The organism is Lysobacter sp. N42, assembly GCF_004344885.1.
Window position 1 is genome coordinate 1 of sequence record NZ_SKFB01000009.1, and the last position, 56037, is coordinate 56037.

Annotated in this window: 53 protein-coding genes and 2 tRNA genes (1 of these 55 only partly in view); 26 read left to right on the forward strand and 29 right to left on the reverse strand. The window is 71.4% G+C overall.

Going from position 1 to position 56037, the window contains the following annotated elements; all coding sequences use genetic code 11:
- Positions 1 to 171: 171 nt before the first annotated feature.
- Positions 172 to 729: a DUF488 family protein gene (locus EYQ95_RS14390; protein WP_132327917.1), complete on the reverse strand. Its 558-nt coding sequence runs from the start codon at positions 727 to 729 to the stop codon at positions 172 to 174.
- 38 nt (positions 730 to 767) lie between these two features.
- Positions 768 to 4379 carry a methylmalonyl-CoA mutase family protein gene (locus EYQ95_RS14395; RefSeq protein ID WP_132327918.1) on the reverse strand — a complete coding sequence of 1204 codons (3612 nt, stop codon included), beginning with the start codon at positions 4377 to 4379 and terminating at the stop codon, positions 768 to 770.
- Between the two features lie 95 nt (positions 4380 to 4474).
- On the opposite strand from EYQ95_RS14395, the gene EYQ95_RS14400 reads away from it, so the two are divergent.
- The 9 genes from EYQ95_RS14400 (at position 4475) to EYQ95_RS14440 (ending at position 14011) form a co-directional block, all read left to right on the forward strand.
- Positions 4475 to 5743 (forward strand): 2OG-Fe(II) oxygenase, encoded by a 1269-nt coding sequence (locus EYQ95_RS14400; protein WP_132327919.1) that lies wholly within the window; start codon positions 4475 to 4477, stop codon positions 5741 to 5743.
- A gap of 373 nt (positions 5744 to 6116) precedes the next feature.
- On the forward strand, positions 6117 to 7220 hold the full coding sequence (locus tag EYQ95_RS14405; protein ID WP_132327920.1) for a Glu/Leu/Phe/Val dehydrogenase dimerization domain-containing protein: 1104 nt from the start codon (positions 6117 to 6119) through the stop codon (positions 7218 to 7220).
- 197 nt (positions 7221 to 7417) lie between these two features.
- The gene (locus EYQ95_RS14410) at positions 7418 to 8575 is read left to right on the forward strand and encodes an isovaleryl-CoA dehydrogenase (protein ID WP_132328016.1); all 1158 of its coding nucleotides are present in this window, start codon (positions 7418 to 7420) and stop codon (positions 8573 to 8575) included.
- Between the two features lie 266 nt (positions 8576 to 8841).
- Entirely contained in the window at positions 8842 to 10017 is a 1176-nt protein-coding gene (locus tag EYQ95_RS14415; RefSeq protein WP_132327921.1) for an acetyl-CoA C-acyltransferase, read from the forward strand.
- A 118-nt stretch (positions 10018 to 10135) separates the two neighbouring features.
- Entirely contained in the window at positions 10136 to 10456 is a 321-nt protein-coding gene (locus EYQ95_RS14420) for a hypothetical protein (RefSeq protein ID WP_132327922.1), read from the forward strand.
- 165 nt (positions 10457 to 10621) lie between these two features.
- Positions 10622 to 11002, forward strand: a complete 381-nt coding sequence (locus EYQ95_RS14425) for a hypothetical protein (protein ID WP_132327923.1) — start codon at positions 10622 to 10624, stop codon at positions 11000 to 11002.
- A 356-nt stretch (positions 11003 to 11358) separates the two neighbouring features.
- The gene (locus EYQ95_RS14430; protein ID WP_132327924.1) at positions 11359 to 12969 is read left to right on the forward strand and encodes a carboxyl transferase domain-containing protein; all 1611 of its coding nucleotides are present in this window, start codon (positions 11359 to 11361) and stop codon (positions 12967 to 12969) included.
- Positions 12970 to 13118: 149 nt separating this feature from the next.
- On the forward strand, positions 13119 to 13658 hold the full coding sequence (locus EYQ95_RS14435) for a polymer-forming cytoskeletal protein (protein WP_132327925.1): 540 nt from the start codon (positions 13119 to 13121) through the stop codon (positions 13656 to 13658).
- Entirely contained in the window at positions 13655 to 14011 is a 357-nt protein-coding gene (locus tag EYQ95_RS14440; protein WP_132327926.1) for a hypothetical protein, read from the forward strand. Before EYQ95_RS14435 ends, EYQ95_RS14440 begins: the two co-directional genes overlap by 4 nt.
- A 3-nt stretch (positions 14012 to 14014) precedes the next feature.
- Here the strand turns inward: EYQ95_RS14440 and crcB are convergent, their stop codons facing one another.
- The 6 genes from crcB to rsmD all read right to left on the reverse strand — a co-directional run bounded on the left by crcB (position 14015) and on the right by rsmD (position 18288).
- Complete coding sequence (gene crcB, locus EYQ95_RS14445) at positions 14015 to 14383, reverse strand: fluoride efflux transporter CrcB (RefSeq protein WP_132327927.1); 369 nt, start codon at positions 14381 to 14383, stop codon at positions 14015 to 14017.
- Positions 14384 to 14391: 8 nt separating this feature from the next.
- A complete protein-coding gene (ggt, locus tag EYQ95_RS14450) occupies positions 14392 to 16137 on the reverse strand; it encodes a gamma-glutamyltransferase (protein WP_132327928.1) in 1746 nt (581 codons plus the stop codon).
- Positions 16130 to 16402 (reverse strand): YfhL family 4Fe-4S dicluster ferredoxin, encoded by a 273-nt coding sequence (locus EYQ95_RS14455; protein WP_132327929.1) that lies wholly within the window; start codon positions 16400 to 16402, stop codon positions 16130 to 16132. Before EYQ95_RS14455 ends, ggt begins: the two co-directional genes overlap by 8 nt.
- 213 nt (positions 16403 to 16615) lie before the next feature.
- Positions 16616 to 17107, reverse strand: coding sequence for a hypothetical protein (locus tag EYQ95_RS14460; RefSeq protein ID WP_132327930.1), 492 nt, complete (start codon positions 17105 to 17107; stop codon positions 16616 to 16618).
- Between the two features lie 22 nt (positions 17108 to 17129).
- Complete coding sequence (gene coaD / locus EYQ95_RS14465; RefSeq protein ID WP_132327931.1) at positions 17130 to 17627, reverse strand: pantetheine-phosphate adenylyltransferase; 498 nt, start codon at positions 17625 to 17627, stop codon at positions 17130 to 17132.
- A gap of 7 nt (positions 17628 to 17634) precedes the next feature.
- Complete coding sequence (gene rsmD / locus EYQ95_RS14470; RefSeq protein ID WP_132327932.1) at positions 17635 to 18288, reverse strand: 16S rRNA (guanine(966)-N(2))-methyltransferase RsmD; 654 nt, start codon at positions 18286 to 18288, stop codon at positions 17635 to 17637.
- A gap of 24 nt (positions 18289 to 18312) precedes the next feature.
- On the opposite strand from rsmD, the gene ftsY reads away from it, so the two are divergent.
- Genes ftsY through EYQ95_RS14490 form a run of 4 tightly spaced genes read left to right on the forward strand, consistent with a single transcriptional unit; the run spans position 18313 to position 22261 of the window.
- Positions 18313 to 19635, forward strand: coding sequence for a signal recognition particle-docking protein FtsY (gene ftsY / locus EYQ95_RS14475; RefSeq protein ID WP_132327933.1), 1323 nt, complete (start codon positions 18313 to 18315; stop codon positions 19633 to 19635).
- Positions 19632 to 20912 (forward strand): hypothetical protein, encoded by a 1281-nt coding sequence (locus tag EYQ95_RS14480; RefSeq protein WP_132327934.1) that lies wholly within the window; start codon positions 19632 to 19634, stop codon positions 20910 to 20912. The genes ftsY and EYQ95_RS14480 overlap by 4 nt, the downstream gene beginning before the upstream one ends.
- A complete protein-coding gene (gene mutY / locus EYQ95_RS14485; RefSeq protein ID WP_132327935.1) occupies positions 20899 to 21978 on the forward strand; it encodes an A/G-specific adenine glycosylase in 1080 nt (359 codons plus the stop codon). The genes EYQ95_RS14480 and mutY overlap by 14 nt, the downstream gene beginning before the upstream one ends.
- A gap of 1 nt (position 21979) precedes the next feature.
- Complete coding sequence (locus EYQ95_RS14490) at positions 21980 to 22261, forward strand: oxidative damage protection protein (protein ID WP_132327936.1); 282 nt, start codon at positions 21980 to 21982, stop codon at positions 22259 to 22261.
- A 45-nt stretch (positions 22262 to 22306) separates the two neighbouring features.
- Here EYQ95_RS14490 and EYQ95_RS14495 read toward each other — a convergent pair.
- Positions 22307 to 22382: transfer RNA gene (locus EYQ95_RS14495), tRNA-Phe, on the reverse strand.
- Between the two features lie 159 nt (positions 22383 to 22541).
- On the opposite strand from EYQ95_RS14495, the gene EYQ95_RS14500 reads away from it, so the two are divergent.
- The gene (locus EYQ95_RS14500) at positions 22542 to 22964 is read left to right on the forward strand and encodes a DUF6491 family protein (RefSeq protein ID WP_165924743.1); all 423 of its coding nucleotides are present in this window, start codon (positions 22542 to 22544) and stop codon (positions 22962 to 22964) included.
- Positions 22965 to 23033: 69 nt separating this feature from the next.
- Here EYQ95_RS14500 and EYQ95_RS14505 read toward each other — a convergent pair whose 3' ends face one another.
- Complete coding sequence (locus EYQ95_RS14505) at positions 23034 to 25535, reverse strand: S8 family serine peptidase (RefSeq protein WP_132328017.1); 2502 nt, start codon at positions 25533 to 25535, stop codon at positions 23034 to 23036.
- A 241-nt stretch (positions 25536 to 25776) separates the two neighbouring features.
- Between EYQ95_RS14505 and EYQ95_RS14510 the strand changes: the two genes are divergently transcribed.
- The 11 genes from EYQ95_RS14510 (at position 25777) to dxs (ending at position 41306) form a co-directional block, all read left to right on the forward strand.
- Positions 25777 to 26607, forward strand: a complete 831-nt coding sequence (locus EYQ95_RS14510; protein ID WP_132327938.1) for a DUF6689 family protein — start codon at positions 25777 to 25779, stop codon at positions 26605 to 26607.
- Positions 26608 to 26669: 62 nt separating this feature from the next.
- Positions 26670 to 27581 (forward strand): FHA domain-containing protein, encoded by a 912-nt coding sequence (locus EYQ95_RS14515; protein ID WP_243699938.1) that lies wholly within the window; start codon positions 26670 to 26672, stop codon positions 27579 to 27581.
- Positions 27578 to 30853, forward strand: coding sequence for a serine/threonine-protein kinase (locus EYQ95_RS14520; RefSeq protein WP_132327939.1), 3276 nt, complete (start codon positions 27578 to 27580; stop codon positions 30851 to 30853). The genes EYQ95_RS14515 and EYQ95_RS14520 overlap by 4 nt, the downstream gene beginning before the upstream one ends.
- Positions 30850 to 31569, forward strand: a complete 720-nt coding sequence (locus EYQ95_RS14525) for a sensor histidine kinase (protein ID WP_243699939.1) — start codon at positions 30850 to 30852, stop codon at positions 31567 to 31569. Before EYQ95_RS14520 ends, EYQ95_RS14525 begins: the two co-directional genes overlap by 4 nt.
- Before the next feature lie 52 nt (positions 31570 to 31621).
- Entirely contained in the window at positions 31622 to 32266 is a 645-nt protein-coding gene (locus EYQ95_RS14530) for a response regulator transcription factor (RefSeq protein ID WP_132327940.1), read from the forward strand.
- Positions 32267 to 32446: 180 nt separating this feature from the next.
- Positions 32447 to 34921 (forward strand): S8 family serine peptidase, encoded by a 2475-nt coding sequence (locus tag EYQ95_RS14535; RefSeq protein ID WP_132327941.1) that lies wholly within the window; start codon positions 32447 to 32449, stop codon positions 34919 to 34921.
- A 115-nt stretch (positions 34922 to 35036) separates the two neighbouring features.
- A complete protein-coding gene (locus EYQ95_RS14540) occupies positions 35037 to 35513 on the forward strand; it encodes an LEA type 2 family protein (protein WP_132327942.1) in 477 nt (158 codons plus the stop codon).
- 10 nt (positions 35514 to 35523) lie between these two features.
- A complete protein-coding gene (locus tag EYQ95_RS14545; RefSeq protein WP_132327943.1) occupies positions 35524 to 37320 on the forward strand; it encodes an acyl-CoA dehydrogenase C-terminal domain-containing protein in 1797 nt (598 codons plus the stop codon).
- Between the two features lie 71 nt (positions 37321 to 37391).
- Positions 37392 to 38054, forward strand: a complete 663-nt coding sequence (locus tag EYQ95_RS14550) for an HNH endonuclease (protein WP_132327944.1) — start codon at positions 37392 to 37394, stop codon at positions 38052 to 38054.
- A gap of 131 nt (positions 38055 to 38185) precedes the next feature.
- Positions 38186 to 39340: a hypothetical protein gene (locus EYQ95_RS14555; RefSeq protein ID WP_132327945.1), complete on the forward strand. Its 1155-nt coding sequence runs from the start codon at positions 38186 to 38188 to the stop codon at positions 39338 to 39340.
- Between the two features lie 67 nt (positions 39341 to 39407).
- On the forward strand, positions 39408 to 41306 hold the full coding sequence (gene dxs, locus EYQ95_RS14560; protein WP_132327946.1) for a 1-deoxy-D-xylulose-5-phosphate synthase: 1899 nt from the start codon (positions 39408 to 39410) through the stop codon (positions 41304 to 41306).
- A 48-nt stretch (positions 41307 to 41354) separates the two neighbouring features.
- Here the strand turns inward: dxs and EYQ95_RS14565 are convergent, their stop codons facing one another.
- The 17 genes from EYQ95_RS14565 to moaCB form a co-directional block, all read right to left on the reverse strand.
- Positions 41355 to 41657 (reverse strand): hypothetical protein, encoded by a 303-nt coding sequence (locus tag EYQ95_RS14565; RefSeq protein ID WP_132327947.1) that lies wholly within the window; start codon positions 41655 to 41657, stop codon positions 41355 to 41357.
- A 74-nt stretch (positions 41658 to 41731) separates the two neighbouring features.
- On the reverse strand, positions 41732 to 42760 hold the full coding sequence (locus tag EYQ95_RS14570; RefSeq protein WP_132327948.1) for a TraB/GumN family protein: 1029 nt from the start codon (positions 42758 to 42760) through the stop codon (positions 41732 to 41734).
- A gap of 189 nt (positions 42761 to 42949) precedes the next feature.
- Positions 42950 to 43026: transfer RNA gene (locus EYQ95_RS14575), tRNA-Pro, on the reverse strand.
- A gap of 170 nt (positions 43027 to 43196) precedes the next feature.
- The gene (locus EYQ95_RS14580) at positions 43197 to 43553 is read right to left on the reverse strand and encodes a MerR family transcriptional regulator (protein WP_132327949.1); all 357 of its coding nucleotides are present in this window, start codon (positions 43551 to 43553) and stop codon (positions 43197 to 43199) included.
- Entirely contained in the window at positions 43546 to 43851 is a 306-nt protein-coding gene (locus EYQ95_RS14585) for an integration host factor subunit alpha (RefSeq protein ID WP_132327950.1), read from the reverse strand. Before EYQ95_RS14585 ends, EYQ95_RS14580 begins: the two co-directional genes overlap by 8 nt.
- Before the next feature lie 18 nt (positions 43852 to 43869).
- Positions 43870 to 46248, reverse strand: coding sequence for a phenylalanine--tRNA ligase subunit beta (gene pheT, locus EYQ95_RS14590; RefSeq protein ID WP_132327951.1), 2379 nt, complete (start codon positions 46246 to 46248; stop codon positions 43870 to 43872).
- 142 nt (positions 46249 to 46390) lie between these two features.
- A complete protein-coding gene (gene pheS, locus EYQ95_RS14595; protein ID WP_132327952.1) occupies positions 46391 to 47386 on the reverse strand; it encodes a phenylalanine--tRNA ligase subunit alpha in 996 nt (331 codons plus the stop codon).
- Positions 47387 to 47645: 259 nt separating this feature from the next.
- The gene (rplT, locus tag EYQ95_RS14600) at positions 47646 to 48005 is read right to left on the reverse strand and encodes a 50S ribosomal protein L20 (RefSeq protein ID WP_132327953.1); all 360 of its coding nucleotides are present in this window, start codon (positions 48003 to 48005) and stop codon (positions 47646 to 47648) included.
- A gap of 13 nt (positions 48006 to 48018) precedes the next feature.
- The gene (gene rpmI / locus EYQ95_RS14605) at positions 48019 to 48216 is read right to left on the reverse strand and encodes a 50S ribosomal protein L35 (protein ID WP_027083463.1); all 198 of its coding nucleotides are present in this window, start codon (positions 48214 to 48216) and stop codon (positions 48019 to 48021) included.
- Between the two features lie 359 nt (positions 48217 to 48575).
- Positions 48576 to 49157: a translation initiation factor IF-3 gene (gene infC / locus EYQ95_RS14610; protein WP_370451259.1), complete on the reverse strand. Its 582-nt coding sequence runs from the start codon at positions 49155 to 49157 to the stop codon at positions 48576 to 48578.
- Positions 49158 to 49164: 7 nt separating this feature from the next.
- Complete coding sequence (gene thrS, locus EYQ95_RS14615; RefSeq protein WP_132327955.1) at positions 49165 to 51063, reverse strand: threonine--tRNA ligase; 1899 nt, start codon at positions 51061 to 51063, stop codon at positions 49165 to 49167.
- A gap of 195 nt (positions 51064 to 51258) precedes the next feature.
- The gene (locus EYQ95_RS14620) at positions 51259 to 51576 is read right to left on the reverse strand and encodes a hypothetical protein (RefSeq protein WP_132327956.1); all 318 of its coding nucleotides are present in this window, start codon (positions 51574 to 51576) and stop codon (positions 51259 to 51261) included.
- Positions 51573 to 52118: a molybdenum cofactor guanylyltransferase gene (locus EYQ95_RS14625; RefSeq protein ID WP_132327957.1), complete on the reverse strand. Its 546-nt coding sequence runs from the start codon at positions 52116 to 52118 to the stop codon at positions 51573 to 51575. Before EYQ95_RS14625 ends, EYQ95_RS14620 begins: the two co-directional genes overlap by 4 nt.
- Positions 52108 to 52563 carry a molybdenum cofactor biosynthesis protein MoaE gene (locus EYQ95_RS14630; protein WP_132327958.1) on the reverse strand — a complete coding sequence of 152 codons (456 nt, stop codon included), beginning with the start codon at positions 52561 to 52563 and terminating at the stop codon, positions 52108 to 52110. Before EYQ95_RS14630 ends, EYQ95_RS14625 begins: the two co-directional genes overlap by 11 nt.
- A 1-nt stretch (position 52564) precedes the next feature.
- Positions 52565 to 52822, reverse strand: a complete 258-nt coding sequence (locus EYQ95_RS14635) for a MoaD/ThiS family protein (RefSeq protein WP_132327959.1) — start codon at positions 52820 to 52822, stop codon at positions 52565 to 52567.
- Positions 52822 to 54069 carry a gephyrin-like molybdotransferase Glp gene (gene glp / locus EYQ95_RS14640; RefSeq protein ID WP_132327960.1) on the reverse strand — a complete coding sequence of 416 codons (1248 nt, stop codon included), beginning with the start codon at positions 54067 to 54069 and terminating at the stop codon, positions 52822 to 52824. Before glp ends, EYQ95_RS14635 begins: the two co-directional genes overlap by 1 nt.
- Complete coding sequence (gene moaCB / locus EYQ95_RS14645) at positions 54066 to 55049, reverse strand: bifunctional molybdenum cofactor biosynthesis protein MoaC/MoaB (protein WP_243699940.1); 984 nt, start codon at positions 55047 to 55049, stop codon at positions 54066 to 54068. Before moaCB ends, glp begins: the two co-directional genes overlap by 4 nt.
- A gap of 294 nt (positions 55050 to 55343) precedes the next feature.
- On the opposite strand from moaCB, the gene EYQ95_RS14650 reads away from it, so the two are divergent.
- Positions 55344 to 55634 carry a hypothetical protein gene (locus EYQ95_RS14650; RefSeq protein WP_132327961.1) on the forward strand — a complete coding sequence of 97 codons (291 nt, stop codon included), beginning with the start codon at positions 55344 to 55346 and terminating at the stop codon, positions 55632 to 55634.
- 3 nt (positions 55635 to 55637) lie between these two features.
- Here the strand turns inward: EYQ95_RS14650 and EYQ95_RS14655 are convergent, their stop codons facing one another.
- Positions 55638 to 55862, reverse strand: coding sequence for a DUF6587 family protein (locus EYQ95_RS14655; protein WP_132327962.1), 225 nt, complete (start codon positions 55860 to 55862; stop codon positions 55638 to 55640).
- 2 nt (positions 55863 to 55864) lie between these two features.
- Positions 55865 to 56037, reverse strand: the 3' end of a protein-coding gene (locus EYQ95_RS14660) for a ferrous iron transporter B (RefSeq protein WP_132327963.1). It continues 1675 nt past the right edge of the window; the window shows 173 of its 1848 coding nt (coding positions 1676-1848); its start codon lies beyond the right edge, outside the window — the gene reads right to left on this strand; its stop codon occupies positions 55865 to 55867.

Genomic DNA, 56037 nt, shown 5'->3' on the forward strand with positions numbered 1-56037 from the left:
ATCCGGCTCGAAAGCGACGCCAGGCCGGCGCCACGATGCCGCAATCCGGGCGGCAGAGCGGGTTGTTCAGACCTTCCCTAACGTCCACGAACAGATCGACCCTGCACGAATCGAGCCGGTCAAAGAAACTCTCACGTGAGTGACCGTAAGCACCAATTGTCAACACGTTCTTCATCGGCCGCGCCCCCCGTAGCTGCCCCTCGACCTAGTCAACTCGGGGTTGGTTCCGAATATGTCGTTTTGCCCCCCGGTAAGGCGTTTAATCGCGGCGTCCTGGGTCAGCTCACTACCGGTCTCGCTTATGTGAATTATTTCGATACCCAACTCGGCAAGTTCCGCACCAATGAGTTTGCAGCGATGACACGTTTCAGGCCGCAACTCACTGCACATTAAAAAGCATGAGAGCCCTTTCTGGTGCGCAGTTTTCAGCCTTGCCAAACCCAACTGAAACGCGGGCGTTTCAGCGAGTTTTATATAGTCGACCTTCCCATCATCGTCGAAACTTTCGGATCCACCAGGCTTGCCCCCCAAGGTGTCGCCCATGAACACATACCTGATGCCCGCACCCGCACACAAAAGTTCCAAGTTTTCGCGGCTAAAGTCTGGGTTGAACTTAGAAAACGGGCTACTACGAACGTCGATCAGAAACTGACAGGAATACTTCTCCAACAACGCCAACGTCGCCTGCCAAGTCCGATTGCCATACCCAATACTGTAAAGAGCTGTCATCGTCCCCTCGCGTCAGAGCTCCGTCGTTAGACGACGACTTACATATTCCGCCTGTACTCCCCACCCACCTCATACAACGCATGGCTGATCTGCCCCAGCGAATGCGTCTTCACCGCCTCCATCAGCGCCTCGAAGACGTTACGACGCTCGCGCGCGGTCTTCTGTAGGAATTTCAGACCCTCGGCGGCGCGGGCGTTGCGGTTGGCCTGGTAGCCGGCCACGTTGGTGATCTGCTGGCCCTTCTCTTCCTCGGTCGAGCGGATCAGCTCGATCTCGGTGGCCACATCGCTATGGCCATCCTTGCCGAGGAAGGTGTTGACGCCCACCAGCGGCAGCGAGCCGTCGTGCTTCTTGTGCTCGTAGTAGAGCGACTCTTCCTGGATCTTGCCGCGCTGGTACATGGTGTCCATGGCGCCCAGCACGCCGCCACGCTCGGAGATGGCTTCGAACTCCTTGTAGACGGCCTCTTCGACGATGTCTGTGAGCTTGTCGACGATGAAGCTGCCCTGCCAGGGGTTCTCGTTGAAGTTCAGCCCCAGCTCCTTGTTGATGATCATCTGGATCGCCACGGCGCGGCGCACGCTCTCTTCCGTCGGCGTGGTGATGGCTTCGTCGTACGCGTTGGTGTGCAGGCTGTTGCAGTTGTCGAACAGCGCATACAGCGCCTGCAGCGTGGTGCGGATGTCGTTGAACTGGATCTCCTGCGCGTGCAGGGACCGGCCGCTGGTCTGGATGTGGTACTTCATCATCTGGCTGCGTGCGCTGGCGCCGTAGCGCTCGCGCATGGCGCGGGCCCAGATGCGGCGGGCGACGCGGCCGATGACGGTGTACTCCGGGTCCATGCCGTTGGAGAAGAAGAACGACAGGTTGGGCGCGAAGTCGTCGATGTTCATCCCGCGCGCGAGGTAGTACTCGACGATGGTGAAGCCGTTGCTCAGGGTGAAGGCGAGCTGGCTGATCGGGTTCGCGCCGGCTTCGGCGATGTGGTAGCCGGAAATCGACACCGAGTAGAAGTTGCGGACCTTCTTGTCCACGAAGTACTGCTGGATGTCGCCCATCATGCGCAAGGCGAACTCGGTGCTGAAGATGCAGGTGTTCTGGGCTTGGTCTTCTTTCAGGATGTCGGCCTGCACGGTGCCGCGCACGGTCTGCAGCGTGTGCGCCTTGATGCGTTCGTAGACCTCCGGCTCGACCACCTCGTCGCCCGTCACGCCCAGAAGGCCCAGGCCCAGGCCGTCGTTGCCCTCGGGCAGCGGGCCCTCGTACGTCGGGCGCTGGCGGCCCTCGTACATGCGGTCGATCCTGGTGCGCGCGGCGATCCAGCGGGACTCGTCCTCGCGCAGGTACTTCTCCACCTGCTGGTCGATCGCGGTGTTCATGAACATCGCGAGGATCATCGGCGCGGGGCCGTTGATCGTCATCGACACGGACGTGGTGGGCGCGCACAGGTCGAAGCCGGAGTACAGCTTCTTCATGTCGTCCAGCGTGGGAATGTTGACGCCCGAGTTGCCGATCTTCCCGTAGATGTCCGGACGCGGGGCCGGGTCTTCGCCGTACAGCGTGACGCTGTCGAAGGCGGTGGACAGGCGCGCCGCAGGTTGCCCGAGGGAAAGGTAATGGAAGCGGCGATTGGTGCGCTCGGGCGTGCCCTCGCCCGCGAACATGCGGATCGGGTCCTCGCCGGTGCGGCGGTAGGGGTAGACGCCGCCGGTGTAGGGGTACGCGCCCGGCAGGTTCTCCTTCTGCAGGAAGGTGAGCAGGTCGCCCCAGCCCTTGTAGGTAGGCGCGGCGATCTTCGGGATCTTCTGGTGGGAAATCGACTCGCGGTAGTTCTCGACGCGGATGGTCTTGTCGCGCACCTTGTACTCGTTGACCTCGTCGGTGATCGACTTCAGGCGCGCCGGCCACTCGCGCAGCAGCTTGAGCGCCTCGGAGCTGAGCGACTGCACGGCATCGTTGTAGCGCTGGCGCAGGACCAGCAGCGTGCGGTCGCAGCCGCGCTCGAGGTAGCTGAACTCGCTCTCGTCGTCGACGTCGGCCACCGGCGCCAGGCCATTGCCGCCCAGCAGGGCATCGGCGGCGTAGAGGTCCAGCGCCTGCGGCAGCGCGGGGTCTTCCAGCGCCTGCAGCGCCTGCCAGTACGACTGCGCGCGGTCGGCGATCTCGGCCTGCGTCTCGATCTGGCGGTTGATGGCGCGGCCCTGCTCGGCGATCTCGGCCAGGTAGCGCACGCGGTTGCCGGGGATCAGCACGGTGGCGCGCGGTTCGCGCAGGCTAGTGTCGATGTCGGGGTTGAAGAAACCGGGGTCGGAGTGCAATTTCGCACCCGCTCCGTCGCCGGCCGTGGAATCATCGGGCGAAATAGCACTCTGACCCCTGCCCAGCTTCTCGCGCAGCAGGCGGCAGAGGTTGGCAAACATCCAGTTCATGCCGGGGTCGTTGAACTGGCTGGCGATGGTCGGGTAGACGGGAACGTCCTCGTCCTTCATCTGGAACGCCGCGCGGTTGCGCTTCCACTGCTTACGCACGTCGCGCAGGGCGTCCTCGGCGCCGCGCTTGTCGAACTTGTTGAGCACGACCAGCTCGGCGTAGTCGAGCATGTCGATCTTCTCGAGCTGGCTGGGCGCGCCGAACTCGCTGGTCATGACGTACATGGGGAAGTCGACGAGGTCGACGATCTCCGAGTCGGACTGGCCGATGCCGGCGGTCTCGACGATGACCAGGTCGAAGCCCATGCCCTTGAGGAAGCCCACGCAGTCCTTCAGCACCGCGTTGGTGGCGGCGTGCTGGCGGCGAGTGGCCATGGAGCGCATGTATACGCGCGGGCTGCGCAGCGAGTTCATGCGGATGCGGTCGCCCAGCAGCGCGCCGCCGGTGCGGCGGCGGGTGGGGTCGACCGAGATCACGGCGATGCGCATTTCCGGGAAATGCGCCAGGAAGCGGTTGAGCAGCTCGTCGGTGACGGAGGACTTGCCCGCGCCGCCGGTGCCGGTGATGCCCACTACGGGCGTGGCGGGGCGCGATTCGGACGAGCGGGGATTGGCCCAGGTCTTGCGCATCAGGGCGAGCTCGGCCTCGCTGAAGGCGCCCTCCTCGATCGCGCTGAGCATGCGGCCGATGCCGATCTCGTCGTCGATGGACGGCATCTGCTGTGCCGAATCCCCGGTGCCCGTGCACGCATCGCGCGCCGCGCTGGCACGGCGGATCACGTCCTCGATCATCGCCACCAGCCCCATGTGCATGCCGTCGTTGGGGTGGTAGATGCGCTCCACGCCGTAGGCCTGCAGCTCGCGGATCTCCTCAGGCGTGATCGTGCCGCCGCCGCCGCCGAACACGCGGATGTGGCCGGCGCCGCGCTCCTTCAGCATGTCGACCATGTACTTGAAGTACTCCACGTGGCCGCCCTGGTAGGAGGACAGCGCGATGGCGTCGGCGTCTTCCTGCAGCGCGGCGCGGACCACGTCCTCCACCGAGCGGTTGTGGCCGAGGTGGATGACCTCGGCGCCCTGCGCCTGGATCAGGCGGCGCATGATGTTGATGGCCGCGTCGTGGCCGTCGAACAGGCTCGCGGCGGTGACGAAACGCAGGGGCGTCGCCGCCTCGGCGGCGCTGGCGGTGGATTCGGGCAGGCGGTCGGCAGGCGAGCTCATGTCGGTCGCGCACATCTATTTCTAAGGATGGGCCGATTGTAACGCGGGCTCCGTACCGCGCCCGGGCGCGGCGTAGGGTCGGTTACGCTGTCGCGATGACCAATCCCCACGACCTGGACGCCCTGCGCGCGGCCGCCGATGCCGGCGCGCCCGATGCCCTCTTCCGCTACGCCACCGCGCTGGTGGCCGCGATGCGGATGGAAGAGGCCTTCGAGGTGCATTCGAAGGCGGCGGCGGGCGGGCACGCGGGCTCGATGATCGAAGTCGGGCGCATGCATCTCTACGGGGTGGGCACCGATGGCGACGTGCACGCGGCGGTGCAGGCCTTCGAACGTGCGGAGGCCGCAGGGCAGCCGGTTGCCGGGTATTTCCTCGCGCTGATCGGCCTGGGCGGCACCGCCCTGCCGCGCGACGGGAAGGTGGGCGCGCGGCTGCTGGCCGCGGTGCAGGCCGGGCACCCGCCCGCACTGCGCGCGGCGGCGATCCACTTCGGCCGCAAGCCCAACCTGCAGGACCAGGCGCTGGCCGTGCAGCTGCTCGACCACGCCGCCGGCCGCGGCGACGCGGTGGCGGCGCAACTGCTGGCCGAGAGGCTGCGCCGAGGCGAGGGCGTGATCGCGAACCCCGAGGCCGCGCAGCAGCTCAAGGCGCGGCTGCGCGAGGGTGGCTATCCGGACCTCCCGGAGATCATTGCCGTGCCAGCCGCGCCCCGTCGCCCCGCCCCGCCTTCCACGCTCACGCTGGACGAGGTGCTGGAGCCGCCGCCGCTGGAGATGCTGGCGGAGAAGCCGCGGATCGCGCAGGTGGACGGGCTGCTGTCGGTCGACGAATGCCGCCTGCTGGTGGCAAGCGCGCAGCTGATGCTGCGGCCCTCGCGGGTGCACGACGCCGCGGCCGCCGACGTGGCACGCATGGACCTGCGCACCAGCAGCGATGCCTCGTTCGACCCGCTTCTGGAGGACTTCGCGCTGCGCCTGGTGCAGCTGCGCATGGCCGCGGCGGCGGGCGTGGAGCTGGTGCACGCCGAGCAGCTGATCGTGCTGCGCTACGAGCCCGGCCAGGAATACCGCCCGCATCGCGACGACCTGCCCGCCGAGGCCATCGCCCGCGACCGCCCCGCCGCGGGCAACCGCATGCGCACGATCTGCGCCTACCTCAACACGCCGCCGGAAGGCGGCGCCACCGACTTCCCCGCCGCGGGCGTGCAGGTGGAGCCCAGGGCCGGGCGCGCCGTGGTGTTCGACAGCCTGGATGCCGAGGGCCGGCCGGAGGCAGGCTCGCTGCATGCAGGGCTGCCGGTGGTGCGTGGCGAGAAATGGCTGGCCACGCTTTGGCTGCGCGAGCGGCCCTATCGCGCGTACTGACGGCGCAGCCCGGACAGGGCCGAAGGCCGCGCCCGGACGTGTGGGCTGCAGGCGGACGATCCGGCCTGTGCTGCCTTTGCCTGGGACACGCAGGCCTCTCGCTTCACGGCCGCGCGGACACGCCGAACGCGCGCGCCGCCGCCGACGCTTCGATGGCGCCATACGCCTGCGAACGTCGCGCAAGGCGGTTCCGTGCGGTTCCGGGACTCGCCGCGTGGAGCCCCGGATAACGCGAATGGACTAAAATCCCGCTTCTGTGTCGGGCGGGTTCGCGCCGGGCACGTCGCGCCACCCCTGTCGTATCAACGACTTAACCAACCCAGTCGGCCGGAGGCGCGTCAACGCCTCGTCGGTGCCGGCGCGGAGCCCGCTGATGATCTTCGAAACCCTCGACACCACCGGCCACGAGCAGGTCGTCTTCTGCCACAACAAGGACGCGGGCCTCAAGGCCATCATCGCGATCCACAACACCGTGCTCGGCCCGGCCCTGGGCGGCACGCGCATGTGGCCGTACGCCAGCGAGCAGGAGGCGCTCAACGACGTGCTGCGCCTGTCGCGCGGCATGACGTACAAGAACGCGGTCGCGGGCCTGGACATCGGCGGTGGCAAGGCCGTGATCATCGGCGACCCGGCCAAGGACAAGTCCGAGGCGCTGTTCCGCGCCTTCGGCAAGTTCGTCGACTCCCTGGGCGGCCGCTACATCACGGCCGAGGACGTGGGCATCGACGTCAACGACATGGAATACGTCTACCGCGAAACCGAATACGTCACCGGCGTGCACCAGGTCCATGGCGGCTCGGGCGATCCGTCGCCCTTCACCGCCTACGGCACGCTGCAGGGCCTGATGGCCACGCTCAACCGCAAGTACGGCAACGAGGAAGTAGGCAACTACTCCTACGCCGTGCAGGGCCTGGGCCACGTGGGCATGGAGTTCGTGAAGCTGCTGCGCGAGCGCGGCGCGAAGGTGTTCGTCACCGACATCAACAAGTCGCTGGTGGAGCGCGCGGTGGACGACTTCGGTGCCGAGGCGGTGTCGCCGGACGCGATCTACGACGTCGACGCCGACGTCTATTCGCCCTGCGCGCTGGGCGGCACCGTCAACGAGAACACCCTGCCCCGCCTGAAGGCCAAGGTGATCTGCGGCGCGGCCAACAACCAGCTCGCCAACAACGCGATCGGCGACGAGGTGGAGAAGCGCGGCATCGTCTACGCGCCGGACTACGCGGTGAACGCGGGCGGCGTGATGAACGTGGCGCTGGAGATCACCGGCTACAACCGCGAGCGCGCCATGCGCATGATGCGCACGATCTACCACAACCTCACGCGAATCTACGAGATCGCCGACCGCGACGGCATCCCGACCTACAAGGCCGCCGACCGCATGGCCGAGGAGCGCATCGCGATGCTGGGCAAGCTCAAGCTGCCGCTGGGCCGCTCGAAGCCGCGCTTCGAGGGTCGCATTCGCGGCGGGCATTGATCGGTCTGCGACCGATCAATCCCAGCTTTTTCGCTTAAGCGAAAAAGCTGGGCCCCCGGCTTTGCCATCCACAACCCCGCCCCTGTCGGGGCGCCCCCCTTGACTCAAGGGGGGCTGCGGGCACCGCACCTGCGTCGCGTCCGGCACTGCCGTCCGGCCGTACAGCGACGAAGCCACACGAGGCGAGGCAATTGACGATGCGACCGTTCCCCCTGGGTGAGGAAATCGATGCCCTGCGCGACGCCGTGCGTCGCTTCGCCGAGGCGGAGATCGCCCCGCGCGCCGCGCAGATCGACCACGACAACGCCTTCCCGCAGGACCTGTGGCCCAAGCTGGGCGAGATGGGCCTGTTGGGCCTGACGGTGCCGGGCGAGTACGGCGGCAGCGACATGGGCTACCTGGCGCACCTGGTGGCGATGGAGGAGATCTCGCGCGCGTCCGGTTCGGTGGGCCTGTCCTACGGCGCGCACTCGAACCTCTGCGTAAGCAACCTCTACGCCAACGGCAACGAGGCGCAGCGGCAGAAGTACCTGCCGAAGCTCTGCACGGGCGAATGGAAAGGCGCGCTGGCGATGAGCGAGCCGGGCGCGGGTTCCGACGTCGTGGGCTCGATGAGCTGCCGCGCCGAGCTGCGCGACGGCGTGTGGGTGGCCAACGGCAACAAGATGTGGATCACCAACGGCCCCGAGGCCGACGTGCTCATCGTCTACATGCGCACCGCCGGCAAGGACGCGGGCAGCAGGTGCATGACCGCCTTCCTGGTCGAGAAGGGCATGAAGGGTTTTTCCACCGCGCAGAAGCTCGACAAGCTGGGCATGCGCGGCTCCAACACCTGCGAGCTGGTGTTCGACAACTGCGAGATCCCGCAGGAGAACGTGCTCGGCGAGGTGCACAACGGCGTCAAGGTGCTGATGAGCGGGCTCAATACCGAGCGCCTCGTGCTCACCGGCGGGCCGCTGGGCCTGATGCAGGCCGCGATGGACATCACCCTGCCCTACGTTCGCGAGCGCAGGCAGTTCGACACGCCCATCGGCTGCTTCGAGCTGATGCAGGGCAAGGTCGCCGACATGTACACCGCGCTGCAGGCCAGCCGCGCCTTCGCCTACCAGGTCGCGCGCGACTACGACGCCGGCCACCGCTCGCGCATCGACGCGGCGTCGTGCCTTCTCAACGCCTCCGAGGCCGCGGTGCAGGTGACGCTCGAGGCGATCCAGGCGCTGGGCGGCAACGGCTACATCAACGAGTACCCGACCGGTCGCCTGCTGCGCGACGCCAAGCTCTACGCGATCGGCGCCGGCACGAACGAGATCCGCCGCATGCTGATTGGCCGCGAGCTGTTCGCCGGCAACAGCTGAGCGAAGCCGCGGGGCGGTACGCGCGCCCGCCGCCAACCAAGGTGCGGTAGTCAGGGCAGGACCCGAGGCCGCACCCGGGACGGATGCCGGCGCGACCGTGGACTCGGGCGCGCTTCGCCCGCCCGGGCCTGCGCGGCCGGGCTTCCGGTCACGGACCGGGTTTCGGCGAGGACGCGGCATCCTGCCCGCGTTTGCGGCACCGCAACACGCGGTCGCATAATCGGCCGATTCCGGCCCCGCGCCGGCTCCCCACACCGGAGTCCGCCATGAGCGACGTCGTCATCGTCGGTGCCAAGCGCACCGCCATCGGTTCCTTCCTCGGCCAGTTCACCGGCGTGCCGACGCCGCAGCTCGGCGCCACCGCTATCCGCGGCGCGGTCGAGCACGCGGGCCTCGCAGCCGACGCCGTGCAGGAAGTGATCATGGGCTGCGTGCTGCCCGCCGGCCTCGGCCAGGCGCCGGCGCGTCAGGCAGCCATCGCCGCGGGCGTGCCCACGTCCGCCGCCTGCATCACCATCAACAAGGTCTGCGGCTCGGGCATGAAGGCCATCATGCTGGCCACCGACATGATCCGCGCCGGCAGCGCCGAGGTCGTGGTGGCCGGTGGCATGGAGTCGATGACCAACGCGCCGCACCTGCTCAACAACTCGCGCACCGGCATCCGCTACGGCTCGGCCGAGTTCCTCGACCACATGGCGCACGACGGCCTCACCAACCCCTACGACGGCAAGGCCATGGGCGTGTTCGGCGACGCCACCTGCTCCACCTACGAATACACCCGCGAGACGCTCGACGCCTTCGCCGCCGAGAGCGTGCGCCGCGCGCAGGAGGCCGTGCAGTCCGGCGCGTTCAAGGCCGAGATCGTCCCCGTGACCGTCAAGGGCCGCAAGGGCGAGGTCGTGGTCGACACCGACGAGGAGCCGGGCCGGATCGACGCCTCCAAGATCCCGTCGCTGCGCGCGGCCTTCGGCAAGGACGGCCTGCTGACCGCGGCCACGTCATCCAAGATCTCCGACGGCGCCGCCGCCACCGTGCTGATGTCGGCCGAAGCCGCGCAGCGCGCGGGCGCCAGACCGATCGCGCGCGTGGTGGCGCATGCCGGGCATGCGCACGAGCCGGAGTGGTTCACCACCGCGCCCGTCGAGGCCACGCGTCGCGTGCTGGAAAAGGCGGGCTGGACGGTGGACGACGTCGACCTGTTCGAGATCAACGAGGCCTTCGCCTGCGTGGCCATGGCGCCGATGAAGGACCTCGGCATCCCGCACGAGAAGCTCAACGTCAACGGCGGCGCCGTGGCGCTGGGCCACCCGATCGGGGCCAGCGGCGCGCGCCTGGTCGTCACGCTCCTGCATGCACTGCAGGCCCGCGGCGGAAAGCGCGGCGTGGCCTCGCTGTGCATCGGCGGCGGCGAGGCCACGGCCATCGCCATCGAGATGCTCTGAAGTTAAGAAGTTGTAAGGTGCCGTTGGTCATGTCATCTATTGACATGGCATCGGCGCTTGTCATCATTGTCAACGACGCGCGAAGGCGCGTTTTCAACTAACGACGAGGAATAGAACAATGACGATCAACAAGGCTCTGCTCGCCCTGGCTCTGGGCCTGGCCCTGACCGCCTGCTCGAAGCAGGAGCAGGCCGACACGGCCGCGGCCGACGCCGCTGCTCCGGCCGCCGAGGCCACCACCGACGCCGCCGCTGCTCCGGCCGCCGACGCCGCCGCCACGGCTGACGCCGCTGCCGCCGACGCCGCTGCCGCCACCTCGGCCGACGCCACGGCTCCGGCCGCCGACGCCGCTGCTCCGGCTGCCGACGCTGCTGCTCCGGCCGACGCCGCCGCTCCGGCTGCCGACGCTCCGGCGACCGAGCAGGCTCCGGCTCAGTAATTTACTGACAGCCGTTGCTGTAGTATCTGGAGAAGCCGTCGGTGTAAGCCGGCGGCTTTTTCCATGGTCAGTGAACGATAGGCCGGCACCCGCCGAGCGATGCGCGCACTGGCGTTGCCTGACTGTAGTGTTGTACTCCCTCAGACAACTCCTCCGGAGACTGCCATGAACACCAAGCTTTACGTCCTCCTCGCCGCCGCCGTGCTCGCCCTGTCGGCGTGCAAGAACGAAACCGCCACCGCCCAGGGCGAGGCCGCCGAGGCCGAGAACGCCGCCGCTGCCGCAGGTGATGCCGCTGCCGACGCCGCTGCTGCCGCCGGCAACGCCGCCGCCGAAGGCGTCGACGCCGCCGCCGCGGCCACGGGCGAGGCTGCCGCCGAGGCCGGCCAGGCCGTCGACCAGGCCGCCGACGCCGCTGCCGCCGCCGCGAACGAGGCTGCCGCGACCGCCGCGAACGCCACGGCCGACGCCGCCCAGGACGCTGCGAACGCCGCGAACGAAGTGGCGAACAAGGCCGACCAGGCTGCCGACGAAGCGAAGAACTGATCGCCTCGCGCTGCAGACGTTTCAAGGAAGGGCCCGCGCAAGCGGGCCCTTCTGTTTCTGCGGCGGCCCGGCGACGTCGTCGCTAGCACGCGCGCTGCGCTGCGCACGGGCGTCGCGGCCGCGCCTGCGCTCGCGTACGGCGGAGGCGCGGAGCCGGATGGCCGCCGCGAAGGTCGGGGGGCGCGACACGCATTCCCCTCGCACCGCGGCCCGCGTGACGCGCCGCGACGGCGCGGCTGGCAGCGCCCGTCGCATTGCGTATTCCGCCCACGCATCCGCGTACGACGGCACCCGCCCCGCTGGCCGCTCCCCGCCTGTTGTGGTTTGATCGCGCGTCCCGCCCAGAACCGCCGCGCATGACCATCCTCCAGAGCCAGCTCGATCCGCGATCCGCATCGTTCATCGAGAACAGCGAGCACCATCGCGCCCTGGTGGACGAGCTGCGCCAGCGCCTGGCACGCGCAGCCGCGGGCGGAGGCGACAAGGCGCGTGCGAAGCACACGGCGCGCGGCAAGCTGCTCGCTCGCGATCGCGTCACCGCCCTGCTCGACGACGGCTCGCCCTTCCTCGAGATCGCGCCGCTGGCCGCAGAGGGCATGTACGACGATGCCGCGCCCGCGGCTGGCATGGTGTGCGGCATCGGCCGCGTGATGGGGCAGGAAGTGGTGATCGTCGCCAACGACGCGACGGTCAAGGGCGGCACCTACTTCCCGATGACGGTGAAGAAGCACCTGCGGGCCCAGGAAGTGGCGCTGGAGAACAACCTGCCCTGCGTCTACCTGGTCGACTCCGGCGGCGCGTTCCTCCCGCTGCAGGACGAGGTCTTCCCGGACAAGGAGCACTTCGGCCGCATCTTCTACAACCAGGCGCGCATGTCGGCGCTCAACATCCCGCAGGTGGCGGTGGTGATGGGCAGCTGCACCGCGGGCGGCGCCTACGTGCCGGCGATGTGCGACGAGAGCATCATCGTCAAGGAGCAGGGCACCATCTTCCTCGGCGGCCCGCCGCTGGTGAAGGCCGCGACGGGCGAAGTCGTCGACGCCGAGGCGCTGGGCGGCGCCGACGTGCACACCAGCGTGTCGGGCGTGGCCGACCACTTCGCGGAGAACGATGCGCACGCGCTTTCGATCGCGCGCGGCATCGTCGGCCACCTCAACCGCCGCAAGGTGCTGCCCGTCGCCACGCGCCCGGCGCGGGAGCCGCTGTATGCGGCCGACGAGCTCTACGGCATCGTGCCGAAGGATGCGCGCCGCCCGTTCGACATCCGCGAGGTGATCGCGCGCATCGTCGACGGCAGCGAGCTGCAGGAATTCAAGGCGCGCTACGGCAAGACGCTGGTCACCGGCTTCGCCCACCTGCACGGCTATCCGGTCGGCATCGTCGCCAACAACGGCATCCTGTTCTCCGAGAGCGCGCTCAAGGGCGCGCACTTCATCGAGCTGTGCAACCAGCGCGGGATCCCGCTGGTGTTCCTGCAGAACATCACCGGCTTCATGGTCGGCCGCAAGTACGAGAACGCCGGCATCGCCAAGGACGGCGCGAAGATGGTGACGGCCGTGGCCTGCTCGCACGTGCCCAAGTTCACCGTGGTCATCGGCGGCAGCTTCGGCGCCGGCAACTACGCGATGTGCGGCCGCGCGTACGGCGCGCGGTTCCTGTGGATGTGGCCGAACGCGCGCATCTCGGTCATGGGCGGCGAACAGGCCGCGAGCGTGCTGGCGACGGTGCGTCGCGACGCGATCGAAGGCGCCGGCGGCACCTGGGCGGCCGAGGAGGAGGAAGCCTTCAAGGCACCGATCCGCGAGCAGTACGAGACGCAGGGCAACCCCTACTACGCCACGGCGCGGCTGTGGGACGACGGCATCATCGATCCGGCCGATACCCGCCGCGTGCTGGGGCTGGGCCTGTCGGCCAGCCTGAATGCGCCGATCGACGATCGCACGCGCTTCGGCGTGTTCCGCATGTGATGCGCGTGCCGGCACTGCCGGTCGTGTCACGGTTTCCACGTGTAGACAGCGTGATAAGGTCGGGTTTCCCCCGGCCCGCGACGACGCGGGCGCATCTCGCCGACGTCGCGGCGATGCCGCGGTGTCGCCCCCCTACCAGGAGCCCCGCCATGGCCATCTTCAACCCGGCCTCCAGCGCCAAGCGCGACACCCCCACCCCGCCCGAGACCGCGCTGGGCCGCCAGCCCGGCAGCGACGAGATCAGCTTCCCGCCCCACGGCGCCGCCCCCGCGGCCACGCCGGCTCCCTCGCCCGTTGCGGCCGCGCGTGAAGCCAAGGAGTCGGTGATCGCCTCGGACATCGCCATCGAAGGCCGCATCCAGGGCGCCGGCCACGTGCGCATCGCGGGCCGCTTCACCGGCGACATCGCGGTCGAAGGCGACCTCACCATCGAGGTCGGCGCACGGGTCAACGGCGGCGTGCGCGCGCAGCGCGTGGTCGTGGCGGGCGAGCTGGAGGGCAACATCGAGGCCGCCCAGCGCGTGGAGGTGGTCGCGAGCGGCTCGATGGTGGGCGACGTCAAGGCCGGCACCGTGACCGTGGCGCCCGGTGCGCGCATGCGCGGCATGGTCGAGTTCGGCTGGGACGGCGACGCCGCCAGGAAGTCCGGCAAGGCCAACGGCACGCCGGAGGCCGGCGGCACGGCATGAGCACCGCCCGTCCGGGCACCCCGGGCGCGACACGGACCTGTCCGCACTGCAAGGCGACCATCCTCGAGAGCGCGAGCGTCTGCCCGGCCTGCCGGCACCACCTGCGCTTCGAGGCGTCGGCCGGTACCGAGTCCGGGCGCGCGACCGCGCTGCTCGTGGAGGGCCGGCTGCAGGCGGGCGCGGCCGGCGAGGCGCTCGAGTACACGATGACGGTGGTGATCCGGAACGAGCGCGGCGAGGAGGTGGCACGCCACGTGGTGGGCGTGGGTGCCATCGAGGGCAGCCAGGCGCGCAGCTTCAGCGTGGCGGTGGAAACCCACGCGATGCCGGCCGGCAAGGGCCGGCGACGCTGAGCCTCAGGCGCGCACCAGCAGCATCCCGGCGGCCGCGGCGCCCAGCCCCAGGACCACGCTGCCGGCGACATAGGCCGCGGCGATGGCGACGTTCCCGCTGCGCAGCAGCGTCACCGCCTCGAGCCCGAAAGCCGAGAAGGTGGTGAAGCCGCCGAGCACGCCGGTGGCCAGCAGCAGCCGCAGGTCGGCATGCCAATGCGGATTGCGGGCCCAGAGCCCGGCCACGAGCCCGATGGCGAGGCAGCCGGCAGCGTTCACCACGAACGTCGCCCAGGGAAAGCGGCCGGCCGGCGCGGGCCAAGCCATCGCGATCCCGTAGCGCGCCGCCGAGCCCAGGAAACCGCCGATCCCCACCCACAGCCAGCCTGGCATGGCCGCGCTCACCTCGCGCGGGGCGCGGCCGGAAGGACCTTCGCGCTGCCCACGGGATTGCGCGGGTCGCTGCCGCCTTCGAGCACGTTGCCTTCGCGGTTCCACATGACCGTCTGCAGGTTGCCCCAGACGTAGCTGGAACTGCGGCCGTCCGCGGCCGGAGGCGGCGTGGCGACGGTGTGGCCCATCGCGCGCAGGGCCGCGATCGTCGGCTCGGCCAGCGCGCCGGCCTCGGTCTGCACCACGTCGGGCAGCCACTGGTGGTGGTAGCGCGGCAGGGCCGCGACCTGCTGCGGCGCAAGGCCGTCGGCATAGCCGAGGATGCCCAGCAGCACCATGGTGATAATGCGACTGCCGCCGGGCGTCCCGAGCACCGCGACCCGGCTGTCCGATACCAGGAAGGTCGGCGTCATCGAACTGAGCATGCGCTTGCCGGGCCTGGGCGCATTTGCCTCGTAGCCCATGACGCCGAACGCGTTCGGTGTTCCCGGCCGCAGGGCGAAGTCGTCCATCTCGTTGTTGAGCAGCACGCCGGTGCCGCGCGGAATGAAGCCCGAGCCGTAGGTCAGGTTGACCGTCTGCGTCGCGGCGACGCGGTTTCCCTCGGCGTCGATGATCGAGAAGTGCGTGGTCTCCTCGTCCTCCAGCGGCGTGGGCGCGCCCGAAAGCAGTGCGCTGGGCGTGGCCCGGTCGGGATGGATGGTGGAGCGTTGGCCCGCGGCGTAGGCGGCACTGGCGAGCAGCCTGGAGGGCACGCGCACGAAGTCGGGATCGCCCAGGTAGAAGGTGCGGTCGCGGTAGGCGCGGCGCATCGCCTCCACCGTCAGGTGCACGCGCTGCGGCTCGGGCAACTTCGCCAGGTCCCAGGGCTCGAGCATCTGCAGCATCTGCGCGAGCGCGATGCCGCCGGAGGACGGGGGCGGCGCGGTCACGACGTTCCAGCCGTCGTACTCGAAGCGCAGGGGCTCGCGCTCCCTGACGCGATAGCCGGCCAGGTCCTGCGCCGTCCAGCGCACGCCTTCGGCCTCGACCCCCGCAAGCAGCCTGGCGGCGACTTCGCCGCGATAGAAGCCGTCGAAGCCATTGCGCGCCAGCGCCTCGAGCGTGCGCGCGAGGTCGGGCTGCATGAGCAGCTCCCCCACTTCCGGCGCATCGCCATCGGCGAGGAAGACCTCGCGCGTACCGGGGTAGCGCTCCATCACCTTCGCGCGGCTGCGGTAACCGTCCGCCAGGCGGGCATAAACGGGAAAGCCTTCGCGCGCGATGCGGATGGCGGGCGCGAGCGACTTCGACAGCGGCAGCCGGCCGTACCTGCCCGCGATATGCACGAGCGCGGCGGGCAGGCCCGGGATGCCGGCCGACCAGGGGCCGTTGGTGGCGCGGTCGCGATCGAGCTCGCCCTTCTCGTCCAGGTAGGACTGCGGAGTGACCGAGGACGGCGCGACTTCACGCGCATCGACGAATACGTCGCGGCCGCGGCGCGCGTCGTGCAGCAGGAAGAAGCCGCCGCCGCCCAGCCCGGAACTGACGGGCTCGACCACCGACAGCACCGCCGACACCGCGACCGCGGCGTCGAAGGCGTTGCCGCCCTCGCGGACGACCTGCAGGCCGGCATCGGTGGCGAGCTGGTGCGCACTGGCGATGGCAGTGCCCGGCGGCTTCGCGGCGGGGCGCTCCTTCTGCGCGCCCGCGGCGGGGAATGCCAGGACGAATGCGAAGAAGACGGCGCCCAGCGCCCGGATGGCCTCACGCACCGACCGGCTCCGGCAGCGTCCCGCCGGCCAGGCGGATGGCCTTGGCGAGCAGGGTTTCCTGGCTCTCCGCGTGCGCCGGGTCCGGGTCGATGCACTCGACGGGACAGACGACCACGCACTGCGGCTCGTCGAAGTGCCCGACGCATTCCGTGCAGCGTGCCGGGTCGATGACGTAGATCACCTCGCCCTGCGAGATCGCCTGGTTCGGGCAGGCCGGCTCGCAGACGTCGCAGTTGACGCAGAGTTCGTTGATCTTGAGCGACATGTGGGGACCGGGCTCGGGCCGGGCCTGCATTGTCGCACCCGCGGCCCTGCCGGGCGCTGACGCAGGCGACACGGGCCGGAGGCGGCGGCGGAACGATGGGCAAAAAAAGGACGGCCGGCTTTCGCCGGCTGTCGCCTCACCCAGCGCCCTGCCCCCGCCTTCGCGGAGGCGCGCACCGGGAAGGCGCCCGCGGGGTCCGCGGGCGCCGATGCCTTACTTGGCCTCGACGAACTTGTAGGTCGCGCCGGTCGGCTTGACCGCCGCTTCGACGCGCGCCGAATCGGCGGCGTCGCCGATGAAGAGCACGCGCACGCCCTTCATGGAGTCCGGCGCGGCCTTGGCCAGCGCGGCAACGGCCAGGTCGGCGCTCTTGGCCGAATCCGGCGAGCCGAAGGCCAGCAGCGTGCCTTCCACGCCGCCGCGCATCATGGCCGTCTGCGCCTCGCCGAGCTGGCGCTCGTAGGCGCCGGCGAAATCCGGCGAGTCCGCGGCCGGCAGGGTGTAGGCGTAGACGCTCAGCGCGCCGTCGGCATTGCGCTTGACCACGTCGGTCAGGTACGTGTTCCAGGCGCCCTCGTCCTTGGTCGTCGGCACCGGCACGGCGGGCGCTTCGGCCTTGGCCGGGGCGGCTTCCTCCTTCTTGCAGGCGACGGCGAACGGCAGGGTCAGCGCGGCGGTCAGCAGCAGGCGATGGGTGGTCTTCATGGATATTCCTCGTGGTGGGACGTCAGGTACGCCGCCGGTAGGCCTGCAGCGCGGAGGCTACCGCTGGCGGCACGAAACCGGAGACATCGCCGCCGAGGCGGGCGATCTCGCGGACCAGCGATGAAGAAATGAAGCCGTATTGCTCGGCCGGGGTGAGAAACAGCGTCTCCACTTCCGGGATCAGGCGGCGGTTCATGCTCGCCAGCTGGAACTCGTACTCGAAGTCGGACACGGCGCGCAGGCCGCGCAGCAGCACGCCCGCGCCGACGTCGCGCACGAAATGCGCGAGCAGGCAGTCGAAGCCGTGCACTTCCACGTGCGGATGATGGGCCACCGCATCGCGCGCCAGCTGCACGCGCTGGTCCAGCGGCATGGCGGGGCCCTTGCCCGGGCTTTCGGCCACGCCGATCACCAGGCGATCGAACAGCTTCGCGGCGCGGTCGACGAGGTCGATGTGGCCGTTGGTGATCGGGTCGAAGGTGCCCGGATAGACGGCGGTGCGGTGGCGGGCCGCGCTCATGGATGCATCACTCGGTGCGGCTCCCCGCCGCCGGAACGCCCCGGAGTGTAGCAGCGGCCGTGGCGGCTGCAGGCGCGCGGTGCAGCGCGTAGCGCACCTCCCGGGTGCGGCCCTCCCGGTGCAGGGGCCAATCCGGCGGCACGCCCGGGTCGAGATCGGCCGGCGCCTCCACGTACACCAGGGCATCCGGGGCGAGCCGCGGGGCCAGCAGCGGCCAGACCTGCGGCCACAGCCCCGCGGCGAAGGGCGGGTCGACGAAGGCGATGTCGAAGGCTTCGCGCGACTTGCGCAGCGCATCCAGAGTGTCGCCCTGCACCACCGTGGCGCCGTCCGAGCCCGGCAGCCGCGCGAGCGTGGCGCGCAGGGCGGCGGCGAGGGCCGCGTCGCGCTCCACCAGCACGGCGGCCGCGGCACCGCGGGAAAGCGCCTCCAGGCCCAGCGCACCGCTGCCGGCGAACAGATCGAGCACGCGCGCGCCCGGCAGCCAGGGCATCAGCCAGTTGAAGAGCGTCTCGCGCACGCGGTCGGAGGTCGGGCGAAGGCCCGGCGAGGCCGGCACGTCCAGGCGCGTGCCGCGCCACCGGCCGGCGATCAGGCGTATTTTTCCGGGCGCTGTGTTCATCGGGGAGGCGGGAGGCCCGGTGCTAGCATGGCGCGCCATTTTCCCCGAAACCGCCCGCCCCCGATGCTGAGTTTCCTGCGACGCAAGAAGCCGACCGAACCCGAACGCCGGCTTTCGGACGAGGAGATCGCGGCGGCGTTCGGGCAGGCGCCGGCCGCCGCGCCGGAGCCGGCCGCGGAGTCGGCACCGCCCGCGACCGGTGCGGCGCCCGGGGCCGTCGTCGTGGAGCCGTCCACCTCCGTCGATGCCGCGCCTTCGCCCGTGGATGCCGCGGCCGACGCGACGGTCGACGCCGCATCCGCACGGACGGCCGCGCCCGAAACCGTCGTCGCGCCTGTCGTGCCTGCGCCCTCTGCGGTGATCGAAGAGGCCCTGTCCCCGGCCACGCCGGCTGCGCCCGTGCCGGAAGCTGCGCCGTCCGGCAACGACGACATGCCGGCCGATGCCGCCGCGCCCGCCCCCGCCGGCCGGCGCGGCTGGCTCGAGCGCCTGCGTGGCAACACTTTCACCCGCTCGATCACCGGGCTGTTCTCGCGCAATCCCAAGCTCGACGACGACCTGCTGGACGAGGTCGAGACCGCGCTGCTCACGGCCGACGTCGGTGTCACCGCCACCACCGAGCTGGTCGAGCGCCTGCGCAAGCGCATGAAGGCGCGCGAGTTCGCCGACGCGAACGCGCTGCTCGCCGCGCTGCGTGCCGACCTGCTCGCGATGCTCGAGCCGGTGGCCAGGCCGCTGGTGATCGATCGCGGCGCGAAGCCCTTCGTGCTGCTCACCGTCGGCGTCAACGGCGTGGGCAAGACCACCACCATCGGCAAGCTCGCGCGGCGCTTCAAGGACGAGGGCCGCCCGCTGATGCTCGCCGCGGGCGATACCTTCCGCGCGGCAGCGGTCGCGCAGTTGCAGGCCTGGGGCGACCGCAACGGCGTGCCGGTGATCGCCCAGGGCCAGAATGCCGACGCCGCGTCGGTTGCGTTCGACGCGCTCCAGGCGGCGAAGGCGCGCGGCACCGAAGTGCTGATCGCCGACACCGCGGGCCGTCTGCATACGCAGCAGGGCCTGATGGCCGAGCTCGGCAAGATCAAGCGCGTGCTGCAGAAGATCGACCCGTCCGCGCCGCACGAAGTCCTGCTCGTGATCGACGGCACCACCGGCCAGAACGCGCTGTCGCAGCTGCGCCAGTTCAACGCGGCGGTGGGCGTCACCGGGCTCGTGGTCACCAAGCTCGACGGCACGGCCAAAGGTGGCGTGGTGTTCGCGCTCGCGCGCGAGTTCGGCATCCCGATCCGCTTCGCCGGCATCGGCGAGCGCCCCGAGGACCTGCGCGTGTTCGACGCGGCCGCATTCGTCGACGCGCTGCTGCCGGAGGCACTCGGGCGCGGATGAGCAACGCGGCCGTCCGCGGCGACGACGCGGCTCCCGCCGGGCGTCCGCCGTCGCGTCGCCGTCGCGTCGCGATGGTGCTGGTGCTGCTGGCGATCGCCGGCCTCGGCGTGCTCGTGCACTGGGCGAGCAGGCCGCGGCAGGTGGCCGACATCGTGCTCGCACAGACCGGCCGCGCCCTCGGCCTGACGATCACCGCACGCGGCGTCGCCGAGTACCGCCTCCGTGGCATGCCGCAGATCGTCCTGCGCGACGTCGAGGCGCGCCTGCCCGGCGACCGCATACCCTTGCTGCGCGCCGAGCGCATCCTGCTCTCGCTGCCGTGGACGACGCTCCGCTCGCGTGGGCGCGAGCTGGTCGTGCACCACGTCGAACTGGATGGCCCGCGGCTGGACATCGGCGCATTGCAGCGCTGGCAGGCAACGCGCCCGGAGACCGCCGAAACGCGCGTGCCGCGCCTGACCGACGGCGTGTCGATCCGCCGCGGCCGCGTGGACGGCGCCGGCTGGCACGTGGAGGCGATCGACGTCGACCTGCCCTCGCTCGCACCCGGGCAGCCGGCGCGTGCGCACCTGCGGGGCCGCCTCGTCGCGCGTTCGCTGCACATGCCCTTCGACCTGCGCGCAACGCTCGCCCGCCCCGAGGAGAACGCGGGCCTGGGCCTCGCGGGCACGGCGACGATCCTGCGGCCCGAATGGCGCCTCGCACTCGATCTCGTCCTGCGCGGCCGCCCGCGGCTGGGCGAGGAGCCGGGGCTCGATGCGCTGGCGGTCGGCGCCGATGCGCTCTATTCCGCAGGCGACAGCCGCCTGCCCTTCGGGCTGGGCATCGCCGGGCGCCTGCGCTGGCGGGACGGGCTGGTGCTTCGCCCCGCGGGGCTGGTGCTGCGGCAGGGCCGGGAAATCCCCGACCTGCAGGCCGGCGGGATGCTGACCTGGCGCGACACGCTCGCCTTCTCGCTGACGGGCTCGATGCGCCGCTGGCCGGCCGGCTGGCCGGCACTGCCCGCGCCGCTCGCCCGGCCTGCCGGCCCGCTCCCCCTCGACCTGGACTATGCGGGCCCGCCCGACCTCTCCGGCACCGCGCGACTCGCGCTGAAGTCCGGCGCGACGCGGCTGCAGGCCGATTTCCGGCTGCCGCGGATCCTCCAGTGGCTGGAGTCCGACGCACGGGGCACGCCGCTTCCGCCGCTGGACGGGCGGCTGACGACTCCGCGCCTGGAGGTTCCCGGCATGGTGCTGCACGGCGTCGAGATCGAGGTCGACGATGGCGGCTCCTGATCGCCCTGCCGCGGCGCCAGTGGCCACGCGCCTGCTCGACTGGTTCGACCGCTGCGGTCGCCACGACCTCCCCTGGCAGCACCCGCGCACGCCGTACCGCGTGTGGCTGTCGGAGGTGATGCTGCAGCAGACGCAGGTGCGCACGGTCGTTCCCTACTTCCAGCGCTTCGTGGAAGCGCTTCCCGACCTGCGCGCGCTCGCCGCGGCCGATGCGGACACGGTGCTCGCGCTGTGGTCGGGCCTGGGCTACTACAGCCGCGCCCGGAACCTGCACGCGGCGGCCAGGCTGTGCGTGCAGCGGCACGACGGCGAACTGCCGCGCGATGTCCGGGCGCTGTCCGCGCTGCCCGGGATCGGCGCGAGCACCGCCGCGGCGATCGCCGCGCAGGCCTGGAACGACCGCCACGCCATCCTCGACGGCAACGTCAAGCGCGTGCTCGCGCGCTACCACGGCATCGACGGCTGGCCGGGCCTACCGCGCGTGGAGCGCGAACTCTGGGCCCACGCCCGGCGGCACGTCGCCGATGCCGCACTGCCCGACGATCGCCTCGCCGACTACACGCAGGCGCAGATGGACCTGGGCGCGACCGTCTGCACGCGCAGCCGCCCGGCCTGCGCCATCTGCCCCTTGCAGGCCGACTGCGCGGCGCGCATCCACGGACGGACCGACGAACTGCCCACGCCGCGCCCGTCGCGCGAGCTGCCACGCCGCCAGGCCCATGCGCTGCTGGCGCTCGATGCATCGACCCGGGTGCTGCTGCAGCGCCGCCCGCCCACCGGCGTCTGGGCCTCGCTGTGGTCGTTGCCGCAGTTCGACGACGCGGCCGTTCGCGATGCGTGGCTGGCCGCGCACCTGGATACGGAGACGGCACCGGAGGCGATGGCGCCCGTCGAGCACACGTTCTCGCACTACCACCTGATGCTGCACCCGCAACGCCTGCGCGCGCGCATGGCCGACCGCGCCGCCGACGATCCCGACCTCGCCTGGGTCGACGCGGACTCCGCGCGCAACCTCGGCATCCCGGCGCCCGTCCGCCGACTCATCGAACGCATCCTCGAGGAATGACATGACCCGTCGCGTCCACTGCCACTACACCGGTCGCGAGGCCGATGGCCTCGACTTCGTGCCCTGGCCGGGCGAACTCGGGCGCCGCGTCTTTGCCGGTATCGGCAAGGAAGCCTGGGCCGCCTGGCTCGCGCACCAGACCATGCTCATCAACGAGAACCGGCTGTCGCCCATGAATCCGCAACATCGCGCGTTCCTGGAAGAACAGATGGAAAAGTTCCTGTTCGGCGGCGGCGCGGAGAAACCGGCCGGCTACGTACCCGATTCCACCCCGGACGCCTGAAAACGAAAAGCCCCGCAGGCGAACCTGCGGGGCTTTCGGGATCCGTGGTGGCCGGGGAGGGAATCGAACCCCCGACACGGGGATTTTCAATCCCCTGCTCTACCAACTGAGCTACCCGGCCACGGCCACGACCGGGGTCGTGGGACGCGGAATGTTACGGATCGGTCGACGTGTTGGCAACCCGCACGCGCGGTGAACACGGGCTGGCCGGCATCGCCCCGGGCACGACGCCATGATGTCCCGGGAGCATCATGGGCCGACCCACCCGGAGGCGACCCTCATGCGCGCGATTGCTCCCATGCTCGCCATCACCCTGCTCGCCGCCTGCGCAGGCAATCCCGTGCGGCGCGACGAGCAGGACCTCGCGCTGTACCGGCAGCACGCCGGCGCGCCGGTCGACAGCTTCTCCTACCTCGGCCGTTTCGACAGCTGGACGCCGCTGGGCGACGAGTCCCTCGTCCTGTGGGTCTCGCCCTCGCGCGCATGGCTGCTGGACGTGGACGGGCCCTGCAACGAGCTTCCGTTCGCCCACGCGGTGAAAGTCAGCGCCAGTACGGGCCGCGTGCATGCGCGCTTCGACTACGTGACGCCCCTGGCCACCGGCATCCGCGCACTGCCCTGCCGCATCCGCGAGATCCGGCCGGTCGACGTGCCCGCGCTGCGCGAGGCGCGACGCCGGATGGATCCCGAACCATCCCCGTAAAAAAGCACCCCCGGGAGTCCCGTCCCGGGGGTGCACGCACGCGAGGCAAGCCGACGCGTGCGTGGCCGGTCAGTCTTCGGCCGACTGGTAGGCCGTCAGGTAACGGCCCGCGGCCACGGCGAAGTCGGCGCGCGTGACGGTCTTCGACGGGTCGAAGTAAGCCCGGAGCGTGGGCTGCAGGTCGTACGGGCCCTGCGTCACCGCGAACCGCGCATTGATCAGGCCGAGGTCGAGCGCGAGCTGGACATAGCCCCGCAGAGGCGCCGGAATCGAGCTGGCATCCGCCACGGGAACGCGCTTGCCGTCGTAGAACGCCGTGAGCTCCCCGCTGAAGGCGCGTGCCTCGTTCTGCAGCGCCATCGACTGCACCAGCGAGTACGCCAGCGATACGCGGGTAACCGCATCGTTCGGGCGGAACGCGCCGTTGACGGTGCCCATCACCGGATCCTGCGAGTGGGCCAGGTCGCGCAGGGCGCCGCCGCGCGCGGCGACCGCTTCGGCGAACGCGTAGCCGGTGCTGCCGGCCGCCATGTCGCTGAAGCTGGAGCGCCCGTTGAACGGCAGGTGCTGGCGGATGTTCTGCCCCATCATGAGGTACTGCGCGAGCTCGATGCGCTTGAGCGTGGCATCCGGGCGGAACTGGCGGTCCGAATGCCCGTCGACGAGGCGATGGGCGACGGCGAACTCGATCGCACCGCGCGCCGGGTGGCTGGCCACGTCGTTCATGCCGGTATAGCCGGCGCTGCGCACGAAGCTGATCTGGCCATCGACGGTACCCGGCAGGCCGACGCCGTTGGTCGAACCGGTCGGGTCGAGCGCCACGCCCGAAACGCTGCCGATGCCGCGGACCTGCACGCGCCAGGTGCCGGGCTTGCCCGGCGCGCCCGCCGTGACGGTGTCGCCCAGCAGCGGCAGCGCGATCGAGGAGCCGTAACGGTTGCCGTCGGGATCGACGAGGGCGATGGCCAGGGTGTTCTCGCCGATCGTCGCGCGCGCGGCAACCCAGGCGACATCGGCGCCGACCTCGAAGGTGAAGTCCTGCAGCGGGCCGACCGGCAGGAACTGCAGCGAGAAGGGCACCGGCGCGGCGTCCGCCGCGGTCAGCGCGTTGGCATTGAACGTACGCAGGGCGTTGGGCGTCGCGCCCCAGCCCGACCGCACGCCGGCCGCCTCGGCGACCGCCGCATACGCGTTGAGGTGGCCGAAGCCGGCTTCCCACGGCAGACGGCCGGTCATGTTGGTGGCCGTGCGCTGGATGATGTCCTTCACCTGCGCCGGGGTGAGGTTCGGGTTGGCTTCCAGCATCAGCGCGATGACGCCCGCCACGTGCGGCGTGGCCATCGAGGTGCCGCTCATGTAGCTGTAGAACGGCAGGTGCTCGGGCGCGAGGCCGACGTCCTGGGTGGCGGCCAGCGCCGGCAGCGCGCCGGTGTTGGCGCGGGTGGAGATGATGTCCACGCCGGTGGCGACGATGGTGGGCTCGTTGACGTAGGTCCACGTGCGGCCGTCCGGCATCGTGAAGGTGCCCGTCTCGCCGCGCTTGCCGCGCGAGGAGAACGAGGTCAGCACGCCGTCCTTCTCGCCGGCGCCGACCGAGATCACCCAGGGGGCCTGCGCGTAGGGGTTGTGGGTGTCCTCGCCCGCGCCGTCGTTGCCGGCGGCGAACACGCTCACGATGCCGCGCTTGTAGAGCTCGTAGGTGGCGATGTTCACCGGGTTGAGCGGGTCGAACTTGCCGCTGCTGCCCCAGGAGTTCGACACGACGCGGATCGTGTCGCGGAACGAGAACTGGTTGGTGGCCGCATAGTCGAGGCCGCCCACGGCGTCGAGCACGAACAGCACCGCGCCGGAGCCATAGCCCACGATCGACGCGCCGGGCGCGGCGCCCCGGAACAGGCCGTTGGAGCGTTCGCCGGTACCGCCGACCGAGCCCGCGCAATGCGTTCCGTGGCCGGAGCCCAGGTCGGTATTGGGCACCCCCTCGAGGTAGGTGATCGGAACGAGGCCGGGTACGAGCTCACGCGCGACCTCGGCGAGCACGTTCTGCGGCGCCAGCACGTTCTGCACCACGTGCTCGCCGAGCTTGAGGTCCTCGTGCGTCGCATCGATGCCCGAATCGTTCACGACCACGCCCACGCCCTTGCCGCTGAACGGAATCGCGCGCAGGAAGTCGGCCGGATTGGCCACCACGCGCGCCGCGCCGGACATCTCGCGCTGTTCCTTGTTGAAATAGCGCAGCGGGGCGTTCCAGTAGATCGACACCACGTCGTCGCGCTTGGCGAGCGCCTGGATTTCCGCAGGGGTGGCGAGCACGCCGGCGATCGGAAGGGTGCGCATGGTCCGGCCCTTGTCGATGCCGAGCGCCTTCAGCGCCTGCAGCTGGACCCCCGTGACCGGGCCGGACTGCCGGTAGGTGACCACCACGCCCAGCTCGTCCGCGGGCGAGGCCGCGAGCAGCCGGTTCACCAGTTGCGGGTCGAGATGCGCGTCGGCGAGGGCGACGCCGCTGAGGAGAAGGCCCGCGGCGAGGGCGGACAGGCGGATTGGGGTGCGGGACTTGGGAGCGGACATGGCGGACTCCGGGCGGGGATTGTCGGACATGTCCTTTGTCGACGATCCCGCAGTCCGCTCCCATCCGGTATTCGGCCCAGGCGGACACGGGGTAAACACCCAGCCGGCAGGGGTAGAACCGCCGATGGACCGCAGTGCGCCGGTGTGGCAGTTTCGCTCTGCACCACACGACGACGCCTTCACGACCCGCCGACTAGCGTGGCGCCGTTCACGCCGCCTGAACATCACCGGAGTTCCCGACATGCCCAAGTCGCTCGCACGCTGGTTGGCCGCCACCATGCTGGTCCTGGCCGCGCCGCTCGCGGCCGCGCAAGCCCTGCTTCCCGTTCGCGTGCAGGTGCAGGGCGATACCGCACGCATCGAGGTGGGCGCGCCGGGCATGGAACTGGCCGATGTCACGCTCGAATTCGACGAGCCGCAGGGCCTGTCCCCTGCGGCGCTCGGAGTGAGCGCGCAGCTGGTCTCCCTGAGCGACCCCGGCCTGCTCGCGCGGCTTCCCGGATCGCTGACGCAGCTGCAGGGCGCGTTCCCGCTGCTGCTCACCATCGAGCCGCCCCCGGGCACGCTGTCCTTCGCGCGCGTGGTGCGGGTGGAGGTGCACACGCACGCCCTGCCCTACACCTACGGCAGCTCCTTCCGCCTCTTCAAGGCGTCACTTGGCGGCAGTTTCCGCGACATCACGACGCAGGTCGCCCAGGGCAGCGTGCGTGCACGCGGTACGACGGGCGGTTTCTCGCAGTTCCTCGTGCTGGCGGACCTTCGCAGGAGTGGCGACGTGGTGGCCGAGAAGCTCGACCGCCTGCAGGCCCGCATCGCCCTCCTGCCTGCCGCCGAGGCGGCACCGCTGGAAGTCGAGCGCGCCGCGGCCGAGCTGGCCGTCGCCGAGCGCCGCCATGACGACGCACTGGCCCACCTCGATGCGCTCGCGGCCCGCGTGAGAGCGCGCGCGGGCGTGGCGATCCCGCAGGTCTGGACCGCGGGCGGCGGCTCGCAGAATCATGCAGGCGAGCTGCTGGCGGGCGTGGACACGGCGAAGTTCTCGATCGCCTACCTGCGCAACTTCGGCCACTGAGCGCCGCCAAGGGTGAACCCCGCCGCCGGCAGGGCCGCCGCGGCGCAGGCTAAGATGCGGCGATGCAGGCACGCCTGATCGCCTATGTTCCGGAAGGGGCCGCCGTCCCGTGCGTTCTCGCGCCGGGCACGTCCCTGCGCATCGGCCGCGGTGACGACAACGACCTGCGCATCCCGCACGCCTCCGTTTCGCGCCGCCATGCCGAGCTGCGCCCGCTGCGCGACGGCGGCTGGCGGCTGGTGGACCTCGACAGCAAGAACGGCAGCTTCGTGAACGGGGCCCGCGTCGCGCAGGAGCGCCTGGCCGGCAATGCCTGGCTGCGTTTCGGCGACGTGCACTGCGAGTACAGCCTGCTCGACGACGAGGCCGTGGAGGCGCAGGCGCGCCGCTGGCTCGAGCGGCGCAGCCAGGCGACGGCATTCACCGCACGCATCGACGCCTTGGGGCAGCCCCCGGGGGGCGCTCCGGGGCAGGCGCTGCTGGACCACAGCCTGCGTGCGGTCGTCGAGCTCGCCCAATGCAGCCGCGGGTTCGTCTTGGTCGTGGACGGCGGGCGCTACCGTGTGGCCGCCTCGCTCGTCCTCGATCCTGCCTTCGGCCCGGGCCAGGCCTTCGAGGGCAGCCACGGCGCCGTGATGCGGGCGCTCAATACGCGCGCACCGGTGGTGTTCAACGACATCGGGCAGGAGGCCTGGCTGGCCGACCGCGCCTCGGTCGCGCGTGCGGGCCTGCGTACCCTCGTCGCGCTGCCCCTGCTCGACGGCCCGCGCCTGCTGGGCGCGATCTACGCCGACCGCCGCGAGGCCGGCGCGCCGCTGACGACGCTCGACGTCGAGCTGCTGCAGGCCTTCGCCGAACGCTGCGCGCTGTGGCTCGCCGCCCGCCGCGAGGCGGACGGGCGCCCTGCCCCGCCGCTGCCCGACATCGAGGACTGGCCGGCACTGCTCGCTGCCCGCGGCGCCACCACGCGATGAACTCGCCCACCGCCACCGGCCTCTACGCACAGATGGACCTGGCGCCCGGCACGCTGCTCGCCGGGCGCTTCCGCATCGAGGGGCTGGTGGGCGTGGGCGGCATGGGCGTGGTCTACCGCGCGTCGGACGAGGCCCTCGGCGTTCCCGTGGCGATCAAGCTGCTGCGCCCCGAGCTCGCCCTGCGGCCGGATGCGTTCGAACGCTTCCGGCAGGAACTCCTGCTGGCGCGGCAGGTGTCGAGCCCGCACGTGGTGCGCATCCACGACATTGCGCGGCACGACTTCGGCCAGGGCGACGCGCGCTGGCTGATCAGCATGGACCTGGTCGACGGCGAGCCGCTCGACCGGCGGCTGGATCGCGGCCCGCTGCCACTGGAGGACGCCCTGCGCATCGCCCGGCAGGTCGCGCTCGGGCTGGAGGCCGCGCACGCGCGCGGCGTCGTGCACCGGGACCTGAAGCCGGCGAACATCCTGATCGACGCCGAGGGCAATGCCTGCATCAGCGACTTCGGGGTGGCGCGCTCCATCGCCGGCAGCGCGCGCGGGGCCACCGCCGGCGTCGTGGGGACGCCGGACTACCTCTCGCCCGAACAGGCCCGCGGCGATCCGGTCGGCCCGCGCAGCGACCTCTACGCGCTGGGCCTGATCCTGCACGAGATGCTGACCGGCGAACGCGCCTTCCCCAGCGCGACCGCCGCCGAGGCGCTTGCCCAGCGCCTGGTCCGTACACCCCCGCTGGTCACGCAGGTGCGCCCGGAAGTGCCGGTGTGGGTGGCGCGGCTCGTCGAGCGCCTGCTCCGCCCGCAGCCCTCGCACCGGCTGCCCGATGCGCGTGCGGTCGTGGAAGCCATCGACCGCCGCACGCTGCCGCCGGACTCCGTGGTGCGGCGCCGACGGGCCGGCTGGGCCCTGGCGGCGCTTGCCGGCATCGCGCTCGCCGGTGGCGCAGCCGTGTGGTGGGCCGGTCGGGACCGCCCGCAGGTGGTCGCCCCCGCGCCCTCGCGCCCGCTGGAGCGCCTGCTGGTCATGCCCCTCCGGGGCGAGGCGCTTCCCAACGCCCTGCGCATCGGGCTGGATACCCAGGTACGCGCGGCGCTCATGCAGGCGGGAGGCACCACCCTGGTCGACCCCGACCGCAGCCTGCAGGCGCTGCGGCAGGTGGGCGACGCGGCGCCGGCGCAGGCGCGCGAGGCCGCTGCCGCCAACCGTGCGCTCGAGCTGGGCCTGGACATGGCTGGAAGGCAGTGGTCGGTACGGGCCCGGCTGTCCGGCGACGCACCCCCGCAGGTCTGGACCGGGCCGGCTTCGGGATCCCCGTCGCACGCACTGCAGGCCTGGGCCGCCGCGCCCGAGACGCACCGGTTGCTCGGCCTGCGCCGGATCGTCCTGGTGATGCCGCCGCCCGACGCCGTCGCCCGGCTGGGCGAGGCCGAAGCCGCACGGCGCGCCAACCGTTACGACCTCGCCTACGAGCGCCTGCGCGCGACGCAGACGCCCGCCACGCGCGACGCCGTCGCCTGGCAGCTGCTTGCCGACGTCGCACAGGCCGTGGGGGAGCGCGAGCAGGCGCTGCAGGCGATCGAGCAGGCCCGCCGCGCCGTGCTGCCGGGCACGGGTTACCTCGCGCAGCGCCTGCAGGCCGAGCAGGCGCTGCTGGAGGGTGACGCGACCGCTGCCGCGACGCAGTGGCGGGCACTGCTGGCGGCGCAGCCGGAGGACACCTTCGCCGAACTGCAGCTCGCACGCGCGCAGGGCGCGGGAGGCGATTACGACGCCGCCATCGCCACGCTGGAGCACCTCACGGCGCGCGATGCGCAGGACGCGAGGGCGTGGTTCGAGCTCGGCAAGTTCTCGCTGCTGCGTGGCGACGCGCGCCCCGCCGTGGAGGACTACCTCGTGCGTGCGCTGGTGCTCTCCAAGCGCAGCCGCAATACCTACCTCGAGGCGGAGGTGGCCAACGCCCTGGGCATCGGCTACGGGCGCCTGGGCCTGACCACCGACGCCGAGCAGCAGTACCGCGGCGCGGTCGCGCTGCGTCGCGCCGTGGGCAACCGCCGCGGCGTGGCCGCCAGCCTGCGCAACCTCGCCAACCTGCTGGGCCAGCGCGGCGCCTTCGACGAGGCCGCCGCCGCCCTCGCCGAGGCGCGCGCGCTTTACGCCGAACTCGACGACCGCGCCGGCCTGGCCGGCGTCGACAACGAACGCGGCCTGCTGGCCGAGGAACGCGGGGACTACCGCGCCGCGCTCGATGCGTACCGGATGGCGCTCGAGGGCTACGAGCGCGCGGGCGATCCGCACGGCACAGCGGAGGCGCTCAATGCCATGGGTTTCGCGCACTACCAGCTGGGCGATTACCCCGAGGCCCAGGCCCACTGGCTGCGGGCCGCCGATGGCTACCGCGCCCTGGGCTCGCACACCGGGATCATCCGTACCGGCCAGAACCTGGGCCTGCTCGCTGCCGCGCGCGGGCGCTGGGACGAGGCGCGCCGCCGCCAGGAGGAGGCGCTCGCGCAGGCCACGCGCCAGCAGATGGCCGAGGAGGCTGCCGTCAGCCATCGCAACCTCGCCGAACTCGCGCTGCTGCGTGGCGACGTCGCCATCGCCCTGCGCGAGGCCGACCGCGCGCAGGCGCTGTTCCGCGACCGCGAGGACCTGCGCGGCAGCGTCGACGCGCGCCTCTTGCGAATCGAGGCGCTCGCCGCCGCGGGCGATCCGGCCGCCGCGGCGAAGGCCCTGGACGAGCTCCGCACGGATCTGGGCGCGGCCTCGACCGAGCAACGCGCGATCGCGCGGCGCATCGAGGCCGAACTCGCGCTGGCGCGGCGCGACCTGCGCTCGGCCCTGGCCTCGCTGCGCGCAGCGCGCCCGCTCGCCGCGGCCTCGGGCGTGCGCCAGTTGCAGCTGCGCATCGACCTCATGGAAGCCGTCGCCTCGCGGCGCGGCGTGGCGCGCTTCGACGCGCCGACCGCGGAGCTCGGCCATGCCGGCCTGCGCATCGAATGGCTGCAGGCCGCCCTCGCCGAGGCGGTGGCACGCGGCGATGCGGCCACGGCAACCGCGCTGTATCGCGAAGCCGCCAGCCGCGTGCGCGGCACGCATTCGCCGGCGGCGATCCGCCTCCATGTCCTGGGCGCGCAGGCGCGGACGCTCGCCGGCGACACGCCCGGGGCCGAGGAGGCGCGACGCGCCGAAGCCGAGGCCCTCGCCGCGCGTCGACGCGGCCTCACCGCAGCCGATGCCACCCTCCCGCCCACTCCGCAGGGACCGCGATGAACATGCCCCCCCAGGCCCATGATGGCGCGGGCCGCTACGAGCAGCTCCTCGCCCGCGTCGAAGCCAACGAGCGCGAGTTCCGCCGCCTCGGGCGATCGGTGCTGCGCGTGCAGGAAGACGAGCGGCGCCGGCTCGCACGCGAGCTGCACGACGGCGTCGGCCAGAACCTGACCGCACTCAAGCATCGCCTGGCGCAACTGCGCGACGGCCTCGGCGATGGGCCCGACGCGATGCGCAGAGGCCTCGACGCGGCCATCGCACTCTGCGCCGACACGCTCGAGGACACGCGCGAGCTCTCGCGGCTGCTGCGTCCGACGATCCTCGATGACCTCGGTCTCGAGCCGGCGCTGCGCTGGCTCGGCCGCAGCGTTGGCGAGACGGCCGGCATCGCGGTGGCGGTGGAGATCGAGCCACTGCCCGAGATCGACGGCGAACGCCAGACGCTGCTGTTCCGAGTCGCGCAGGAGGCGCTCAACAACATCGCGCGGCATGCACATGCCCGCAGCGTGCTGCTGCGCCTGGTCGAGCGCGACGGCCAGCTGCAGCTGCAGGTGGTCGACGACGGCGTGGGCTTCGACCCCGCGCTTCGCCCGTCGGGCAGCGGGCTCTCCGGCATGCGCGAGCGCCTGCGACTGTTCGAGGGATCGCTGGAGGTGCATTCGGCGCCCGGCAACGGCACCCGCATCCGCGCGGTGGTCCCCCGCACCGGCGCCTGATGCGGCTTGGCGCGGCTTGACGCCGCCCGCCCCGGCCGCGCAGGGTGGCGCCATGCCCGTCATCCGCATCCTGATCGCCGACGACCACACGCTGGTGCGCGAGAGCCTGGTCGGCCTGCTGCAGGCCGAAGGCGACGTGCAGGTGGTGGCGCAGGCCGCGGACGGCATCGAGACCATCGAGAAGGCGCTCGCAGTGCGGCCCGACGTCGTCGTGGCCGATCTTTCCATGCCGCGCCTGGGCGGCATCGAGGTGGTGCGCCGCCTGCGCGAGGCGCTGCCGGACACGCGCGTGCTCGTGCTGACCATGCACCAGGAGGACGAGTACGTGCTCCAGGCGGTGCGGGCCGGCGCCTCGGGCTACCTGGTGAAGGACAGCGCGGCCTCCGAGCTGCTGGCCGCCGTCCGCAGCCTGCACGCCGGGCGTGGCCACTTCGGTCCCCAGGCCGCGCGCACGCTGGCGCAGCAGCTCCAGCATCCCGAGCGCGCCTTCGACGACCCCTACGGGCGCCTCACCGCGCGCGAGCGCGAGGTCTTCCACCTGATCGCCGAAGGCCACACCACCAAGGAGGTCGCACGCAACCTCGGTATCTCGGTGAAGACGGCGGAGAACCATCGCACCCGGGTGCTCGACAAGGTGGGCGTGCGCAATACCGCGGAGCTGGTGCGCTACGCGCTGCGCAAGGGCCTGCTGGACTAGCAGCCGCATCCGGCACGCGTCGCCACATGGCCGCGGGCGCACGGCCGCGCAGGCCCGCGGGCGCGAACAGACGGTGGCGCATGGGGGTTTTCACCGCGTGCCGCTGGGGTGTCGACCGGATGGGACAGGCCGCCGATGCCGCCGATGCTGGCATCCGGAATCCCCTGCCGAGACCCCGCCATGTCGATCCTGCGCCGCCCCCGCCTCCGCGCCAGCCTGCTGGCCGCGGCGATCCTCGCCACGCCGTTCATCGCCGAGGCGCGCCGCCTCGATCGACAGCTCGAGGCCGTGCTCCCCACCCTCGCCGCCAGCGACTCGCTCGAGGTCATCGTGACCTTCCACGGCAACGCGCCCGTCAGCGACGCGCAGCGCAGCCAGCTCGCCTCGCTCGGCCTCAGGGGCGTGACCATGCGTTCGCTGCCCATCGCGGGCGTGGTGGCCACCCCCGCGCAGATCCGCTCCCTGCTCGCCATGCCGGAGGTGCGCTCGGTCTGGCTCAACGCACCGCTGCAGCTCGAGAACCGCGAGGCCACCGCGCTCACCGGCGTCGACCGCCTGCGCACCGACAGCGCCATGCGCATCAACGGCATGCCCTTCACCGGGCGCGGCCTGAGCGTGGTGGTGAACGACTCCGGCGTCGACGGCACGCACGCCGACGTCGCCTTCCCCGAGCACACCCGCCAGAACGTGCTCGCGCAGACGAACCTGTACTCGCTGGATTCGATGCTGCCGATCACCTACCAGGAAGGCGTGGCGAACACCGACATCGGCGGCGGCCACGGCACGCACGTGGCGGGCATCATCGGCGGCAACGGCGCGCGCTCGCCGGGCGCGTCGATGGAAGGCGTCGCACCGGGCGCCGGCATCATCGGCTACGGCTCCGGCGCGGGGCTCTTCATCCTCGACACCATCGGCGGCTTCGACTACGCCCTCACGCACCAGGCGCAGTACAACATCCGCGTCATCTCCAACTCGTTCGGCAACACCGGCGATACCGGCACGGAGTTCGACCCGGACGATCCCACCAACGTCGCCACCAAGAAGCTGGCCGACCGCGGGGTGGTCGTGGTGTTCTCCGCCGGCAACTCCGGTTCCGGGGAAGGCACCATCACCGGCAACTTCAAGAAGGCGCCGTGGGTGATCACCGTGGCGGCCGGCGACAAGAAGGGGCGCCTGGCGTCCTTCTCCTCGCGCGGCGAGAAGGGCCGCCGCGGCCAGGTGGAGGTCGACGGCGTCACCTACACCTGGGAAGACCGCCCCACCGTCACCGCGCCGGGCGTCGACATCGCCTCCGCGCGCGCCTCGCTCGGCGCGCTCGACAAGGCCTCGATCGACGCCGACGCCGAGGCGCTGGGTGCCGGCCTGGCGCCGTACTACACGATCATGTCCGGCACCTCGATGGCCGCGCCGCACGTCTCCGGCGTGGTCGCGCTCATGCTCGAGGCCAATCCCGGCATGGACTGGCGCGACGTCAAGCGCATCCTGCAGGAGACCGCCTCCAACATCCCGGGCCACGAGTCCTGGGAAACCGGCGCGGGTTACGTCAACGCGTATGCGGCGGTGCAGGCCGCGCTCAAGGCCGGCAGCTTCGGCAGCACCGTCAACGCCACGCGCGTGTTCAACGCGAACGCGCAGGTCTCCACCGCCGGCAGCCGCGACTACGCCATCGACTTCAGCCCCGTCGGCCCGACCGCCTCGGTGCAGTTCGACGTCGCCGAAGGCATCTCGCTGGTCGCCGCCCGCGCCAACGTGGGCGACAACACCGTGGCGATCTCGCTGACCGACCCCAACGGCAAGCGCTACGGCTCGTCGATCGCGCTGCCGGTGCTGGGGCAGAACATCGCGGTATCGGCGCCCGGCGTGCCGGGCACGTGGACGCTCACCGTGCGCGGCGTCGGCTCCGTGTCGGGCACGAACCTCGACCCGGCGCGCGTCACCAACGGCTATGGCGTGCCGGGCACGGTCAACGTCAACGTCAAGCAGCTCAGGACCGACGGATACACCGGCCTGGTCGACGTCGCCAGCCATCCGGCCCGCGGCTTCATCGAGCTGGGCGTCTCGCGCCGCCTCGTCGACAGCCATCCCGATGGCCGCTTCCTGCCCGACGCCCCGCTCACGCGTGCGCAGCTGGCCGACTTCCTCGTGATGGGCGCGGGCATCCGCCAGAACCGGGCGATCGGTAACGGCTCGACGCTCACCGACGTCGCGCCCGCGAACCCGATCTCGGGCGCTGCCGAAGCGGTGACGGCCAACGGCGCGTCGCAGCGCGACCTCAGCCACCGCCAGGCGGGCGTGATGGGGCGCGTCAATGGCGCCTTCCGGCCCGACGACGTGGTCACCCGCGTGTCCCTGGCCTATTCGCTGGTGCAGAGCCTGGGCCTGCAGGCGGAAGCTTCGTCCTTCAGCGGCGGGCTCACCGCGCTGTACGATGGCAAGCGCATCCCGGTCGAGGATGCCGCGGCGATCCCGGCCAGCCTGCGCGGCTACGTGCAGTACGCGCTGGACCTCGGGCTGGTCAACGCGCGTTTCGCGGTCGTGCAGGGGCCGTACGACCTGCAGCCCACGCTCAAGGCCTACTTCGACCCCTCGCAGGTGGTCACCCGCGCGGCCTATGCGGCGGCCGCGAGCCGGCTGTACGCCGCCTACGGCCTGTAACCGGCGTCACCCGCGCCGCAGCGAAGCCCGCCGATCCGGCGGGCTTCGTCGTTCCGGGCCGACGCAGGGGAACCGTGCGCACGGGTATGCTCCGCACATCCAAGGGAGGACCGCGATGCGCCCACGAATCGCCCATGCCAGTCTCGTTCTCGGCCTCGCCGCGCTGCTCGCCGCCTGCGGCGGACCGGTGCGGCGCGTTTCCGAGCCGGCCGCGCAGATCCAGCAGCTCACCGTCCGCGCCGACGGGCGCTGGGACGTCGACGTGCGACTGCAGAACTACAGCAGCATCCCCATGCGCTTCGACGCCCTGCGCTTGGCACTGGGCGTCGGCGGCGAGACCGCGGGCGAACTGCGCGCCACACCCGCGCTCACGGTGGGGCCGGAGTCGGCCGACGTCGTCAGCCTGCAGCTGGCGCCCTCGGCCGCGGCGAAGCTGGTCGTGGCCGATGCCCTCGCCGCGCGGCGCAGCGTGGCCTACACGCTGTCCGGCGATGTGACCGCCACGCCCGATGCAGCCAGCCAGCGCAGCTTCGAGATCGAGCGCAACAGCGCGCTCACCCCTGCCCCGGGCCTGCCGGGCGTCCTTCGCTGAGGTCGTTGCCATGAGCCGTTACGATGCACCGCTGGCCGACATCCGATTCGTCATGTACGGCCTTCTCGACGCCGAGCGCGAGTTCGCGCGGCTGGGCTTCGCGGACGCCACGCGCGACGTGCTGGACGCCGTCTTCGAGGAAGGCGCGCGCTTTGCCCGCGACGTGCTCGCGCCGCTCAACCGCGTGGGCGACGAGACGGGGTGCAGCCTCGACAAGGCCACGGGAACCGTCACCACGCCGCCGGGCTTCCGCGAGGCGTACGCACAGTATGTCGAGGGCGGATGGACCGGGCTGGTCGCCTCCGCCGAGCATGGCGGCCAGGGCATGCCGCATGCGGCGGGCTTCCCGATCAAGGAGATGATCGACGCCGCCAACCTCGCCTGGGGCAACTTCCCGCTGCTCTCGCACGGCGCCACCGAGGCACTCGCGCACTACGGCACCGACTGGCAGAAGGAGGTCTTCCTCAAGCCTCTGGTGGACGGGCGCTGGACAGGCACCATGTGCCTGACCGAGCCGCACTGCGGCAGCGACCTCGGCCTCCTGCGCACGCGCGCCGAGCCGCGCCGCGACGGAACCTACGCGATCTCCGGCACGAAGATCTTCATCACCGCCGGCGAGCACGACATGACGGACAACATCGTCCACCTCGTGCTCGCGCGCCTGCCCGACGCGCCCGCCGGCAGCCGCGGCATCTCGCTGTTCGTGGTGCCGAAGTTCCGCGTGACGCGGGATGGCGCCATCGGCGAGCGCAACGCGCTGCGCTGCGGCAGCCTCGAGCACAAGATGGGCATCCACGGCTCGGCCACCTGCGTCATGAACTTCGATGCCGCGGAGGGCTACCTCGTCGGCGAGCCGCACAAGGGCCTGGCCGCGATGTTCGTGATGATGAACTCCGCCCGCCTGGCCGTGGGCCTGCAGGGCCTGGGGCTGTCCGACCGCGCCTACCAGAACGCCGTCGTATACGCGCAGGAGCGCCTGCAGATGCGTGCGGCGGGGGGTGCGAAGTTCCCGGACAAACCCGCCGACCCGATCATCGTGCACCCGGACGTGCGCCGCATGCTGCTGACCTGCAAGGCGCTGGTCGAGGGCGGGCGCGCACTCGCCTACGACGCATCGCTGCAGCTCGACATCTCCCTGCACGCGCCCGACGCCTCCGAGCGCGAGCAGGCCGAGGCGCTGGTCGGCTTCCTCACGCCCATCGTCAAGGCCTGCCTGACCGAGTGGAGCATCGAGTGCACCTACGACGCGCTGCAGTGCTTCGGCGGGCACGGCTACATCCACGAGCACGGCATGGAGCAGCTCGCCCGCGATGCGCGCATCACCACGCTCTACGAGGGCACCACCGGCATCCAGGCGCTGGACCTGCTCGGCCGCAAGGTCATGCTGCAGAAGGGCGCGGGCATGAAGGCGATGCTGGCGCGCATCCGCGGCTTCTGCGAGACGCATGGCGGCCACGCCCGGGCCGGGCAGTACTGCGAGGCGCTGTCGGCGTTGGCGTCGCAGTGGCAGGCACTCGCCGTGGAAGCCGCGCGCCGCAGCGAGGCCGACCCCGACGAGCTGGGCGCCGCGGCCTACGACTTCCTGATGTTCTCCGGCTACACCTGCCTGGCGTACTGGTGGGCACGAAGCGTGGCCATCGCCGACGAGGCCTCGCCCACGCCCGCCTTCGCCCAAGGCAAGCAGGCGACGGCGCGTTTCTACTTCGAACGCCTGCTGCCGCGTGCACAGGCGCATGCGGCCGCGCTGGCGGCCGGGGCGCCCGGCCTCATGCACCTGGACGCCGCGGCCTTCGACGCCGGGCGCTGAGGCTGGCTGAACCGCTCATCCGGGCGCGCCCGTGACGCGCAATCGTCACGGGCCCGTTATACAGTCGGTCCATGGAGGCCCATCGCACCCGGTTGCGGTTGATCCAGGGCGGTCCCGATGCCGGGATCGAGCCGGACCTGCCCCATCGCCCCGCCACGGGCTTCCCGCTCGACGGCGTGCGCCTGCTCGCCCTCGATGCCCACGGCCACGTCCTCGACTGGCTGCACTGGCACGACGCGACCTGCCTCTACGCGCGTGGCGCGGTCGCCTGGACGCTGGGCGAACCCTGCCTGCGGGTGCGTGGGGGCATCTGCCGGCGCACGGGCGAGCGCAGCATCGTCGAGCTGCATCCCATCGTGGCCACGCGGGGCCGTGCAAACGCGCGGGCGCTCAATCCCACGCCCACGCTCACCAATCCCGCACTGTTCGCTCGCGATGCGCAGCTGTGCCTGTACTGCGGCCTGCAGTTCCCGCGCAGCCAGCTCACCCGCGACCACGTGGTGCCGCTCTCCCGCGGCGGGCGCGACTCGTGGGAGAACGTGGTTTCCGCCTGCTTCCCCTGCAACTCCCGAAAGCGCAACCGCACGCCGCAGCAGGCCGGCATGCCGCTGCTGGCCGTCCCCTACCGGCCGAGCTGGATCGAGCACCTGATCCTCTCGAACCGGCACATCCTGGCCGACCAGATGGACTTCCTGCGCAGCCAGCTGCCCAGGTCGCGGCGCATCCCCGCCTGAGTGGCATCTCCCCGGCGCGACTGCGCGCACGCTCACAGAACCCGGCCTGCGACCGCGGCCGCCGGATACCTTCGCGTTGACGCGGCAGGATGCGTCCGCAACACTCGGGGCGAACTCCCAGGCAGAGACGTATGGCCGTACTGAACCTCGGCTTTACCGGCATGGACTCGGCGACCGAAGCCGAACTGCGCCGTGCGTTCGAGCAGGCCCTGCCGGCGGCCGGCGGCGGCTGGCAGCTGGTGGCCGACACGCATGCCGACTACGTCGTGGTCGACATGGACAGCATGTACGGTCCGATGAGCTGGCTGCGCCTGCACGCCGCGGGCAAGCAGGTGATCGGCCTCACCGCCGCGCCGCGCTCGCAGACGCCCTATCGAATCGGCCGCCCGATCGACGCCGGCGAGCTCGCCACGCTGCTGCGCGAGATGCGCGGACCCGGGGCGGAGGTGGCGCCGGCCAGTCCCGAGCCCCCGGCGGCCGCGCCCGCGTCCGTGCCCTCGGGCATGACGCCCTCGCCCGAGCCCCAGGACCAGCTGCCCGAGGAACTGCCCATCGCAGCGGCCGCGGCCGAGCTTCCGCCCAATCCCGATGCCATCGTCGAGCCTGCACTGCCGGCCGCCGAGCCGCCCAGCTCCGCGGTCGGGCAGGTGCTTCCGCCCGCACCGAGCATCGCGCCCCACGTGCCGGCCACGCCCGCACCGCCGGCGCCGTCCCGCAGTGCCGAGCCCCAGACGCTCGCCGAGTGGCTGGCGTCGGGGCGCCTGCGCGGCCGGACGCGCTTCGAGCGCGGTGGCGCGTCCATCCTCATCGACGCCGACCAGCGCCACTACTTCGGCCCTTCCGCGCTCAAGCCACTGGCTCCGCTGTTCGAGTCCACAGGCGTGGACCAGTCCGACTTCGAGCCCGTCGGCGCGGATGTCTGGTCCGCGCAGACCGCAGCGCTCGGTGCGGCACAGCCGCTCGCGCGCCTGGTCTGGTACGGCGCGCTGCTGGCCGGCGGCGGGCGCATCGTGGCGGGCTACGATGCAGGCACGCGCTTCCGCCTCACCAAGTGGCCGCAGACCGAACGCGAGTTCCCCAAGCACTTCCGCATCGCCACCGCGATGATGAAGGGGCCGGCCACGGTCGCGGAGGTCGCGCAGGCCGCCGGCGTGCCCGAAGGCGACGTGGCCGACTTCGTGAATGCCTCGCTCGCCACCGGCTTCGCCGAACCCCATCGCGACCCCGAGCCCGAGCCCGAGGCGCCGAAGTCCGGCGGCCTGTTCGGACGGCTGCGCGGCCGCTGAACGCCGCGCCTTGCCCCCGCCGGCACGCCGGCGGGACAATGCGGAGTTCGCTTTACCGGCTGCTCCGATGATCGACCCGCAGCGCTACCCGCGCCTTTCCCGCATCGCCGTTCCCGCCGACCTGCGCCAGTTCGGCGAAGACGAGCTGCCGGCCATCGCGGACGAACTCCGCGCCTACCTGATCGAGCAGGTCGCCCGCGTGGGCGGCCACTTCGGCGCCGGGCTCGGCGTGATCGAGCTGACGGTCGCGCTGCACTGGCTGTTCGAGACGCCGCGCGACCGCCTGGTCTGGGACGTCGGCCACCAGACGTACCCGCACAAGATCCTCACCGGTCGCCGGGACACGATCCACACCGTCAAGCAGAAGGACGGCGTCGCGCCCTTCCCCAAGCGCGAGGAGTCCGAGTACGACACCTTCGGCGTCGGCCACAGCTCGACCTCGATCTCCGCCGCGCTCGGCATGGCCATCGCGTTGCAGCGAACGGGCGACGACCGCAAGGTCGTGGCCGTCATCGGCGACGGCGCGATGACCGCGGGCATGGCCTTCGAGGCGCTCAACCATGCCGGCGGCATGGAGCCCGAGCCGAATCTTCTGGTGATCCTCAACGACAACCAGATGTCGATCTCCGAGAACGTCGGCGCGCTGACGAAGATGCTCGGACGCCTCAGCGGTAACCGCGCGCTCAATGCGATCCGCGAAGGCGGCAAGAAGCTGCTGGGCGACAAGAACAGCGCCCCGGCCAGGTTCGTGCGCCGCTGGGAAGAGCACTGGAAGGGCATGTTCGTGCCGTCCACGCTGTTCGAGGAGCTGGGCTTCCACTACACCGGCCCCATCGACGGCCACGACATGGACGCGCTGGTGTCCACGCTCAAGACGCTGAAGGGACTGAAGGGCCCGCAGCTGCTCCACATCATCACCACCAAGGGCAAGGGCTACGAGCTCGCCGAGGGCGACCAGATCGGCTACCACGCCGTCTCGCCCTTCGACCCGGCGAAGGGCATGGTGGCCAAGGCCGGCGCGAAGAAGCCCACCTACACCGACGTCTTCGGCGACTGGCTCTGCGACATGGCCGCCGCCGACCCGCGCCTGATGGGCATCACGCCCGCCATGCGCGAAGGCTCCGGCCTCGTGCGCTTCTCGCGCGAGTATCCCGAGCGCTATTTCGACGTCGCCATCGCCGAGCAGCACGCGGTGACGCTCGCCGCCGGCATGGCCTGCGAGGGCGCCAAGCCGGTCTGCGCGATCTACTCGACCTTCCTGCAGCGTGGCTACGACCAGCTCGTGCACGACGTCGCCATCCAGAACCTCGACGTGCTGTTCGCGATCGACCGCGGCGGCGTGGTCGGCCCGGACGGCGCCACGCATGCGGGCAACCTCGACCTCTCCTACCTGCGCTGCGTGCCGAACATGGTCGTGATGGCGCCGGCCGACGAGAACGAGTGCCGGAAGATGCTTTCCACCGGCCACCGCTATGAAGGCCCGGCCGCGGTGCGCTATCCGCGCGGCACGGGACCGGGCGTGGCGATCGAGCCGACGCTCGACACCCTGCCCATCGGCAGGGCCGAGCTGCGCCGCCGCGGCGCGCGCATCGCGCTGCTGGCCTTCGGCGCGATCGTGCCCGCCGCCGAGGTGGTCGGCGCCGAGCTCGGGCTCAGCGTCGTCAACATGCGCTTCGTCAGGCCGCTGGACCGCGAGCTCGTCCTCGAACTCGCGCGCACACACGAGGGCTTCGTCACGCTCGAGGACAACGTCGTCGCCGGCGGCGCGGGTTCGGGCGTGGCGGAACTGCTCAATGCCGAGGGCCTGACGCTGCCCGTGCTGCACCTCGGCCTGCCCGACGAGTTCCAGCACCACGCCAGCCGCGAGCAGCTGCTCGCGGAAGCCGGGCTCGACGCGGCGGGCATCCGCGAGGCGGTACTGCGTCGCTGGCCGGCGCTGCTGGAACCGGCGCGCGCGGCCGTCTGACCGGCCGCGGAGGGATTGCGGGCCGCGCATTGCGCGACCCCGTTGCCGTCAGAGATCGGCGCCGGTAGGCACGGAATAGCGGTTGCGCTGCGCGTCGCGCATGACGTCTCGCACGCGGCTCGCCTGCTCCTCCGAGGCTTCCGCATCGCGGCAGACGCGCTTGGGCATGTTGCTGCCCATCGGCCGTTCCTTGGTGCAGATCTTCTTCGGCTTGGCCGCTTCCGCCCGCGTGTCGGGCGCGGTCTCGGGTGCCGCCGCCGTGGGCGTGGCGTGGGCTGCCGGCGCCGGGGTGGTTGCAGGGGCTCCCATGGTTGCCAGCGCGATGGCGAGGCCGATGGCGATATGGCTCATTACGTGTCTCCGGAGGAAACCCCGAGCCTCCGGCGCCGGACGCGCTCCTGTCCAATGCCGGGGGCCATGGTCCCTCAGGGAGCGCGCGTGGCTGCGGCCGGCGGTTCGACGGTATAGCCACGCGCCGCGAGCGCGGCCACCAGCCCGTCCGGGGCGAGCACGTCGTTCATGGGAAGCACGGCGAACGTCGTGCGATGGCGGGCGAGGCTCGCCTCGGCTTCCGCGATCCACCTCTCGCGCGCCTGGGCCTCCAGCGCGTCCATCCCGTGGCGCGCGGCGAACTGCCCGCCCAGCATGGCGCGCTGGCAGACGGCACCGAGGTCCGGGTTACGCAGCCGCCCCAGCGCCTCGACATCGCCGACCGCCCAGGCCTGCGCGCGCGCGGCGAGCGCCGGCAGGTCGAACTCCACCCGGTCGAGCGTCTTCTCGAAGCATTCGAGGTCGTCGAAGCGGGTCGTCTTGAATTCCTTCAGGACCGCCTTCGGTTTCTCCACCTTGACGCGCGCGTCCGTCCGGACCGGCTTGATCCCGCTTTCCTTCAGCACCGGCGCGAGATCCGCGCGGACCACGTCGCGCGTGGACAGGCCATGGCGCTCGACGGCCTCCTCGTAGAGCTTCATGCCGGCGAATATCGGCCGCCACTTCTCGACCGAGCCGTCGCGGCCGATGTAGCGCTGCTTGAGTTGCAGCCAGCGCTGGTGCAGTGGCGGCGGCAAGACGTCGCGCAGCTTCCTGCCGTCCGGATTGGCGCGCACGCCCACCAGCGACGGCAGCAGCGAGAGCTTGCCGAAGAACCCGATGTCGGCGTCGACCACCACCGACGGCGCCGCGATCACCGCGTCCGCCTGCCTGAGTACCTTGCGTACCGGGCCGGAGTTCCACGCCATGCCGGCAGGCAGCGGCGTGACCGTGCCGAGCACCCAGAGCGTATTCCCGCCCTTGCGGACGGCCCACATGCCGGGACCGGGCATGCGCACGACGGTGGTGTCGAGCACGCGCTCGCCCGGGGCAGGCGCCTGTGGCGCCGGCGTCGCCTCCTGCGCGTGGGCCGGGTGCAGAGACGAGAGCGCGAGGACGAGCACGGCGATGCGATTGGGGCGCATGGGATTTCCCTTCCGGAGTCGCGGGAGCGACGGGCGGCCGCTGTGACTGCACCGTCGCGGCCGAAGTTCCGGCACGTTGCAGTACGGTGGCCCGCGCGTCGAGCTGCCGGAAGTCACCACGTGTCGCGCGATGCGGTCGCGCGAAACGACGACGCCCGGCGCGGGGCCGGGCGTCGCGATGCATCGAATTGGTCGGGGTAGCCGGATTCGAACCGACGACCACCAGTCCCCCAGACTGGTGCGCTACCAGGCTGCGCTATACCCCGGAAAGCCTGTCCCGCCGAAGCGGGCGCGCAGTATAGCGCTTCGGCGCGGCTGCTTGGTGATTCACGTTGCGATCGCCGCGCGTGGGTGTCGGCGCCCGCCATCGCCGGTCCGCCGGCGGCCGGGCGACGGCCCAGCGCGTCGCGTGGCTGCCGCGACGCGCGCCCGGAACTCAGGAACGAAGCAGCTGCAGGACTTCTTCGAGTTCGCAGCGCATCTGCCGCAGGACCTGCGAGGCCGGGGCGGTTTCCTGCTTGCGGCCGTCGCTTTCCAGCCGCAGGCGTGCGCCGCCGATGGTGTAGCCCTGCTCGTAGAGCAGGCCGCGGATCTGCCGCACCATCAGCACCTCGTGGCGCTGGTAGTAGCGGCGGTTGCCCCGACGCTTGACCGGGTTGAGCATGGGGAACTCGGTTTCCCAGTAGCGCAGCACGTGCGGCTTGACGTCGCAGAGCTCGCTGACCTCGCCGATCGTGAAGTAGCGCTTGGCCGGGATCGGCGGAAGCTCCCTGTTGCTGCCGGGGTCAAGCATCGCCGTTCGCTCCGGTGTAGGCCTCGACGCGCTCCTTGAGCTTCTGCCCCGGGCGGAACGTCACCACCGTGCGCGCGGAGATCGGAATCTCCTCGCCCGTCTTGGGGTTGCGCCCCGGGCGCTGGTTCTTGCGGCGCAGGTCGAAGTTGCCGAAGCCCGAGAGCTTGACCTGCCGCCCGTGCTCCAGCGCATCGCGCAGCACGTCGAAGAACGAATCGACGAACTCCTTGGCCTCGCGCTTGTTGAGGCCGACCTCGTCGAAGAGTCGCTCGGCCATCTCGGCCTTGGTCAGCGTCATCGGTGCGTTTCCTCGGGCTCAGCTGCGGATCGTCGCGCCGTGTTCACGCTGCAGCGCGGCGACCACGTCGCCGACGACGGCGTCCACGTCGCGGTCGGTCAGAGTGCGGTTTTTTTCCTGCAGGATCAAGCCCATGGCGATGCTCTTGAATCCCGTTTCGACGCCCTTGCCGCGGTAGACGTCGAACAGCACGACCTCGCGCAGCGACGGGCCGGCCGCGGCGCGCACGGCGGCTTCCACGCCGGCCCAGGCCACGCCCTCGGCGACCACGAACGCGAGGTCCCGACGCACCGACGGATAGCGCGACAGCCCCTCGGCCCTCGGCAGCGCGCGCTGCTGCACGGCGTCGAGGTCGACCTCGAACGCCACCACGTCGACGTCGATCCCCAGCGCCTGCTGCAGGCGCGGATGCAGCTGGCCGATCCAGCCGACCACGCGGCCGTCGAGCAGCACGTCGGCCGAGCGGCCGGGATGGCCCCAGGGCCGGGCCGAACGCTCGAAGGCCAGCACGGCACCCGAGAGCGCGGCCAGGCTCTCCAGGTCGCCCTTGAGGTCGTGGTAGCCGACCGCTCGCGTGCCCAGGCCCCACTGCTCGGCATCGGCGGTCCCGCAGGCCACGGCAGCGATGCGCTGCGTATGCCGGGGAGCCTCGCCGTCCCCGGCGGCATGGAAGACGTTGCCCAGCTCGAACAGGCGCACGCGCGGCTGCTGGCGCGCCGCGTTGCGGCCGAGCGCGGCCACCAGCCCGGGCAGCAGCGAGGTGCGCATCACCGCGAGCTCCGCGCTGAGCGGGTTGGCGAGCGCCACCGCGCCCTCGGCGAGCGACCAGGCCTCCAGCCACGCGGCGTCGACGAACGCGTAGTTGATCGCCTCCCGGTAGTCCCGCGCGGCCAGCGCGCGGCGCAGGTGGCCGGGCTCGACGCGCGCCTCGGTCGCCGCGCCGACCGAGGCCGGCCCGGCCGGGAGGGTCGTCGGCACCGCGTCGTAGCCGTGCACGCGCGCGACTTCCTCGATGAGGTCTTCCTCGATGGCGATGTCGAAGCGGCGCGTCGGCGGCGTCACGCTCCAGCCCGTTTCGCTGGCGTCGACCTGGAGCCCGAGGCCGCGCAGGATGCGCTCCACATCGGCGTCGGACACACGCTGGCCCAGCACGCGCGCCAGGCGCTCGCGGCGCAGGCGGATGGCCTGCGGGCGCGGCAGGTGCTCGGCCAGCTCGGCCTCGACCACCGGCCCGGCGCGGCCGCCGGCAATGTCGAGGATCAGGCGCGTGGCGTACTCGATCGCCTGCCGCGGCAGCTCGGGGTCGACGCCGCGCTCGAAGCGGTGGGAGGCGTCGGTATGCAGGCCCAGCCTGCGGCCGCGGCCGATGACGGCGTCGGGCGCGAAGTGCGCCGATTCGAGGAAGACGTCGCGCGTGGCGTCCGTCACCCGCGTGTCGAAGCCACCCATGATGCCGGCCAGCGCGACGGCGCGGTCGGCGTCGGTGACCACGAGGAACTGCGGGTCGAGCACCACGTCGCGTCCGTCCAGCAGCTTCAGCGCCTCGCCGTCGCGCGCCTGGCGCACGCCCACGGGCCCGTGCAGCGTGGCGCGGTCGAAGGCGTGCATGGGCTGGCCCAGCTCGATCATCACGTACTGGGTGACGTCGACCAGCAGCGATACGGGACGGATGCCGCTGCGGCGCAGGCGCTCGGCCATCCATGCCGGCGTGGGGCGCGTGGCGTCCACGCCCTCGATCACGCGGCCGCAGTAGCGCGGCGCGGCGGCGCCCGCGTCGAGCGAGATCTCCATCTCGGCCTGGGAGCGCGTGTCGACCGGATGCGTCTCCAGCGGCGCGACCTGCGCGCCGGTGGCGGCGGCCACGTCGTAGGCGATGCCGCGCACGGAGAAGCAGTCGGCGCGGTTGGGCGTGAGCTTGATCTCGATGCTGGCGTCGGGCAGCGCGAGGTATTCGGTCAGGCGTGCGCCGACGGGTGCGTCGGCGGGCAGTTCCAGCAGGCCGGAGGCATCGGCGTCCAGCCCCAGTTCCTTCGCCGAGCACAGCATGCCGGCCGACTCCACGCCGCGCAGCGTGGCCGCCTTGATGGCCATGCCGCCGGGCAGCGTGCTGCCCACCGTCGCCAGCGGTGCGCACAGGCCCACGCGCGCGTTGGGCGCGCCGCAGACGATCTGCAGCGGCTCGCCGCGGCCGATGTCGACGCGGCAGACCTGCAGGCGATCGGCTTCGGGGTGGCGCTCGGCCGCCACGATGCGCCCCACGACCACGCCATCGAGCGACTCGCCCAGCGGCGCCACCTCCTCCACCTCGAGGCCGATCGCGGTGAGCGTGGCCACCAGTTCATCGCGCGAGGCGCGCGTGGGGACGTGGTGGCGGAGCCAGTTTTCGCTGAATTTCATGGGTGGGGTTCGGGATTCGGGATTCGGGATTCGGGATTCGGGATTCGAAGAGCGGGTGTCCGTTTACCCGCTTGCGCGGCTGCCGTGGATCATCGTGGTTCGGGCACTCACTCAGGCGAAGCCCGGATCACCAATCCCGGCTTCACCCGAACTGCCTGAGGAACCGCACGTCGTTCTCGAAGAAGCTGCGCAGGTCGTCCACGCCGTACCGCAGCATGGCGAAGCGCTCCACCCCGAGGCCGAAGGCGAAGCCCGTGTACTTCTCGGGGTCGATGCCCACGTTGCGCAGCACGTTCGGGTGCACCATGCCGCAGCCCAGCACTTCCAGCCAGCGGGTGGAACCGTCGGGTTGCTTCCAGGCGATGTCCACCTCCGCCGACGGCTCGGTGAAGGGGAAATAGCTCGGGCGGAAGCGCATCTCGAGGTCGTCCTCGAAGAAGGCGCGCACGAACTCGACCAGCGTGCCCTTGAGGTCGGCGAAGCTCGCGCGGTCGTCCACCAGCAGGCCTTCGACCTGGTGGAACATCGGCGTATGGGTCTGGTCGCTGTCGCTGCGGTAGACCTTGCCCGCCGCGATCATGCGAAGCGGCGGCCGGTGCTCGAGCATGTAGCGCACCTGCACGCCGGAGGTATGCGTGCGCAGCAGGCGGCCGTCGCCGAAATAGAAGGTGTCGTGCATGGCGCGCGCCGGGTGGTGCGGCGGGAAGTTCAGCGCCTCGAAGTTGTGCCAGTCGTCCTCGATCTCGGGGCCGTCGGCGAGCTCGTAGCCCATCCGGCCGAAGATCTGCGCGATGCGCTCGAGCGTGCGGCTGACCGGATGCAGGCCGCCGCGGGCGACGCCGATTCCCGGCAGCGTCACGTCGATGGATTCCGACGCCAGGCGCGCGTCCAGCGCCGCGGCATCCAGCGCCGCCCGGCGCCCGGCGATCGCCGCCGTCACCGCGTCGCGCGCGGCGTTGATCGCCTCGCCCGCCGCCTTGCGCTGCTCGGGCGGCAGGGCGCCCAGCTGCTTGAGCTGGCCGGTGATGCTGCCGGACTTGCCGAGCAGCGCGACACGCAGCGCCTCGAGGGCCTCGGGCGTGTCGGCGCCGGCGATGTCGGCCAGGGCCTGCTGCTGCAGCGATTGGATATCGGTCACTTGCGTTCTCCGGGTCCCCGTTCCCGCGATGGGCGGGGCGAACTTCGACTCGGCGCGAGCCGAGCATCCGTGGACTGCACTGCCGCGGTGGGCAGGCGACGCACTCCCGCCTTCGCGGGAGCGGCCGCCCGATGCCGGAGCAATGCCTGCCATCGATCCGGCCGTACCGCAGAAACGAACATGGGGAAGGACTTGCGCCCTTCCCCATGCGTGAGGCTTCGACCGAAGCCCGCATGGAGCGGGCTTCGTCGGGTGCTTCTTACGCCGCGAGCGCGCTCTTCGCCTTCTCGGTCAGCGCGGTAAAGCCCGCCGCGTCGTGCACGGCGATGTCGGCCAGCACCTTGCGATCGAGCGTGATACCGGCCTTCATCAGGCCGTTGATGAAGCGCGAATAGCTCATGCCGTTCTGACGGGCCGCCGCGTTGATACGGGCGATCCACAGGGTGCGGAACTGGCGCTTCTTCTGCTTGCGGCCGATGTAGGCGTATTGCAGCGCCTTGGTGACCGCCTGCTTGGCGACGCGGAAGACCTTGCGACGCGCGTTGTAGTAACCCTTCGCCTGGGCGAGGACCTTCTTGTGACGGCGGCGCGCCATCACGCCACGCTTGACTCGTGCCATGGTTCAGCCCTCCTCAGAGATACGGCAGCATGCGGTCCAGACGGCCCGCGTCCTCGGCACGAACATGGTTCGTCTGCCGCAGGTTGCGCTTCCGCTTGGTCGCCTTCTTGGTGAGGATGTGGCTCTTGTTGGCGTGGCCGCACTTGTACTTGCCGGAAGCGGTCTTCCGGAAGCGCTTGGCCGCCGCCCGATTGGTCTTGATCTTGGGCATTGCGATGTCCTAATCGGATTTCTGACTGGCTGGGCGGTGGCGGCTGCCACGCTTTCCGTCCTGCCCATGCCGGCGGGGTGGTCGACGAACCGGCCGGGCCGGTCGTGACGGGTCCTGGTGCGCCTTGCGACGCGCCCGGGCGAACCGGGCCGCGTATTGTGCACGAGGCGTTAACTCCGTGCAAATCAGCAGCTTGGCTTGCACCGCCTCGCCCGAGCCGCTGCCGGCGGCCGCGCGCGTGCCGGAGCGGCAGGGTGCGGAGCGTCGAGCCGACCCGCCACCGCCGTCCCCACGACGACCGACCCGCGCAAACGCGAACGGCCCGCCGAAGCGGGCCGTCCATGCGCTCGAAGCGGCCGTTACGGCTGCTTCTTCTTCGGCGCGATCATCATCACCATCTGGCGGCCTTCCAGGCGCGGGCGCGACTCGATGACGATGTCCTCGCCCAGGTCGCGCTCGATCCGCGCGGCCATCTCGCGGCCGAGCTCCTGATGGCTCATCTCGCGGCCACGGAAGCGGATGTTGACCTTGACCTTGTCGCCCTCTTCCAGGAAGCGGCGCATGTTGCGCAGCTTGATCTGGTAGTCGCCCTCGTCGGTCACCGGCCGGAACTTGAGTTCCTTGATCTCGACCTGCTTGGACTTCTTCTTCGCCTCGGCCGCCTTCTTCTGCTGCTCGAAGCGGAACTTGCCGAAGTCCATGATCTTGCAGACCGGCGGATCCGCGTTGGGCTGGATCTCGACGAGATCGAGGCCTTCGTCCTCGGCCATGCGCAGGGCTTCGTCGCGCGAGAGGACGCCGATCATCTGGCCGTCGCTCCCGATCACGCGGACGCGCGGGACGCGGATCTCGTTGTTCTTCCGATTCGGCTTTTCGAGCGTACTGATGTTGCGGTCTCCAGGTGTGGAACCGGCCGTCCGGACGGCCGGTCGTGTCCGCAGCCGACCCTTACAGGGCCTCGGCGCGCAGCCGCTCGGCGAATTGCTGGATGCTCATCGAGCCCAGATCCTCGCCACCACGGGTCCGCACGGCGACCATGCCGTTCTCCTTCTCGCGGTCTCCGACCACCAGCAGGTACGGCACGCGCTGCAGCGTGTGCTCGCGGATCTTATAGCCGATCTTTTCGTTCCGCAAATCCGAATGGGCCCGGAAGCCTTGATCTGCAAGGGTTTTCCGGACCCCGGCCACGTAGTCCGCCTGGGCGTCGGTAATGTTCATGACCACCGCCTGGACCGGCGCCAGCCAGCTCGGCAACACGCCGGCGTGGTGCTCGATCAGGATGCCGATGAACCGCTCCATGGAGCCCACGATGGCGCGATGCAGCATGACGGGGTGGCGGCGCTGGCTGTGCTCGTCGACATACTCGGCCCCGAGCCGGCCCGGCATCATGAAATCGACCTGCATGGTGCCGAGCTGCCAGGTGCGGCCGATGGCGTCGCGCAGGTGGTATTCGATCTTGGGGCCGTAGAAGGCGCCCTCGCCCGGCAGCTCCTCCCATTCCACGCCCGCCGCCCGCAGCGCCGAGCGCAGGGCGTCCTCGGCCTTGTCCCAGGTGGCATCGTCGCCCAGGCGGTTGTCCGGGCGCAGCGCGATCTTGATCTGGATGTCGGTGAAGCCGAAGTCGGAATAGACCTTCAGCGCCTGCTGGTGGAAGGCGCGGACCTCGGCCTCGATCTGGTCCTCGGTGCAGAAGACATGGCCGTCGTCCTGGGTGAAGCCGCGCACGCGCAGGATGCCGTGCAGCGCGCCGGAGGGCTCGTTGCGGTGGCAGGCGCCGAACTCGCCGTAGCGGATCGGCAGGTCGCGGTAGCTGTGCAGGCCCTGGTTGAAGACCTGCACGTGGCCCGGGCAGTTCATGGGCTTCAGCGCGTAGGTCCGCTTCTCGGACTCGGTGAAGAACATGTTGTCCTTGTAGTTGTCCCAGTGGCCCGACTTCTGCCACAGCGAGACGTCGAGGATCTGCGGGCAGCGCACTTCCTGGTAGCCCGAGTCGCGGTAGACGCGGCGCATGTACTGCTCGACGACCTGCCAGATCGACCAGCCCTTCGGATGCCAGAAGATCAGGCCGGGGCCCTCTTCCTGCAGGTGGAAGAGATCCTGCTGCTTGCCGATCTTGCGGTGGTCGCGCTTCTCGGCTTCCTCGATGCGCTGGATGTAGGCCTTGAGCTGCTTGGCATCGGCCCAGGCGGTGCCGTAGATGCGCTGGAGCTGCTCGTTCTTGGAGTCGCCGCGCCAGTAGGCGCCACTGATGCGCGTGAGCTTGAAGGCCTTGAGGAAACGCGTGTTCGGCACGTGCGGGCCGCGGCACATGTCCACGTATTCCTCGTGGTGGTAGAGGCCCATCGCCTTCTCGTCGGGCATGTCCTCGACCAGCCGCAGCTTGTAGTCCTCGCCGCGTGCCTTGAAGGTGGCGATGACCTCCTCGCGCGGCGTCACCTTCTTGATGACGTCGTAGTCCTTGTCGATCAGCTCGGCCATGCGCTTCTCGATGGCTTCGAGGTCCTCGGGCGTGAACGGGCGCTCGTGCCAGATGTCGTAGTAGAAGCCGTCCTCGATGACCGGGCCGATCACCATCTTGGCGTTCGGATAGAGCTGCTTCACCGCATGGCCGACGAGGTGCGCGCAGGAATGGCGGATGATCTCGACGCCCTCGGGGTCCCTGGGCGTGATGATGCGCAGCCGGGCGTCGTGGTCGATCACGTCGCAGGCGTCGACGAGCTTTCCGTCGACTTCACCGGCGACGGTGGACTTGGCGAGGCCGGGGCCGATCGAGGCGGCGACCTCGGCGACGGACACGGGGCGGTCGAACTCGCGGCGTGAGCCGTCGGGAAGCGTGATGGCGATCATGGAGGTCCGGAAGAGCGGTGCCGGCGGCGCGGCACGGGAATGCGGTGCCGGCTGGGCCGGCACGGGGAGGTCAGCGCTGGGCGGTGGTAGTGCTCATGTCGCACGCTCGGCCGGCGCGGGGCGCGGGCCACCTCGTTGTCGGGCGCGGCAGCCGTGCCGCGCGGAAGGCAATGGTTGGCGGTTTCGCGGCGGGCGTCAACGCGGGCGACGCGGGCGGCCGTCGCGCAGGTCGACCTCGAAGGCCAGGTCCAGCACATGGCCGGCGACTTCGACCCGCGCGCCGATGCCGTCGCGCGAGGGCAGGCGCGCGGCCAGCTCCTCCAGCGCGCCGGCCGGGAGCGCCAGGGCGAGCCGGTCGCCGTCGTGCCGCAGGGCGATGGGCTCGCCGATGGCCACCTCGACCCGCCACGCCCCGGGCAGCTCGAGCACGAGCGCCGCACCGGCGCGCAGCCGCCCGAATTCGGCCTGGTCGACGCGGATACGCATGCCCTCGGAGGTGAACTGCACCTTCATGACGCGAGTGCCCGGAAGTCTTCGGGGGTATTGCAGGGGCGCAGGTCGCTGGCGTCAGCGGGATCGAGCGCCACGACGCCGCAGGCCTCGAGCCAGGCGCGCACCGACGGGCCGGCCGGGCTCGCGGCGACCAGCGCCGCCGTGCGTGCACGGGCAGCGCCGTCGAGCACGAAGGCGCAGGGCAGCGGGCGGGCGGCGAAGCAGGCCGCGCCGGCCCGCGACAGCGCGTGCACGAGCTCGGCGATGCGGCCGGGGCCCAGGAGCGGGAGGTCGACCGGGACGACCACCACGGGCCCGTCGCCGCAGGCGGGCAGGACACTGGCGATGCCCGCCACCGGCCCCCTGCGCGGCCAGACGTCGGCGATGCCGCCGTAGGCCGGGCGGTCGCCGCTCACGTGGACGCGCGATGCGCCCGCCTCGCGCAGGCGATCGAGCATGTGCTCGATCAGCGGCCTGCCCTGCCAGGCGAGCAGGGCCTTGTCGCGGCCCATGCGCGTGGAGCCGCCGCCCGCGAGCAGGATGGCCTGGAACTCAGGCGCCATGACCGCAGAGCGAGCAGCCCTCGCTCCATTCGCTGTCGCCGTCCTCGAAATGCTCGCGCTTCCAGATGGGAGCGGTGTGCTTGACCGCCTCGATCACCTGCCGGCAGGCGCGGAAGGCCTCGTCGCGATGCGGCGTGCCGGCGGCGATCACCACGGCCACGCCGCCGACCGCGAGACGGCCCTTGGCATGTGCGATCCACAGCTTCAGCCCGGGGCCGACCGTGGCCTCGGCCTCCGCGGCGATGTCGGCGAAGCGGTTCATCGCCAGCGCATCGAACAGGTCGTAGCTCACGCCGGTGACGCGGCGGCCGTGGTTGAGGTCGCGGATGCGGCCGACGAAGGCGGCGTAGCCGCCGAAGCCGGGGTCGGAGACGAAATCGAAGGCGGCGCCGATGTCGAGCGGGGCCTCGGCGGCGTCGACCACGGCGAAGTGATGGCGCGCCACGTCAGCCCCCGCTCACCGGCGGCAGCAGCGCGAGGCGGCCGTCGCCGGGCACCGGCTCGGCGTCGCGCAGGATGCTGTGCTCGCTGGCGAAGGCCGAGCGGGCCAGCAGCGCGCGGGCGGCAACGGGCCAGGCGGACTCGGCATGGGCCGCGATGGCGGCGCGCAGCGTCGCGATGTCGGCGGCGTCGGCGTCGAGCACGAGGCGGCCGGAGGGCTCGGCCTCGCGCAGGGCACCGAAGAGCTGGATGTCAAAGCGCATCAGGCCTCCAGGGGAACGGGTTCGAGGTGGCCGCGGCCGGCGACCTCGACGAGGGCGCCGGCATCCAGCGCGTCCACGTCGGCCGGCACGACCACCCAGGCATTGGCGTCGACGAGCGGCCGGATCCGGAACGATTCCTGCCCACCGAGGACGTGCACGCGGACGCCGCCCTCGGCATCGAGCGCGACGCGCGCCTTCAGGTGCATGCGCAGCGGCACGCGCTTGGCGTACGGCTGCGCGAGCGGCAGCCTGGGCAGGCGCTCGCGCGGCAGGCCGAGCATGGCGCGCAGCATCGGTTCGACGAAGAAGCGAAGGCCTACCGCCGTCGACGCGGGATTGCCCGGCAGCCCGACGAAGCGTGTGCCGTCGGCCAGGCGGGCGGCGAGGATCGGCTTGCCGGGGCGGATGCGGACCTTGTGGAACAACAGCGTCGCGGCCTGGGCCTCGAGCACCGCCGGAATGAAGTCGTAGCGCCCCATCGACACCGCGCCGGTGGTGAGCACGAGGTCGGCCCGCGCGGTCTGCGCGCGCGCCAGGGTGGCGCGGAAGGCCGTCGCGTCGTCGGCGACGGTCTCGCGCAGCACGACATCGGCGCCTGCCGCCACGAGGCGGGCGGCCAGGAACGGGGCATTGGAATTGCGGATGTGCCCGGGCGCGAGGCTGGCGGACGGATCGTCCACCAGTTCGCGCCCGGTGGTGACGAGGGCGACGCGCGGCCGCCTGCGCACGGCGACGCGCGCGATCCCCGTGGCCATGAGCAGCGTCGCCTCGGCCTCGCGCAGCAGGCGCCCCTGCGCGAGCAGCACCTCGCCGGCGCGCACATCCTCGCCCGCACGGCGCAGGTGCTGCCCGGGCCTGACGGCGGCGGCGAGGCGGATGCGGGCTGGCCGCCCGGCGGCGTCGCGGGCGAGGATCTCCACCTGTTCGACCGGCACGATCGCATCCGCGCCCGCGGGCATCGGCGCGCCGGTCATGATCTCGATCGCCCCGCCGTCCAGCCGCAGGTAGCTGTCGCCGGCCGCGCGCTCGCCCACGACGTCGAGTTCGGTACCCGGTCCGAGCCCGTCAACGCCCGCCGCGAGCGCGAAGCCGTCCATCGCCGAGTTGTCGAACGGCGGCAGGGACTCACCGCTCGCCACATCCGCCACCAATACGCGGCCTATGGCGTCGTGCGTGGACACCTGCCCGGCGGGCAGCGGATCCACGCCCGCGAGCAGCAGACGCAGTGCCTCGTCGTAGTCGATCACGCGTGCCCCGCTCCATCCATCATCGCGACCGCATGCGCCAGCAGCGGCGAGACGATCTCCATGCCCTGCCGCGCCGCGCGCGGACTGCCCGGCAGCGCGACCACCAGCATGCCGCCGATGCGTACCGCGCGCGCACGGCTGAGCCACGCCAAGGGTGTGAAGTGCCGGCTCTCGCTGCGGAACATCTCCGCCAGCCCCTCGACCTCGACGCCGCCGGCCTGCAGCAGGGCTTCGGGCGTGCAGTCGCGCGGGCCCAGCCCGGTGCCACCGCTGGTGATGCACAGGCGCACGCCTTCCCCGGCGAGCCCGAGCAGGCGACTGCGAAGCGGCTCGATGCCGTCGGGTAGCACCTCCAGGGCGACGTCGGCGCCCAGCGCCTGCAGCGCGCGCCGGATTTCCGGCCCGGAGGCATCGTCCGCCTCGCCGGCCGCGCAGCGGTCGCTGAGCGTGATCGCGTGGCAGCGGACACCGTCCAGGCGCGCCGTCGAGCGCGGGCGGTAGTGCGCGCGCTCCTCGTCGCTCATGCCCGCGGGGTGCAGCCACAGACCCTTCTTGCCGCCCTCCTTGAACAGCAGCCGCACCGCCTCGATCGACAGCGCGGGCTCGACGGGCTTGGTGAGGTCGTACAAGGTCAGCAGGGCCGCACTGGCGCCCGCGAGGGCCTCCATTTCCACGCCGGTGCGGGCCTCGGTGGCCACCTCGCAGTACACGCGGATGGCATGGCGCGACTCGACCGGTACACAGCGCACCCGCACCAGTTCCAGCAGCAGGGGATGGCAGAGCGGCATGAGGTTGGCTGCCTGTTTCGCGCCCTGCAGCCCGGCGATTTCCGCCATCACCAGCGCATCGCCCTTGGGAAGGCGGCGCTCGACGATGGCGGCATAGGCATCGGCACCCGCGTGCAGTTCGCCGACCGCGACCGCGCGACGCCGCGTGGGACGCTTGCCGCGCACGTCCGCCATGTGGAAGGCCTCCGACATTCAACCCTCCGCCGGCATGCGCACCGACGCGCCGTCGCGATGGGAAAGCGCCGTGGCGGGAAAGCGCGTCGGCGCCGGGCGACCGGTCGCCGGGCACCGGCGACGGGCATGGGATCGGGTCGACTCTCGGAACGGCACGCGGTGAACTCCTGGCGCCGCTGCAGGGACCGGCAGGCGGCGGGGCCGACAGCTTAGCGCCTGTCCCGTCGCGGGCTGTCGTCATCGAAGCGTCAAGCGCGCCTCACCTGCGTGTCACGCGTCGTTCGCAGACTGTCGCCGACACGGAGAGCGCCCATGCCACGCAGCACCCACAACCGCCGACTGCGCCGCCTTCGCGGCCTCCTCGCACTGCTGGCGGTGGCCACCGCCCTGTTCGTCGCGGCAGCGACGCGGCTGGAATCGGGCGCGCGCGGCATCGCCGCGGTCGGTGCGCTCGGCTGCGTGATCGCATGGCTGGTCGTGCTGGAGGCCGAAGGCCGCATCGCCGAACGCCTCGAGCGTCGCGGGCTGCGGCGTCGCGGCGCGCGCGGCCGCGTGGCGCAGCGGTCGGCCGCGCGACGGGCCCCGTCGCGGCGCGCGGCCTGAGGCTCAGTCGCAGCCCGAACAGCCTCCGCAGCGCGAGGCCGACGGATCGGGGGCGATCTTCCGGCCCAGGCGCACCAGCGCGGGCCGTCCCGAATCGACCAGGCCCAGTGCCAGCTTCCCGCGCAGGCGGCGGGCCATGCGCGGGAAACGCGTGAGGACGACATAGCCGGCACTCGCGGCGACGGCCAGCCCCACGAGCACGTGCTGGACGAGCAGGCCGGCGTCCATGCTCAGGCGCCGAGCATCCGCGCGAGCTGGTAGGTCAGCATCGACATGAGGTACGCCAGCGCGAACAGGTAGCCGGCCGCGATACCCACCTGCCTCCACGAATTGGTCTCCCGGCGGATCGTCGCCAGGGTGGACAGGCACTGGGGCGCGTAGATGAACCAGACCAGCAGCGACA

Bases quoted from the DNA above. Each gene is read 5' to 3' on its own strand.
- moaCB (WP_243699940.1), bottom strand. From the start codon at position 55,049: ATGTCGGAGGCCTTCCACATGGCGGACGTGCGCGGCAAGCGTCCCACG.
- EYQ95_RS14510 (WP_132327938.1), top strand. From the start codon at position 25,777: ATGCCCAAGTCGCTCGCACGCTGGTTGGCCGCCACCATGCTGGTCCTG.
- EYQ95_RS14410 (WP_132328016.1), top strand. From the start codon at position 7,418: ATGCGACCGTTCCCCCTGGGTGAGGAAATCGATGCCCTGCGCGACGCC.
- EYQ95_RS14525 (WP_243699939.1), top strand. From the start codon at position 30,850: ATGAACATGCCCCCCCAGGCCCATGATGGCGCGGGCCGCTACGAGCAG.
- EYQ95_RS14440 (WP_132327926.1), top strand. From the start codon at position 13,655: ATGAGCACCGCCCGTCCGGGCACCCCGGGCGCGACACGGACCTGTCCG.
- EYQ95_RS14455 (WP_132327929.1), bottom strand. From the start codon at position 16,402: ATGTCGCTCAAGATCAACGAACTCTGCGTCAACTGCGACGTCTGCGAG.
- EYQ95_RS14520 (WP_132327939.1), top strand. From the start codon at position 27,578: ATGAACTCGCCCACCGCCACCGGCCTCTACGCACAGATGGACCTGGCG.
- EYQ95_RS14505 (WP_132328017.1), bottom strand. From the start codon at position 25,535: ATGTCCGCTCCCAAGTCCCGCACCCCAATCCGCCTGTCCGCCCTCGCC.
- EYQ95_RS14395 (WP_132327918.1), bottom strand. From the start codon at position 4,379: ATGAGCTCGCCTGCCGACCGCCTGCCCGAATCCACCGCCAGCGCCGCC.
- mutY (WP_132327935.1), top strand. From the start codon at position 20,899: ATGGCGGCTCCTGATCGCCCTGCCGCGGCGCCAGTGGCCACGCGCCTG.
- EYQ95_RS14635 (WP_132327959.1), bottom strand. From the start codon at position 52,822: ATGCGCTTTGACATCCAGCTCTTCGGTGCCCTGCGCGAGGCCGAGCCC.
- EYQ95_RS14620 (WP_132327956.1), bottom strand. From the start codon at position 51,576: ATGAAGGTGCAGTTCACCTCCGAGGGCATGCGTATCCGCGTCGACCAG.
- ftsY (WP_132327933.1), top strand. From the start codon at position 18,313: ATGCTGAGTTTCCTGCGACGCAAGAAGCCGACCGAACCCGAACGCCGG.
- EYQ95_RS14540 (WP_132327942.1), top strand. From the start codon at position 35,037: ATGCGCCCACGAATCGCCCATGCCAGTCTCGTTCTCGGCCTCGCCGCG.
- EYQ95_RS14570 (WP_132327948.1), bottom strand. From the start codon at position 42,760: ATGCGCCCCAATCGCATCGCCGTGCTCGTCCTCGCGCTCTCGTCTCTG.
- EYQ95_RS14580 (WP_132327949.1), bottom strand. From the start codon at position 43,553: ATGCTTGACCCCGGCAGCAACAGGGAGCTTCCGCCGATCCCGGCCAAG.
- EYQ95_RS14515 (WP_243699938.1), top strand. From the start codon at position 26,670: ATGCAGGCACGCCTGATCGCCTATGTTCCGGAAGGGGCCGCCGTCCCG.
- EYQ95_RS14555 (WP_132327945.1), top strand. From the start codon at position 38,186: ATGGCCGTACTGAACCTCGGCTTTACCGGCATGGACTCGGCGACCGAA.
- rsmD (WP_132327932.1), bottom strand. From the start codon at position 18,288: ATGGCGCGCCATGCTAGCACCGGGCCTCCCGCCTCCCCGATGAACACA.
- thrS (WP_132327955.1), bottom strand. From the start codon at position 51,063: ATGATCGCCATCACGCTTCCCGACGGCTCACGCCGCGAGTTCGACCGC.
- rplT (WP_132327953.1), bottom strand. From the start codon at position 48,005: ATGGCACGAGTCAAGCGTGGCGTGATGGCGCGCCGCCGTCACAAGAAG.
- EYQ95_RS14535 (WP_132327941.1), top strand. From the start codon at position 32,447: ATGTCGATCCTGCGCCGCCCCCGCCTCCGCGCCAGCCTGCTGGCCGCG.
- crcB (WP_132327927.1), bottom strand. From the start codon at position 14,383: ATGCCAGGCTGGCTGTGGGTGGGGATCGGCGGTTTCCTGGGCTCGGCG.
- EYQ95_RS14420 (WP_132327922.1), top strand. From the start codon at position 10,136: ATGACGATCAACAAGGCTCTGCTCGCCCTGGCTCTGGGCCTGGCCCTG.
- EYQ95_RS14490 (WP_132327936.1), top strand. From the start codon at position 21,980: ATGACCCGTCGCGTCCACTGCCACTACACCGGTCGCGAGGCCGATGGC.
- pheT (WP_132327951.1), bottom strand. From the start codon at position 46,248: ATGAAATTCAGCGAAAACTGGCTCCGCCACCACGTCCCCACGCGCGCC.
- EYQ95_RS14460 (WP_132327930.1), bottom strand. From the start codon at position 17,107: ATGAAGACCACCCATCGCCTGCTGCTGACCGCCGCGCTGACCCTGCCG.
- EYQ95_RS14405 (WP_132327920.1), top strand. From the start codon at position 6,117: ATGATCTTCGAAACCCTCGACACCACCGGCCACGAGCAGGTCGTCTTC.
- EYQ95_RS14625 (WP_132327957.1), bottom strand. From the start codon at position 52,118: ATGGCGCCTGAGTTCCAGGCCATCCTGCTCGCGGGCGGCGGCTCCACG.
- EYQ95_RS14400 (WP_132327919.1), top strand. From the start codon at position 4,475: ATGACCAATCCCCACGACCTGGACGCCCTGCGCGCGGCCGCCGATGCC.
- dxs (WP_132327946.1), top strand. From the start codon at position 39,408: ATGATCGACCCGCAGCGCTACCCGCGCCTTTCCCGCATCGCCGTTCCC.
- EYQ95_RS14435 (WP_132327925.1), top strand. From the start codon at position 13,119: ATGGCCATCTTCAACCCGGCCTCCAGCGCCAAGCGCGACACCCCCACC.
- EYQ95_RS14585 (WP_132327950.1), bottom strand. From the start codon at position 43,851: ATGACGCTGACCAAGGCCGAGATGGCCGAGCGACTCTTCGACGAGGTC.
- EYQ95_RS14550 (WP_132327944.1), top strand. From the start codon at position 37,392: ATGGAGGCCCATCGCACCCGGTTGCGGTTGATCCAGGGCGGTCCCGAT.
- rpmI (WP_027083463.1), bottom strand. From the start codon at position 48,216: ATGCCCAAGATCAAGACCAATCGGGCGGCGGCCAAGCGCTTCCGGAAG.
- EYQ95_RS14655 (WP_132327962.1), bottom strand. From the start codon at position 55,862: ATGGACGCCGGCCTGCTCGTCCAGCACGTGCTCGTGGGGCTGGCCGTC.
- EYQ95_RS14565 (WP_132327947.1), bottom strand. From the start codon at position 41,657: ATGAGCCATATCGCCATCGGCCTCGCCATCGCGCTGGCAACCATGGGA.
- EYQ95_RS14430 (WP_132327924.1), top strand. From the start codon at position 11,359: ATGACCATCCTCCAGAGCCAGCTCGATCCGCGATCCGCATCGTTCATC.
- EYQ95_RS14530 (WP_132327940.1), top strand. From the start codon at position 31,622: ATGCCCGTCATCCGCATCCTGATCGCCGACGACCACACGCTGGTGCGC.
- EYQ95_RS14650 (WP_132327961.1), top strand. From the start codon at position 55,344: ATGCCACGCAGCACCCACAACCGCCGACTGCGCCGCCTTCGCGGCCTC.
- EYQ95_RS14415 (WP_132327921.1), top strand. From the start codon at position 8,842: ATGAGCGACGTCGTCATCGTCGGTGCCAAGCGCACCGCCATCGGTTCC.
- EYQ95_RS14425 (WP_132327923.1), top strand. From the start codon at position 10,622: ATGAACACCAAGCTTTACGTCCTCCTCGCCGCCGCCGTGCTCGCCCTG.
- EYQ95_RS14500 (WP_165924743.1), top strand. From the start codon at position 22,542: ATGCGCGCGATTGCTCCCATGCTCGCCATCACCCTGCTCGCCGCCTGC.
- EYQ95_RS14545 (WP_132327943.1), top strand. From the start codon at position 35,524: ATGAGCCGTTACGATGCACCGCTGGCCGACATCCGATTCGTCATGTAC.
- EYQ95_RS14480 (WP_132327934.1), top strand. From the start codon at position 19,632: ATGAGCAACGCGGCCGTCCGCGGCGACGACGCGGCTCCCGCCGGGCGT.
- coaD (WP_132327931.1), bottom strand. From the start codon at position 17,627: ATGAGCGCGGCCCGCCACCGCACCGCCGTCTATCCGGGCACCTTCGAC.
- EYQ95_RS14390 (WP_132327917.1), bottom strand. From the start codon at position 729: ATGACAGCTCTTTACAGTATTGGGTATGGCAATCGGACTTGGCAGGCG.